Raw genomic sequence first — 57671 nt, 5'->3', positions numbered from 1 at the left:
GCCAGGTGGCGGACACGCCGTGCGGGTGGCACTCGGCGAGGAACTCGGCCGCGCGGACTCCGTCGCGCCACCGGACCAGGTTGAGGTGGGTCGACTCGGGGTGGTCCGCATTCGGGTGCGGGAGGTCGGGCGTGACCTGTGGCGACTCGGCAAAGACCCACGAGAGGCCCCGATCAGCGCCGATCTGGTCGAGAGCCTCGACATAGTCGGACCGACGTCGAGCGGTCAGATAGTTGAGCACCCACGAGTTCATCACGACCGGGTGGCCGTCGAGGTCGTCGACCGCGCTGGCCAGATCATCAACCGCATCGCCTCGCCGCACCTCGACGGGCTGGTGCTGCGCGATGGCGATGGCACCGTCCAGCCGGTCCAGTCGGTCGAGCTGGTCAGGCCACACGCAGGCTCGTAGCCAGCGGGCGGCGAGCGGGTTCGCCACGTCGACGGGGTGCTGGTCCAGGCCGAGCCTGTCGACGATCGGTGGCATCGCCCTCGGGACCGGGACCGTCCCGTCGGTGCGGCACGACACCCGGACAGCGCTCGGGCCGTCGACCGGATGGACGACACGTCCGTCGTAGTCGTAGGAGTACCGGTCGAAGTTGAGCACGAGGCCGGCGCTGGCACCGATATCCAAGAGGGCGAGCGGCCCGACCTCGTCGGCGAGGCGGGCGAGGACTGGCAGGAAGAGGGCGCAGCGCCCGACCTCGTTGGTCTGCGTGGAACGCGTCGCGACGGTGCGTTCCAGGTGGGTCCGGTGCGCCACGACGGTCTCCACGAAGGCCCGACCGGGGTCGTCGTCGCGCGGATCCGGGGCGATCGAGGGGTACCACTGCGCCAGCGGGAGATCGGGGTGCTCCAGCAGGAGGTCGTGCACCGCCGCGAAGAGGAGCACCGGGGTCCGCTGCTCGGGCACAGGACAGGCGAACAACACCGACAGCACGTCGTCACGATCCAGGACGTGGCGCGCGATCCGGGTGTAGAAGGGCGCCTGTCGCTGCATCGTCCGGGCCCACTCCCGGAACGGGCGTCGGATCTGATCGAGCTCCTGGGACACCGGGGCCCTCACCCGGCTCGTGGCCGGGCAGAGCTGTCCCCCAGCGAGGGGAGCAGGGGAGGTGCCGAGCGGTGGTCGTGAGCCGGGTGATGGCGGTGTCGTTCGCGAGCCAGGTTGCACCGGTGACAGAGGCCGCGGCCGTTGCCCGCGGTCGTCGCGCCACCGTCCGAGTGCCGGACGACGTGGTCGACGTCGCGGATCGGCGCCCCGCACCAGCGGTTGCGGCAGGTCCGGTCCCGGCTGATGACGAACCGGCGCAGCTCGCCGGTGAACCGGCGCCGCCGTGCGTCCTGCTCGACCAGCACGTGGGACACCGGGTCGACCCAGAGCCGACGCAGCCACACGACGGCCTCGCGCCGTTCGGCGGTCGGCTCGGGGTCGCGGTCGGGTTCGCAGGACGGATCTGGCCTCGAGGCGTCAGGAGACTCGTGGGCCGGCGAGTCGGTGGCGTGGGGAGGGACAGGACGTGACGGGGGAGAAGCGGCAGGAGGAGCAGGGAATCCCGGGTGTGCCGGGGGACTGATGGGTGGCCCGTGGAGCAGGTCGCAGGAGGCGTCCGTGCACCGCCCGCTTTCCGGGCAGAGCTCTTGAGATGCAGAGCTGCCGCCGGGGCCGCTGCCGCCGTCACGACGACTGCTGCTGCCACAGTCACGGCCGTCACCACCACGATCGCCACGGCTACGACTGCTGCTTCGGCCATCGACACCGTCACCGCGATCACCACTGCCTCGGCCATCGACACCGTCACCGCGATCACCACTGCCTCGGCCATCACCATTGCCGTCGCCGACCGCGTCCTCGGGACGCAGCAGCTGCCGGGCGACCTCCGCCGGGACAGGGCCGTAGCCCTCGAGCTCCGCCGCGTCCGACGCCCCGCCGAACAGCGCCTGGTCGGTGATGACCAGCCCGACCTCGATGTCGATGCCGTCGACGACGGCCCGGCCGGTGAGCCGCTGGTGCAGCTCGTCGGCCATGAGCTGGTTGAGTCCACGCGGATCGCCGCTGGCGCGCGCCGCCGTGGCGTGCGTGCGGAGCGCGGCGTAGCACGCTACGGCCTGGTGCGCCGGCAGGTGGGCGCTGAGACGTGCCATGACGTCCGGCGCCGGGCGGACCGACACGCCACGGTCCTGCGCCGCCCTGCGGGCCCGCGCGACATAGGCCGCCGGGTCGATCTCGTAGACCAGGGAGCGGGCCGCGCCGGTGATCTCCTGGGTCGAGGACCCGGGCAGACGCGGCGCGAGCCGGCGGTCCACCTCGGCCCGGTCCTCCACCGAGAGACAGGTGGTGGCCTCGGTGACGGCACGCGCCTGCAGCGCGCCGATGTGGCCACCGGTGAGCGCGGCGAGGGTCTGCGGCATCTCCTCGACGAGGGCCCGCGCACTGGAGAGCTCGCGCGAGCCCCAGTAGGGGGAGGTCATCCGGGCGTGTGCCAGCTCGTCGGCGACCGCCCTGCCCCGTCGCGAGCGGGGCACGCCGGCAGCCTGCTGCTGCTCCATCTGGGAGTCGCGGAAGTCGACCTGCAGCCGGGCGCTCACCGCCGCCGCGCTCCGGGTCAGCTCCTCCAGCGCTCGCAGCAGCGCGAGCCGGGCGTCGTCGTCGAGGGCACGCAGGTCGTCGGCGCCCAGCGTCATCAGTGCGTCGCGGCAATCGGTCACCTCGGACAACGACCGAGATAGGCCGGGCGCGCAGGCGGCGGGCGAGGAGGCCCCGGAGCTCTGCTCGGAGGCAGTGCTCCAGTCGCAGGGTTGGACGGTACCGGCCCGCGAGTGCACGACCCCGTGGGTGCTCCCCCCGTCCGGCTCCGGCTGCGGTGCCGCCATCTCGCCCACCCCCTCGGTGCGCTCGGTCGACCAGACCCCCTCGATCTGGTTCCTGTCTCCGACACTACCCGAGGCCACCGACAGACTCGAACATCTGTCCACAGCGTGTCGCGGGGGCCCTCCCGCCCGCAGCATCCCCATCGCCGGCCACCCTGCGTCACCCATGCACCTCCTGGCCCCGTGGCCGCGCCACCCCGCCGTAGACTTGACCTCCTCCCCGGCGAGGCCCACCCGTGCGGCCCCGCCACGGCATACCCGCACCGCACGAGAGGCCACCCGCGCATGTCCGAGCCCAACCAGCACACCACCGGCACCACGCGCGTGAAGCGCGGCATGGCCGACATGCTCAAGGGCGGCGTCATCATGGACGTCGTCACCCCCGAGCAGGCGAAGATCGCCGAGGACGCCGGCGCGGTCGCGGTCATGGCGCTGGAGCGGGTGCCGGCCGACATCCGCGCGCAGGGTGGCGTGTCGCGGATGAGCGACCCGGACATGATCGACGGCATCATCGAGGCCGTCTCCATCCCGGTCATGGCCAAGGCCCGCATCGGGCACTTCGTCGAGGCGCAGGTGCTGCAGAGCCTCGGGGTGGACTACGTCGACGAGTCCGAGGTGCTGACCCCGGCCGACTACAGCAACCACATCGACAAGTGGGCCTTCACCGTGCCCTTCGTCTGCGGCGCGACCAACCTGGGCGAGGCGCTGCGCCGGATCACCGAGGGTGCGGCGATGATCCGGTCCAAGGGGGAGGCCGGCACCGGCGACGTCTCCAACGCGACCACGCACATGCGCTCGATCCGGGCCGAGATCGCGCGGCTCACCTCGATGGCGCCGGACGAGTTGTACGTCGCGGCGAAGGAGCTGCAGGCGCCCTACGACCTGGTGCGCGAGGTGGCGGAGCAGGGCAAGCTCCCGGTCGTGCTCTTCACGGCCGGCGGCATCGCGACGCCGGCGGACGCCGCGATGATGATGCAACTCGGCGCCGAGGGCGTCTTCGTCGGCTCGGGGATCTTCAAGTCGGGCAACCCCGGTCAGCGGGCCGCCGCCATCGTCAAGGCGACCACCTTCCACGACGACCCCGACACGCTCGCGGAGGTCTCCCGCGGCCTGGGCGAGGCCATGGTCGGCATCAACGTCGACGACATCCCGCAGCCGCACCGTCTGGCCGAGCGCGGCTGGTGAGCTGAGCCCGGGCGTTCAGGCGTCCCGGTATGCCTGTCGCGCCGCACCGGCCTGCCTCACCGCCCGCAGCACGAGGGCGACCAGCGCCACCAGCAGCGCGCCGCGCAGCAGCATGAGCACACGGCCCCGGTCCACCATGCCGGGATCGCCCACCTCGGCCCCGTCGAGCAGGTCGGCGGCGACGGAGATCTCGCCGACCGCGGCGCCGGTCCACCCGGGCTCGGCGACCAGCAGCTCCTGCGCTGCGCCGGAGTCGACGTCGACCGACCAGAGGTGGAGGCGGAGCGCTGCGGTCTCGGTGTCGTAGGTGGAGACCAGGATCCGGTCGGCCGCGAGCCATCCGAGCGGCTCGGCCGTCCGTCCCGCACCGGCAGGCCTGTCGGTCGTCACGCTCAGGTCCAACGGGTCGGTCGACGTCACCGCCTCACCGTCGAGCGTGCTGACCTGCACGGACCCGGCGCCCCCCGTGACGACACGTCGCCCGTCCGGGCTGACGGCCGTCGGTCCCAGGTCCAGCCCCAGGTCGAGCCCCGTCGCCACGACCTGCATACCGTCCGCGCTGCGCAGCTCGGCGCCGTAGCCGGTGGATACGAGCAGCCCGCCGTCCTGCGGCAGCGGGGCGATGCCCGTGGCGGCGGCGACCTCGGGCAGCCGCACCGGCTCGGTCCCCTTCGGCGCGCCAAGGTCGGCCCGACGCACGTCGTCGACCACCCGCGGAGGCGCGCCGTCCAGGGAGGAGTACCGGTGGGTGTCGTCCTCCACCAGGCCGACGAAGACCGACCGACCATCGCCCGACCACGCCAGGGGAGTGGTGGAGCGCCCGTCGGGCAGCGGCCAGGTGCGGACCGAGCCGTCCTCGAGGGACACCGTGGCGAGGTAGCCGTCGTTGCCGCGCCCACCGACCGCGACGCTGCGCCCGTCCGGTGACAGCAGCATGGGTCCGGGATCGCCCTGGTCGCTTCGCACGCTCGCGTCGTCGGCGGTGTCGAGCCGCCGGTAGGTTCCGCCGTCCGCCCCCACCGCGATCGCCTGCGGGTAGTCCATGAACTCCACCCCGTAGCCGTGGGTGAAGACCATGAGCGCCGGGCCCGCCGGGGAGCGCTCCACGGTGGCGGGCAGGTGCGCGTAGGCAGGGAACGGGTCGGGCAGCGTCGCCGGTGCGGCCGCGCCGGAGGGCGAGGGCGTCGGCCCGGAGAGCAGCAGCGGCAGCACGAGCAGCAGCGCTGCCACGACCGCGGCGACGAGCAGCGCGCCGACCGGCCGGCGGCGCTCGCGCCCCGCAGGACTGGCGGGCGGCACCTCGGGCAGGTCGGCCAGCAGCCCCCGGAGGGCGCGGACGGCGCGGTCCTCGCGCGGGTCAGTCACGGCCATCGACAGCCTCCTTCATCCGGGCCAGCCTCCCACCGCGCGAGGTATGCCCGGTGCCTCCACACACCTCAGTCTCCCGGGTCGGCCGGATCGTTCCCTGATGACTTGTTCCGGGACGACCTCGGTATACCCGCCAGGACCGGGCAGCGACCGCTCTACACTGCGGGCCGTGACCTCCGTGACCGTCGGCGTGCTCGCCGTCCAGGGCGACGTGCGCGAGCACCTCGCCGCGCTCCGGTCCGCCGGTGCCGACACCCGCGCGGTGCGGCGCCCGGCCGAGCTCGAGCAGGTCGACGGCCTGGTCGTCCCCGGCGGGGAGTCCACCACGATCGACCGGCTGTGCCGCATCTTCGGCCTGCACGAGCCGATCCGTGGCCGGATCGCCGGCGGTATGCCCGTCTACGGCTCGTGCGCCGGGATGATCCAGCTCGCCGACGAGATCCTCGACGGCCACCGGGAGCAGCAGACCTTCGGCGGCATCGACATGGCGGTGCGGCGCAACGCCTTCGGCCGGCAGGTCGACAGCTTCGAGGCCGACCTGCACCTCCCCGGGCTGCGCGACCCGCAGCGCCCGGTCCGGGCCGTCTTCATCCGCGCGCCCTGGGTCGAGCGCATCGGCGACGGCGTGGAGGTCCTCGCCGCGACCGACGGTCATCCCGTCGCGGTCCGCCAGGGTGGCCTCCTCGCGACCAGCTTCCACCCCGAGGTGACCGGTGACCACCGGGTGCACGAGCTCTTCGTGCAGATGGTGCACGCTCAGCGCAGGTAGCGAGCCAGCCGATCCATCGTCGGTCTCGTGATGCCGCCGGTCCCGCCGAGGACGTACATCGACCGCGGCCGCAGGTGGCTCAGCGCCTGGTCGGCGCCGGCCGCGACGCGGTCACCCGGGGTCAGCACGAGCGGTGCGTCGTGACGGCCCGCCAGCGCGGCAGCCACGAGCGCGTCCGGGAAGTCGGTGCCGAGCGCCACGAAGGCCGGGTCGGTGCCGCGCGGGAAGGTCGCCGCGATCCGGGCCGCGGTGCGGTAGCGGTCGTCCCCGGCCCAGCGCACGACGCCGCCGGAGGCATACTGCCGGGCCTGCCGCACGACGGTGTCGGTGACAGCGCCGCCGCCGCCGAGCACGACGATCTCGCGCGGCTGCAGGCGCCGCAGCGCGCTGATCGTGGTGCTCGGCAGACCTTCCGGTCGCGTCAGCAGCAGCGGTGCCTGCTGCCCGTTGGCGACCGCGGCCCCGGCGAGCGCGTCGGGGAAGTCCCGACCGCTGGCCAGCAGCACCCGGTCCACCCCGCTCGGGTAGTAGCCCGCGAGCGCGGCGGCGGTGCCGTAGCGGTCGGTCCCCGCCACCCGGTCGACCCGGCCGGTGCGGGCATACCCACGCAGGTCGCGCAGCACGCCGCCCGAGACGGCGTCGGTGCCGCCGAGGACGACGAGCCGGTCGGGGCGGAGCCGCTCGAGGGCACGGGTGGTGGCGCCGGGCAGCCGGTCGTGGCGGGTCAGCAGCAGCGGGGCGTCGTAGACCCCGGCGCGGGCCGACGCCGCCAGCGCGTCCGGGTAGTCCTGCCCGGAGACGACGTAGACGACGCCCACCCCGGGGCTCCACTGCTCGGCGACGCGCGCGGCGGTGCCGTAGCGGTCGGTGCCGCTGAGGCGCACCGGTTTCGTCGGGGTCGGCGCCGCCCCCGCGAAGGTGAAGTAGTCCGATGACAGTCCCTCGGACCACGTCGGCCAGTAGCGGGAGAGCATGAGGCCGGTCCCGGTGGCGTGCGCGTAGGTGTAGGCACCGCCGGAGGTGAAGCCCTCCACCCGGGCGGTGAGGATGCGGCCGCCCCACGCGCCGACCCCGTCCCGGGTGAGCACCTGGACCCGCTCGACGCGATGGATGCCGTAGCGCTGCTGCAGCGCGGTCCGGGGCAGCGACGCGCTCCACCGGTGCCGGGGGTTGGCGGGCGTCGCGTCGTAGGGGTCCTTCTGCGCGCGCAGGTAGTCGTGCCCGTTGCCGGCGGCGATGGTCTGGCCGCCGGTCGAGGCGGAGTACATCGTGGTCGCCAGCCGCCGGCTGCGGGAAGGCGAAGGTCAGCACCTCACCGGCGGTGTCGTCGACGGCGGCGTTGTTGGCGGAGTACTCGTAGGAGAGGAGGGAACCGTCGCCGCGGCGCACGCCACGACCGCGGTAGGCCTGGCACGCGGTGGAGTCGCAGATGTCGTAGTAGGAGGTGCTCGCGCTGCGGCGGGCGTAGGTGCGCGCGGCCACGGACTGCGCCCGCAGCGCCTCGGGGTGGAAGGACGGACCCATCTCGGCGGCCACGACCGAGCGCAGGTAGTGCTGCTCGGGCAGGTGGTTGACGGTGGCCAGGGCCGAGCTGCCGTGGTGGGTCGCGGTGAGGGCGCCGCGGTAGACCCGTAGCTGCCGCCGGGCAGGTAGAGGTCGACCGTCCCCTCTTGCGAGGAGGAGAAGGTGACCGGGCAGCGGCGGGGCATGCCCGAGGGCCACCAGGAGGACCAGGTGGAACCGTCATACCCCTCGAGCACGCAGGACGTCGCCGAGGAGGTCGTCGCGCGCACCCGCCACTGGCTGCGTCCGGAGGGCAGGGCGTAGGTGCGGCTGCCCGGGGCGGCAGAGACCCGCAGGCCGGAGCGGTGCGCCACCCGGGTGACCCCGTCGCCGTCGATGGTGATGCCCACCGAGATGTCCTGGGCGGACCAGGTCTCCAGCCGGGTGCCGGGGTAGTAGAAGTCGACGATCTCCTCGTGCGACAGGCCCTCGAGGCCCGCGCCGTGGGCCCCCCACTGCGACATGCCGATCCGGTGGCCGTAGCCGCCGCCGGTGATGTCGTAGCTGCCGTCGGCGGGCACCGGGTAGACCTCCGAGCCCGGCACCGGCGCCGGGAGCACGTCGTCGGTGGTGACGACCGTGGTCTCGCCCAGGTCCTCGGCGCTCTCCGGCTCGGGCGCGGCCTGCGCCTGCTGGGCCCAGGGGAGCGAGCTGCCGGACGCAGGGTCCGCGAGGTCGGGCTCGGGCGCTGCGGGGCTGGCGGACGCGGGGGCACTCGTGAGGGACACCACGAGTGCGAGCGCGAGCCCTGCGACGGAGTGACGTCGCACGATGACTCCTCGTCGAGTGGGGTGGTCGAGCAGGGACCGGCCCGAGCCACCCTCACTATGCGGCACCCGGGGGTGGTGGGACAAGAGTGAGGCGGGGGGTATGCCCGGGCCCGGGTCAGCCGGGCGGCAGCTGCATCAGCAGCAGGTCGGGGGCGCCCTCCGGCACCCAGTCCGGCCGGATCCCCCCGATGTGCGCGCCCGGATCTGCACCTCACGAGGGTCCCCTGGCATGCGGGTAACCTAGGGCGTCGATCCCTGCCGCCCGCGTCGAGGTCCCGAGGGACCTGTGCGAGCGGCATACCCCGAGACGACGGATGCGAGGACACCGGATGAGTGGTCACTCCAAGTGGGCGACGACCAAGCACAAGAAGGCCGCGATCGACGCCAAGCGCGGCAAGCTCTTCGCCAAGCTCATCAAGAACATCGAGGTCGCCGCGCGCATGGGTGGGGGAGACCCGACCGGCAACCCGACGCTCTACGACGCCATCCAGAAGGCCAAGAAGAGCTCGGTCCCCAACGACAACATCGACCGGGCCGTCAAGCGCGGCTCCGGCGCGGAGGCGGGCGGCGCGAGCTACGAGGCCCTGGTCTACGAGGGGTATGCCCCCGGCGGGGTCGCGCTCTACATCGAGTGCCTCACCGACAACAAGAACCGCGCCGTCATGGAGGTCCGCACCGCGCTCACCCGAAACGGCGGCTCGATGGCCGACAGCGGCTCGGTGGCCTACCTCTTCGAGCGCAAGGGCCAGGTCGTGGTGCCCAAGGAGCAGGAGAGCGGCGAGACCGGCGAGGACGCGCTGCTGGAGATCGTGCTGGAGTCCGGGGCCGAGGAGGTCGAGGACCTCGGCGAGTCCTTCGAGGTCATCTCCGAGGCCGGTGACGTCGTGGCGGTGCGCACCGCGCTGCAGGAGGCGGGCATGGACTACGACTCGGCCGAGGTGACCTTCGTGCCGAGCATGCAGGTGCCGCTGGACGTCGACGGCGCCAAGAAGGTCATCCGGGTCGTGGACGCGCTCGAGGACTGCGACGACGTGCAGAACGTCTACTCCAACGCCGACATCTCCGACGAGGTCCTGGCGCAGCTCGACGAGGCCGAGTAGTCCCGAGCGGCGCGAGCTTGACTGCTCGGAGCAGAAAGGACCCCGAGCGCAGCGAGGTCCACGCTGTCTCCGATGGTGTGTCGCGGCCGGGGACCGGCGACGAGGCTGTGTAGCGTGGAGTCCGAACATCTGTCCACACCTTCGGAACGGGAGCGGAATGCGCGTGCTCGGCGTCGACCCCGGCCTGACCCGGTGCGGTCTGGGGGTGGTCGAGGGGCTCCCCGGGCGCCAGCTGCGGCTCGTCGAGGTCGGTGTGGTGCGGACACCGCCGAGCGACGACCCGGCGGAGCGGCTGCTCACCCTGCAGACCGAGCTGGACGAGTGGTTCGCCCGGACCCGCCCGGAGGCAGTAGCCGTGGAGCGGGTCTTCGCCAGCACGCGCAACAGCAGCATCATGGGCGTGGCGCAGGCCTCGGCGCTGCCGCTGCTGGCCGCCGCCCGGCTGGGGCTCCCGGTCGTGCTGCACACGCCGTCGGAGGTCAAGGCCGCGGTCACCGGCAACGGCCGGGCCGACAAGGGCCAGGTGACGCGCATGGTCACCCGGATCCTCACCCTGGAGCAGGCGCCCCGACCGGCCGACGCCGCCGACGCGCTGGCGCTGGCCATCTGCCACCTGTGGCGCGGGGGATCGCAGGCTCGCCTGGAGGGTGAGGCCGGTGGCTCCGACCGCTTGAAGGACGCCGAGCGCGCAGCAGCGAAGGCGCGGCCCAACCGGCTGGCCCAGCTCCACGACGAGCACCGCACGGCGGCCCGGTCCGCTGCCGCCCGGGCCTCGGCCCGCGCTGGCGGTCGCGTCACCAGCACCGTCACCACCGCCACCAGCAGCAGGAGGAACCCCCGGTGATCGCCTCGGTCCGCGGCACGGTCCGCCACGTCGGCCTCGACCACCTCGTCGTCGAGGTCGGGGGCGTGGGGCTGCTCGTGCACACCACCCCCGAGACCGCCGCCGGGGCGAGCAGCGGCCAGGAGGTCTCGCTCGAGACGACCCTCGTCGTCCGCGAGGAGTCGCTGACGGTCTACGGCTTCGACGGCTCGGACGCCAAGGCGATCTTCGAGCAGGTGCAGACGGTCAGCGGCGTGGGGCCACGGCTCGCGCTGGCGATGCTCTCGGTCCACTCGCCCGACGACGTCCGCGCGGCGATCGCCCAGGGCGACCTCGTCGCGCTGATTAAGGTGCCCGGCATCGGCAAGAAGTCGGCCGAGCGGCTGGTGCTGGAGCTCAAGGACAAGATCCTGGCGGTCGGCGTCGACCCGGCTCTGCCGCAGCGGGCCGCCGGGACTGTCGCCTCCGCGGACGACGCCGTGCAGAGCCAGGTGCGGGAGGCGCTGCAGGGTCTCGGCTGGACGGCCAAGCAGGCCGACGGCGCACTCGCCACCGTGACGAAGGACGAGGCGCCCGCCGACGTCGCCGCGCTGCTGCGCGCGGCCCTCCGGGAGCTGGGCCGGTGACCGAGGCGGCCGGTCGGCGCGACGACGCCTCCGACGACGACCGCCCGTCCGAGGACGGCTCCTACGAGGTCGAGGTGCCGGAGGAGGCGTTCACCGGGGCCGAGCGGGTGGTCGATGCCGCCGGGACCGACGAGGAGCGGCGGATCGAGGCGGCCCTGCGCCCGCGGCGGCTGGCGGAGTTCCCCGGCCAGCGGCGGGTGCGCGACCAGCTCGGGCTCGTGCTCGAGGCGGCCCGGCGTCGCGGCAGCCCGCCGGACCACGTGCTGCTGTCCGGGCCGCCCGGCCTGGGCAAGACGACGCTCGCGATGATCATCGCCGGCGAGCTGGAGCAGCCGATCCGGATCACCAGCGGCCCGGCCATCCAGCACGCCGGGGACCTCGCCGCCGTGCTGTCGTCCCTGGTCGAGGGAGAGGTGCTCTTCCTCGACGAGATCCACCGGATGTCGCGGCCGGCCGAGGAGATGCTCTACCTCGCGATGGAGGACTTCCGGGTCGACGTCATCGTCGGCAAGGGTCCGGGCGCGACCGCCATCCCGCTGGAGCTGCCGCCGTTCACCGTGGTCGGCGCGACCACCCGGGCCGGGCTGCTCCCGGCGCCGCTGCGGGACCGCTTCGGCTTCACCGGGCACCTGGACTACTACGCCACCGAGGACCTCGTGGCGATCCTGCACCGCAACGCCGCGCTGCTGGAGATCGAGGCGGACGACCCCGGCATCACCCAGATCGCCTCCCGCTCCCGCGGCACCCCCCGCATCGCCAACCGGTTGCTCCGGCGGGTGCGGGACTGGGCGCAGGTGCACGGCCAGGACGTCGTCGACGAGCCGGCCGCCCGCGCGGCGCTGGCGCTCTTCGACGTCGACGAGCTTGGCCTGGACCGGCTGGACCGGGCCGTCCTCGATGCGCTCTGCACCCGGTTCGGCGGGGGCCCGGTGGGGCTGTCGACGCTCGCGGTCGCGGTGGGCGAGGAGCCGGACACCGTGGAGACGGTGGCCGAGCCCTACCTCGTGCGCGAGGGCTTCATGGTGCGCACCCCTCGCGGCCGCGCCGCGAGCCCGGCCGCCTGGTCCCACCTGGGCCTCACCCCGCCCGCCGGCGCCGGTGGCGGCGTCCCCGGCAGCACCGGCGGCCGCTTCGGCGCCGACGACGACCCGCCGGAGACGCTCCCGCTCGGCGACTGACCGTGGAAGTCCTGCCGGGGCAAGATCTCCCCGGTCGGCGGGTATGCCAGCAGCGGTGCTGACCGTGGAAGTCCTGCCGGGGCAAGATCTCCCCGGTCGGCGGGCATACCGGCAGTGGTGCTGACCGTGGAAGTCCTGCTGGGGCGTGCATTCGCCGGTCGGTGGGTATGCCGGCAGCGCTACTGACCGTGGAAGTCCTGCCATGGCGCGACTTTCCGGGTCGGTGAGCCTACGGGGGATGGGCCAGGGCGGCGGATCGGGTGGCGGGGACACGGCATACCGGCCTCTTTGGTGGCCCCAGCGGACTCACCTAGACTGCCCCGGGTGCCTGCCGCGCGCCTGGGCGCGGGCGGCGGGACGACGGCGTCGCACCCGGCGCCCCACGAGACACGCTTTCGAAGGGTCACTCCATGACACTGGCGACCGGCTCCGCTGCGGGCGCGGGGGGCTCCGGCCTCACGCTGCTCATCCTGGCACTGCCGATCATCTTCCTGCTGTTCCTCATGTTCAACCAGCGGCGGCGTGCCCGCTCGGTGAACGAGGCGCAGAGCCAGCTGCAGCCGGGCCAGGAGGTGATGACCACCTCGGGGATGTTCGGCGTGATCCGCGCCGTCGAGGCCGAGGTCATCCACCTCGAGGCTGGGGGAGTGGTGCTGCGGTTCCAGCGGCGGGCCATCCTGCCGATGTCGATGGTCGGCTCCCTGGGCGGCCGGCCCGGCCCGGCCGCCACCGACCAGGGCGACGGCGGCCCCGCCGACGGCGACACCCCGACCGACACCGACGGTCCGACCCGATGACGACCTCGACCCCGGCGCCCCGCCGGGACGAGGACCTGCCCGGAGCGGGTGAGGCGAGCGGTCGCGACAGCGCCGCTCCGGCGGCGGTCGCCGGTCCGGGGGCCAGCGCAGCGCCCGCATCCGGGGCCCGCTGCGCACCCTGCTCAGCCTCCTCGTGATCACCGTGCTGCTCTTCGGCGGCATCGGCGCGGCGCGGCTGTGGGCGGAGCCACCGGCCTCGTTGACACCGCAGCTCGGCCTGGACCTCGCCGGTGGCCGCCAGATCGTCATGGAGCCACTCACCGAGGACGGCACCAACGTCTCCGCCGAGCAGCTCGACCAGGCCATCGACATCATCCGTCGTCGCGTCGACGGCGGTGGCGTCACCGAGGCCGAGGTCACCCGCCAGGGCCAGAACGTCTCCGTGGCCATCCCCGGCAACCCGACCCCGGAGCAGGTGGAGGCGCTCAGCCGCTCCTCGCAGCTCCGGTTCCGTCCGGTGCTCGTGGCCCAGTTCACGGCGCCGGAGATGGAGATGCCGGAGCAGCGCACCCTCCCGCTGCCGCCCAGCCTCATCGAGGAGCAGCTCGAGGAGTTCGAGCAGCAGCAGGACGCGCAGGAGGACTCCGAGACGCAGGACAGCGTCGAAGAGGGCACGAGCGACGAGGCGGAGCAGACCGAGGAGAACCGCGGCGGCACCCGGCTGCCCAGCTCCGGCAGCGACGACGCGCCCGCCACCGAGGCGCCCGGCGTCCCCGCGGAGGACGGCTCCGACAGCACCGCACCGCCGGTCCAGGAGGGCGAGCTGCCGACGGCGAGCGACCCCTCGAGCCTGGCCCAGATCACGCCCGAGCTCCAGGAGGAGTTCAGCGCCCTGGACTGTGCCGCCGAGGGCGTCGCCACGCAGGTCGCCGCGGCCCCGACCGACCAGCCGACCGTGGCCTGCACCGTCGAGGGCGATGAGAAGTTCATCCTCGGGCCCGTCGAGCTCACCGGCAGCAGCGTCACCGACGCCAACGCCGGGCCGGAGACGGTCCAGGGCGGCGCGGTGACCGGCCGCTGGCAGGTCAACCTCACCTTCGACGGCGAGGGCGGGCAGACGTTCGCCGAGATCACCTCCCGGCTCTACGGCTACCCGCAGGGCGAGGCGCAGAACCGCTTCGCGACCGTCCTGGACGGGCAGGTCATCACCGCCCCCACCGTCAACGGCGTCATCTCCGGCGGCACCGCCACGATCTCCGGCGACTTCACCCCGGAGGAGTCGCAGTCGCTGGCCAACCAGCTGAAGTTCGGTGCGCTGCCGCTGAGCTTCGAGGTGCAGACCTCGGAGCAGATCAGCCCCACCCTCGGCGGGGAGCAGCTGCGCTACGGCGTCATCGCCGGGATCATCGGGCTGCTGCTCGTCTTCGCCTACATGCTGGTGCAGTACCACGCGCTCGGCCTGGTCGCCATCGGCTCGCTGGTCGTGGCGGCGCTGCTCGCCTACGGCTCGGTGACGCTGCTCGGGTGGGCCAACAACTTCCGGCTGACCATGGCCGGGGTGACCGGTCTCATCGTCGCGATCGGCATCACCGCGGACAGCTTCATCGTCTACTTCGAGCGCATCCGGGACGAGGTGCGCGCCGGACGGCCGCTGCGGTATGCCGTCGACACCGGCTGGGAGCGGGCCCGCCGCACGCTCATCATCTCCGACGTGGTGAACCTCATCGCGGCGACCGTGCTGTACCTCCTCTCGGAGTCGGGCGTCAAGGCCTTCGCCTTCGCGCTCGGGCTGACCACGATCATCGACCTCGTGGTGGTCTTCATGTTCACCCATCCGCTGGTGAGCATCCTGGCCAACACCCGCTTCTTCGGCGAGGGCAAGAAGTGGTCCGGTATGCAGCCGGAGCGGCTGGGCGCCAAGCGCTCGGCCTACCTGGGCCGGGGACGCGTGCGGGAGCCCGACGTCATCGCCCCCGGGCGCAGACGGCATACCCGTGAAGAACTGGAAGGCGGTGTGGTCTGATGTCGCGTTTCTCCCGCCTCGGCAACGACCTCTACTCCGGCGCACGGTCCTACGACATCGTCGGCCGCCGCATGTTCTGGTACCTCCTGTCCGCGGTCCTCATCGCCGTCTCCCTGACGGGCCTGCTGGGCCGTGGCCTCAACTTCGGCATCGAGTTCAGCGGCGGCTCCGAGCTGCGGGTGAGCCAGGTCAGCGCCCAGCAGATGGAGGACTACGAGCAGCGCGCCGGCGACATCATCGAGGAGGTCGCCCCGGGCGGCACCACGACGATCACGCAGATCGGGGACTCCACGGTCCGGGTCCAGACCGGCGAGCTGGAGAGCTCGGAGGCCGAGACCGCCCGCGGCGACCTCGCCGACGAGTTCGGGGTGGACGTCGCCGACGTCACCAGCTCCTTCGTCGGGCCCTCCTGGGGCGAGACCGTCACCAACCGGGCGCTCATCGCGCTGGCGGTCTTCCTCGCGCTGGTGACGCTGGTCCTGACGCTCTACTTCCACACCTGGAAGATGGCGGTCGCCGCGCTGGTCGCCCTCATCCACGACGTGCTCTTCACCGTGGGCATCTACGCCCTCATCGGGATCGAGGTCTCGCCGGCGTCGGTCATCGGCTTCCTCACGATCCTCGGGTACTCGATCTACGACACCATCGTCGTCTTCGACAAGGTGCGGGAGAACACCGAGCACGCCTTCGAGACCAAGCGGCAGACCTTCGGCGAGGCGGCGAACCAGGCGGTCAACCAGACCCTGGTGCGCTCGATCAACACCTCGGTCGTGGCGCTGCTGCCGGTCGCGGTCATCCTCGTCGTGGGCGTGACCCTGATCGGTCCGGGCACCCTGGTCGACCTCGCCTGGGCGCTGTTCATCGGCATCGCGGTCGGCACCTTCTCCTCGATCTTCATCGCCACGCCGCTGCTCGTGCACCTGCGCGAGGGCGAGCTGACGATCCGTCGCCACGACGCCCAGGTCACCAAGCGCCGTGCCCGGCACGACGCCCGCGCGGCCCAGCGCGGCCGGGACCTGGACGAGGACGACGTCGAGGAGGGGTCGGACGAGGCCGACGGCGCGCTCGTGGGTGCCGACGCCACGACGGCCACGACGTCGGCGTCGAGGTCGGAGGGGACGAGCACCGGCCCGGCCCAGGGCCGGCAGCTGCACCCGTATGCCCAGCGCGGCCCGCGTAACCAGCCCAAGCGCAAGCGGCGCACCCGCTGACCCCCGAGGAGCTCCCCGCCATGGCCGATCCCGATCCCCGGCTCGCCGCCGACGTGCTCGCCGGGATGCGCGACATCCCGGACTTCCCGGAGGAGGGCGTGGTCTTCAAGGACTTCACGCCAGTGCTGCTCGACCGCGGGCTGCGTGACCGGATCGTCGCGGACACCGTCGAGCGCCGCCGCGGCCAGGTGGACGTGGTGGCCGGCATCGAGGCCCGTGGGTTCATCCTCGGGGCGATGATCGCGCACGAGCTCGGTGTCGGCTTCGTGCCGGTGCGCAAGGGCGGCAAGCTGCCGGCCGCGGTGCACAGCCAGTCCTACACGCTGGAGTACGGCACGGCCACCCTCGAGATCCACCAGGACGCCGTCTCGCACCACGAGCGGGTGCTCGTCGTCGACGACGTGCTCGCGACCGGCGGGACGTTGGCCGCGACCTGCGAGCTCATCGAGCGCTGCGGCGCGAGCGTCGCGGCCATCGAGCTCGTCCTCGAGATCGAGGAGCTGGCGGGCCGGGACAAGCTCACCGGCTACGACCTGCACTGCCTCACCAGCGTCTGAGCAGCCTGGGGACCCGGCCTCGATCCGCGGGTCTCTCGCTGGTCACCGGCGTGCGGCGGGCCGGTCCGCACCACCTATGATCTGTGCATGAACGAGCCGGCCGCGAGCACGCCACCCGCCCGGGTGGGTGGTGGCCTGCGGCCGCGCTGGGCCCGGCTCGGTGGCACGCGGGCCTCGACCAACCCGGCGCTGGAGCCGCTGCTGCGCTCGGTGCGGGCGACCCACCCCAAGGCCGACCTGGCGCTCATCGAGCGCTCCTACGCCGTCGCCGACGAGATGCACAAGGGCCAGCAGCGCAAGAGCGGCGACGCCTACATCACCCACCCGCTCGCCGTGGCCACGATCCTCGCCGAGCTGGGCATGACGCCCTCGACCATCGCGGCGGCGCTGCTCCACGACACGGTGGAGGACACGCCATACTCCTTGGCGCAGCTGCGCAAGGACTTCGGCGACGAGATCGCGATGATGGTCGACGGCGTCACCAAGCTGGACAAGGTGACCTACGGCGACGCCGCCCAGGCCGAGACGGTGCGCAAGATGGTCGTGGCGATGGCGCGCGACATCCGGGTGCTGGTCATCAAGCTCGCCGACCGGCTGCACAACGCCCGCACCTGGCGCTACGTCTCGGCCGAGAGCGCCGCCCGCAAGGCGGGGGAGACGCTGGAGATCTACGCTCCGCTCGCGCACCGGCTGGGGATGAACACCATCAAGTGGGAGCTGGAGGACCTCTCCTTCGCCCAGCTCTACCCCAAGGTCTACGACGAGATCGTGCGGATGGTCGCCGACCGTGCACCGGCGCGCGAGGAGATGCTCTCCCGCATCCGCGGTGAGATCGGTGACGAGCTGCACACGGCCAAGATCCGGGCCACGGTGACCGGGCGGCCCAAGCACTACTACTCGGTCTACCAGAAGATGATCGTGCGGGGGCACGACTTCGACAAGATCTACGACCTGGTCGGCGTGCGCGTGCTCGTCGAGTCCATCCAGGACTGCTACGCGGTGCTCGGCGCCCTGCACAACCGGTGGAACCCGGTGCCGGGGCGGTTCAAGGACTACATCGCGATGCCGAAGTTCAACATGTACCAGTCGCTGCACACGACCGTGATCGGGCCGAGCGGCAAGCCGGTGGAGATCCAGATCCGCACCTACCAGATGCACCGCCGGGCGGAGTACGGCGTCGCCGCGCACTGGAAGTACAAGGAGCAGAGCCCGGACGGCACCAAGGCCGTCGCCGGTCCCGACGGGGCGCCTGGCGCACTGGAGGGTATGCAGTGGCTCCGGCAGCTCATCGACTGGCAGCAGGAGACCTCCGACCCCGGCGAGTTCCTCGACTCGCTGCGCTTCGAGATGGGCGCCGCCGAGGTCTACGTCTTCACCCCGGACGGCGACGTCATGGCGCTGCCCGCCGGTGCGACCCCGGTCGACTTCGCCTACGCCGTGCACACCGAGGTCGGGCACCGCTGCGTGGGTGGTCGGGTCAACGGCAAGCTCGCCCCGCTGGACTCCGAGCTGGGCAACGGCGACGTCTGCGAGATCATCACGAGCAAGGCCCAGGACGCCGGTCCCAGCCGCGACTGGCTGACCTTCGTCAAGAGCCCCCGGGCGCGCAACAAGATCCGGCAGTGGTTCACCCGCGAGCGCCGCGAGGAGATGGTCGACTCCGGCAAGGACGAGATCGCCAAGGTGCTGCGCAAGCAGAACGCCCCGCTGCAGCGGCTCATGCGGCACGACACGCTGACGGCCGTGGCGCAGGGCCTCAACTACAAGGACATCGACGGGCTCTTCGCCGCTGTCGGCGAGGGGCACGTCTCGGCGCAGCACGTCGTCAAGCAGTTGCTGGCGACGCTCGGCGGTGAGGACGGCACCGAGGAGGACCTGGCCGAGGCGGTGCGGCCGCGCCGCGGCCGGATCGCGCAGGCCGACCCCGGGGTCACGGTCGTGGGCGCGGACGACGTCTGGGTCAAGATCGCCCGGTGCTGCACGCCGGTGCCCGGCGACCCGATCCTCGGCTTCGTCACCCACGGCAAGGGGGTCTCGGTGCACCGCACCGACTGCACCAACGCCGCGGAGCTGCAGAGCAAGTCGCCCGAGCGCATCATCCGGGTGGCCTGGGCACCGACGGCGAGCAGCCTGTTCCTCGTCAACATGCAGGTGGAGGCCCTGGACCGGTCGGCCCTGCTGTCCGACATCACCCGGGTGCTCTCCGAGCAGCACGTCAACATCCTGTCCGCGTCGGTGCAGACCAACCGGGACCGGGTGGCGCTGAGCAAGTTCACCTTCGAGATGGCCGACCCCTCGCACCTGGAGTCGGTGCTGCGGGCCGTCCGGCGCATCCCGGCCGTCCTCGACGCCTACCGGGTCACGGGCACGACGAGCACCGACCCGCACCGCCGGGAGGCTTCCGAGCCCTCCCCGTCGGCGTCCTGACCGGGCGCCTCAGGCGGGGGAGAGGAAGGCGGCGAGGGCGGCGGCATACCCCGCCTGGTCGAGGGTCCCGCAGATCTCCCGGGTGGAGTGCATCGAGAGCACCGGCGCGCCGAAGTCGACCGTCGTCGCACCGGTGAGGGCCGAGGTCATCGGACCCACCGTGGAGCCGCAGGGCAGGTCCGAGCGGGTGACGAACGTCTGCATCGGCACCCCCGCCTGCTCGCAGGCCAGGGTGAAGGCGGCCGCGCGACGGAGTCGGTGGCGTAGCGCAGGTTGGTGTTGACCTTGAGCACCGGGCCACCGTTCATGAGGATCGGGTGACTCGGCTCGTGGCGCTCGGCATAGTTGGGGTGCGTGGCGTGCGCCATGTCGCCGGAGGCGATGACCGAGCCGGCCAGCGCGCGCCAGTAGTCCTCACGGGTGCCCCCGGCGGCCAGCACGATCCGCTCCAGCCAGGACGGCAGGAAGGTCGATTGCGCCCCGCGCTCGGAGGTGCTGCCCACCTCCTCGTGGTCGAAGAGCACGACGACCGGCACCGAGGCGGCCTCGCCGGGAGCGGCGACCGCCTGCAGCAGCGCCCGCACCGCGGCATACGACGTGGCGAGGTTGTCCAGGCGTGCCGACGCGACGAGCTCGCCCTCGCCGCCGATGCGGCGGGCGGGGGTGAGGTCGTGGGTCATGGCGTCGAAGCCCAGCAGGTCCTCGGGCGCGACGTCGACCTGACCCGCGAGCCAGTCCCGGAAGGTCGACGCCTCCGTGCCGGTGCTCCAGTGCGGGGCGAGGTGGTCCTGGTCGTTGAGCTTCAGGCCCTCGCTGCGCACGGTGCGGTCGAGATGGATGGCGAGCTGGGAGACCCGCAGCAGCGGGTCCTCGCAGCGCCACAGCAGCTGGCTGATCCCGTGCGGCGCCGTGGCGTCACGGACCGCGACGCGGCCGGAGAGCCCGAGGTCCCGGTCCAGCCAGGAGTTGGTCAGCGCGCCGCCGTAGACCTCGACGCCGAGCATCTGCCACCCGGCACGGGTCCAGTCCGGCTGCGGCTTGATCCGCAGGTTCGGGGAGTCGGTGTGCGCCCCGACCACCCGGTATGCCGTGTGCGCCGGCCGGTCCGCGGGCAGGTGGGCGGTGGACCAGGCGATGAGCGAGCCCCCGCGCCGGACGACATAGCTGCCCGGTGCGGACGGGGTCGGCTCGGTCTCGTCGACCTCGGTGAAGCCGGCGTCGGTGAGGAGCTGCTGCGCGGCGTGCACCGCGTGGAACGGCGAGGGCGAGGCGTCGAGGTAGGCGCACAGGCCCTCGGCGACCTCGCTCACCTGGGTCGCGAGGCGGGTGAGGCTGCTCACCGGCCGAGACCTCCGCGCGCCGAGCTCAGCCACAGCTTCTTCGTGGCCAGCTCGGCCTCGAGGTCCTGGGCCTTCTTGTCCTCACCCGCGGCCTGGGCGGCGGCGAGGTCGGCCTCCAAGCCCTGGACCGCACGCTCGAGCTGGTCGACCATCGACTGCGCCCGAGCGTTCAGCTCGGGGTCGGTGCGCTGCCACTGCGAGTCCTCGACGTCGCGCACCTTCTGCTCCACCGCGCGCAGCCGGTTCTCGACCCGCTTGATGTCCGCCCGCGGCACCTTGCCCGCGGCGTCCCAGCGGTCCTGGATCTTGCGCAGCTCGGCCTTGGTCTGGTCCAGGTGCGCCTCGTCGACGGTGAGCGCCTCGGCCTCCTCGAGCAGGCCCTCCTTGACCTTGAGGTTCTCGGTGAACTCCGCCTCCTCGGCCGCCACGACCTCGTCCTTGGCGTCGAAGAAGGAGTCCTGGGCGGCCTTGAACCTCGCCCACAGGGCGTCGTCGTCGGCACGGGAGGCCCGGCCTGCCCGCTTCCAGTCCTGCATGAGCCGCTTGAAGGCACCGGCGGTGGCGCCCCAGTCCTTGCTGGTCGACAGCGCCTCGGCCTCGCGGACCAGGCGCTCCTTGGTGGCCTTGGCGCTGGCGTGCTCCTCGTCGAGGTGGGCGAACCAGGTCTTGCGCATCTTGTCGAAGTCGGAGCGCGCATGGCTGAAGCGCTGCCACAACGCGTTCTCGACCTCCTTGTCGAGACGCGGACCGGAGCGCTGGTGCGCCTTCCACTCCTCGAGCAGCTCGCGGACGCGCCCGCTGCTCTGCTTCCACTGCACCTTCGCGGGCTCGGTGGCCGCGAGCTGCTCGGCCTCCACGACGAGCTTCTCGCGCTCCTGCGCGGCCTGCGCCTTGGCCTGCAGCCGCTCCTCCTGCTCGGTGCGGGAGCGGACCTTGACCTCCTCCTCGAGGTGCTTGACGACCGCGGACAGCGCCGCCAGGTCGCCGACCACGTGCGCCTCGCCGATCTGCTCCTTGAGGTGGGCCAAGGACTGCCGGGCGTCGTGGGCGGAGACGTCGGTGCCCGCGAGCCGGGCCTTGAGCAGGTCCGCCGAGGCGAGCATCTCGTCGTACTTCCGGGCGAAGTAGGCCAGCGCCTCCTCCGGGCTCGCGCCGGGGTAGGAGCCGACCTCACGCTCGGTGCCGTCGGCGGCGACGACGTAGACGGTGCCGTCCTCGGCGACGCGCCCGTGCTTCATGGACTCGCTCGGGTCCGGGTGCGGCTCGGGCGCCGCCAGGGCGACCCCACCGGCGGGACGGGCCGCCGCGGGCCGGCGCGCCGCGAACATCGCGGGGGAGGGCGCGGCCGGCTTCGGGGGCGCCGGGGGTGCGGGCTGCGGGGCTGCCTCGGGCTCTGCGGGTGTGTCCGGCTGCTGATGCTCGGCCTCAGGGGAGGTGTCCGGCTCCGGCTGCGGTTCGACGTCCTCGGTGGCGGCGACCGTCGGCTCGGCGGCCGACTCCTCCGGCTCGGTGGTGGTGGGCGTCTGCTCGGACACGGTGGTGGCTCCTCTGACGGGGACCGCGAGCACGACCGTCGGGGCCGGCTCGACATGGCGTGGACGCCCCGACCCTACCGGTCGAGCCCGTGGTGGCCCTGCCGAGGTGCTCGGCAGCGGTGCGTAGGGTCAGCCCCATGTTCGTCCGCAGCATCGTCGCCGACGCCTTCGCCACCAACTGCTACGTCATCGCTCCCGCCGAGGGGGAGGAGTGCCTGATCGTGGACCCGGGCATCGGGGTGGAGGACCGGGTGCAGGACGTGCTCGCCCAGCACCGGCTGCGGCCGGCCGCCGTGCTGCTCACCCACGGCCACCTCGACCACGTGTATGCCGTCGCCCCGGTCTGTCAGGGCACCACTGCGGTGAGCCCCTACATCCACGCCGACGACCGGTACCGCCTCACCGACCCGCTCGCCACCATGAGTCCCGAGCTCGTCGCCGCCCTCGAGCAGCAGTTCGGCCGGCGCGCGACGTGGACCGAACCGGAGCGGATCGTGGAGTTCGGCGCTGCCGGCGAGGACCACACGACCCTCGAGCTGGCCGGCCTGCGGATCGAGGTGGCCCACGCCCCCGGGCATACCGAGGGCTCGGTGCTCTTCACCGCGCACGACGTGCCGGACGGCATACCCTCCGACGATCTGGACCGGACCGTGCTCTCCGGCGACGTGCTCTTCGCCGGGTCCATCGGCCGGACCGACCTGCCGGGCGGCGACGCGGCGGCGATGCGGCGCAGCCTGCGCGACGTCGTGCTCCCGCTCGCCGACTCCTCGCTCGTGCTGCCGGGCCACGGGCCCGCGACCACGATGGCGCGCGAGCGCGGGACGAACCCCTACCTGACCTCGCTCTGACCGTGCAGCTCGCGGTGCAGCCGGTGCATCCGGGCGTCCAGCTCGGCGGCGCTGTCCGCGGCGGTCTTGAGCTCGTCGAGCAGTGAGTCGGGCACGTTGCCGTCGTACTTGTAGTGGATCTTGTGCTCGGTGCTCGCCCAGAAGTCCATCGCGATGGTGCGCAGCTGGACCTCCACCGGCACCTCGACGCGTCCGGTGGAGAGGAAGACCGGGATCTCGATGATGGCGTGCAGGCTCTTGTAGCCGTTGGGCTTGGGGTCGGCGATGTAGTCCGAGACGCGGCGGATGGTGATGTCGTCCTGCTGCGTGAGCAGGTCGAAGATGCGGTAGCGTCGGTGACGAAGCTGCAGGTGACGCGGATGCCGGCGATGTCGGTGATCTCCCGGCGGATCGTCGGCAGGTCCGTCGCCAGGCCGCGGCGCAGGACCTTCTCCCGCAGGCTGTCCGGTGACTTGACCCGGCTCGAGACGTGCTCGATCGGGTTGTAGTCGTGCATGTGCGAGAACTCGTCGCGCAAAATCTCGATCTTCGTCTCGACCTCGCGCAGCCCGAACTCGTACTCCAGCAGGAAGCGCTGCAGCTGCGCCCCGACCTCCCGCAGCTGCGCCGGGGTGATGCTCTCCCGCGAGGCCAGCTCGAGGGACGGGGGCAAGGCTGCTCCGGTGCTCATGGGGACCACTATGCCCCCTGGACGTGTGCACGGCCTGGGAGAGCGGCGGCATACCGGTCGATAGACTCGCGCGGTGATCTCCCCGCGCACGCCGTCCGGTGTCCTCGAGCTGCTGCCGCCCGAGCAGATCGCCTTCCAGCGGATGCTGGACTCGATCCGCTCCGGCTACGAGCGCTTCGGGTTCCTGCCCGTCGAGACCCCCGTCTTCGAGCGCTCCGACGTGCTCCTCACCAAGACCGGCGGCGAGACCGAGCGGCAGGTCTACTTCGCCCAGTCGACCGGGGCGCTGGAGAAGGCCCGGGCGCAAAGCCCCGCGGAGGGGACGCTGCCCGAGCTGGCGCTGCGCTTCGACCTCACGGTGCCGCTGGCGCGCTACGTCGCCGAGCACGAGCACCAGCTGACCTTCCCGTTCCGGCGCTACCAGATGCAGCGGGTCTACCGCGGCGAGCGGCCGCAGCGGGGGCGGTTCCGCGAGTTCTACCAGTGCGACGTGGACGTCATCGGCTCCGGCGAGCTGTCGGTCCGGCACGACGCCGAAGCCCCGGCGATCATCAACGCGATCTTCACCGACCTGGCGATCGGCGACTTCACCATCCAGATCAACAACCGGCGGCTGCTGCGCGGCTTCTACGAGGACCTCGGCATCGCCGACCCGCAGGCGCAGGCGGCGGTGCTGCGCGAGGTCGACAAGCTGGACAAGCGCGGGCCGGACTACCTGCGCACGACGCTGACCGGGGACGGCTTCGGGCTGGCCGAGGAGGTCGTCGAGCAGATCCTCACCTTCGTGCAGACGCGGTCCACCGGGCACGACGACGCGCTGGCGCGACTCGACGACGTGGTGGCCGGCTCCGCCGGGAGCGAGGCGCTCGCCCAGGGTGTCGCCGAGCTGCGCGAGGTGCTGGGGCTGGTGCGCGCGCTGGGCGTGCCGGAGGCCAACTACTGCCTCAACTTCTCCATCGCCCGGGGGCTGGACTACTACACCGGCACGGTCTACGAGACGACGCTGGACGAGCACCCCGAGCTGGGCTCGATCTGCTCGGGCGGCCGCTACGACGACCTCGCAGGGCAGTACACGAAGTCACGGCTGCCCGGGGTCGGGATCTCGATCGGGCTGTCGCGCCTGTTCTGGCAGCTGCGGGAGGCCGGGCTGATCGAGGTCTCGGCGGGGGAGTCGACGGTGCAGGTGCTGGTGCCGCAGGTCGACGCCGAGCTGCTGGACGACCAGCTCGCGCTGGCCTCGCAGCTGCGGCACGGCGGCATCAACACCGAGGCGGTGCTCGACGGCGGCAAGCTGGGCAAGCAGCTGCGGTATGCCGACCGCGCCGGGATCCGCTTCGTCGCGATCCTGGGGCAGCAGGAGGTGGCCGACGGGACGGTGACGCTCAAGGACCTGCGCCGCCAGGACCAGTTCACCGTGCCCCGCGACGAGGTCGTCAGCGCGCTGCGCGTGGAGCTCGCCCAGCCGCTCGTCTGACTCCCGACCGGGCGTCGTGAGTGGTTGCCTCAGTCGCCGACGCTGACCGACAGCAGGCTGATCGGCTGCGCCGGGGCGGTGCCGCCGCTGTCGTTGCCCTCGGCCGCGACCGTCTCGACGATGTCGAGCCCTGCGGTCACGCGGCCGAAGATGCTGTAGCCGCCGCCCTCGACGGGCAGCTGGGTGTCGTCGTAGACGATGAAGAACTGGCCGCCGTTGCTGTCCGGGTCCTGGGTGCGGGCCATGGCCAGCGTGCCGGGCGGGTAGAGACCCTCCGGTGGCGCGTTCTCGATGCCGAAGGCATACCCCGGACTGCCCTGCCCGGTGCCGGTCGGGTCGCCGCACTGGAGGACGAAGATGCCGCTGGTGACCAGCCGGTGGCACGCGCTGTCCTCCCAGTAGCCCTCCTGCGCCAGGAACGCGAAGGACGCCACGGTCTGCGGCGCGTCCCCGGCATACAGCTCCAGCTCGATGTCGCCACAGGTGGTCTCGATCGTCGCCGCCAGGGTCTCCCGCTGGCCGGACAGGGGCTCGGGCAGGTCGTCCTGGGTGTATGACCTCGGCTCGGCCGGTGGCGTCGGCGGCTGGGTGCAGGCCACGTCCGGCGTCTCGTCGCCCTGTGGTTCGTCCGCGGACGATCCGGGGTAGGTCGCCTCACCGCCGCAGCCGGCGAGCACGAGAGCGGTGACGGCGGGGAGGAGGGTGCGGCGCATACCAGCATCTTCGCATCGGCCGGGGGACAACCATTCGCGGCGCTCGGTGGGGGTGGGGGCAACCACAAGCGGCGCTCGGTGGCGGTGGTGACGTGGTCGGGCGGCCGTGTTAGCGTACTAGCACGCTACGACATGAGCAGACGAGACAGACGCTCCCCATGGCCAGCCGACACCGACCACGACCACGCGAGAAGGACACGACGAGATGAAGCAGCGGGAGGACGCCGAGGGCGGCGCGCGGGCGCGCGACGGCCTGGCGCGCGTGCTGGCCGCGCTCGACGGGCCGGACGCCGTCCACGCCTTCCTCGACGACCTGTGCACGCCGGCCGAGATCGAGGCCATGGCCGACCGCTGGTCCGTCGTCCCGTTGCTCGCGCAGGGCCTGTCCTACCGCCAGATCCACGACGAGACCGGCGTGAGCGTGACGACCGTCGGGCGGATCGCGCGGTGCCTGGACGCCGGGGCCGGCGGCTACCGCGCCGCCCTGGAGCATCACCACGAGCATCCGGCGGCGCTGCCGACGGTCTGAGCGCCCGACGGCGTGCGCCGTGCCTCCCCGCCAGCTCCCCCACCCGACCGCTCCGCCCCACCGGCCGAGCCCACCCGCTGCACCGAAAGGTCCCGATGACCCCGCCTGCCCAGCCGCGCGACCGCCTGCGCGTGGCGATCCAGAAGTCCGGCCGCCTCGGCGAGCCGGCCCGCGAGCTGCTGGCCTCCTGCGGCCTCACCTGGCGCGAGAGCCGCGACAAGCTCTTCTGCTACGGCGAGAGCCTGCCGGTCGACCTGCTGCTCGTCCGGGACGACGACATCCCCGGCCTCATCGCCGACGGCGTCTGCGACCTCGGGATCGTCGGGCGCAACGTGCTCGTCGAGCACGGCCTGGCCCGTGAGGCCCAGGGGCGCGGCGTCGAGCTGACCGAGTGGCGCCAGCTCGGCTGGGGCACCTGCCGGCTGGACGTCGCGATCGCCGAGGACGAGGAGTGGACCGGGCCCGAGCAGCTCGCCGGGCTCCGCATCGCCACGTCCTACCCGCACACCCTGGGCCGGTGGCTCGCCGAGCACGGCGTCGACGCCGAGCCGGTCGTGCTCAACGGCTCGGTCGAGATCGCCCCGCGCCTGGGCCAGGCCGACGTGGTCTGCGACCTCGTCTCCACCGGCGGCACGCTGCGCGCCAACCAGCTCACCCCCGTCACGACGATCCTGCACAGCGAGGCCGTCATCGCCGGCCCTGGGCACCAGCTCGACGACGGGCGGCAGGAGATCGCCGACCTCCTGCTGCGGCGGCTCGACGGGGCGGTCCAGCTCAAGGAGTCGCGACTGCTCCTGCTGCGCGTCGAGCGCGAGCTGCTCGACCGGGTCCTGCCGCTGCTGCCCGGTGGGCACGAGCCGACGGTCACGGCGGTCGAGGGCCGCGACGAGGTCGCGCTGCAGATGCTCGTGCACGGCTCGGTCTCGTGGGCCAAGCTCGAGGACCTCAAGCGCGAGGCGCCCACAACCTCATGGTGCTGCCGGTCGAGGGGATGCTCGCATGAACGTCCTCACCTGGGACGACCTCGACGACACCCAGCGCGCCGAGGCGCTGCGCCGGGGCACCGCGGCCGCGGGCCCCGAGGTCACCGCTGGCGTCACCGACATCCTCGCGCAGGTGCGCGAGCGTGGCGACGACGCGCTGCGAGAGCTCACCGCCCGCCTGGACGGCGCGACCGTGGCCGACCTGCGGGTCACGCCGCAGGAGCGGGACACCGCCGCCGCGGCGCTGGACCCGGACCTGCGGGAGGCGATCACCGAGGCCGCCGGACGCATCCGCACCTTCACGCCGCCGACAGGCAGCAGGGGTATGCCGTCGAGACGGCTCCCGGGGTCGTGTGCGAGCGGGTGGTGCGCCCGATCCGCCGGGTCGGGCTCTACGTCCCCGCCGGGTCCGCGCCGCTGCCCTCGACCGCGCTGATGCTCGGTGTGCCCGCGCAGCTGGCCGGCTGCCCGGAGGTGGTGCTCTGCACGCCGCCGCGCCCGGACGGCACCGCCGACCCGGCCGTGCTCGCGGCCGCCGCCGAGTGCGGCATCGAGCAGATCTACCTCGTCGGCGGGGCCCAGGCGATCGCGGCGATGGCCTACGGCACCGAGACCGTCCCGGCGTGCGACAAGCTCTTCGGTCCCGGCAACGCCTGGGTCACCGAGGCCAAGCGGCAGGTCAGCACGGCCGAGGGCGGGCCGGGCATCGACCTGCCGGCCGGCCCCTCGGAGGTCCTGGTCATCGCGGACGCCGGGGCGGACGCCGAGTTCGTGGCCGCCGACCTGCTGTCCCAGGCCGAGCACGGCCCGGACAGCCAGGTCGTCCTACTCACCGACTCAAGGGCGTTGGCCGTGGCGGTCGCGACCCAGGTGGAGGAGCAGCTGGAGAGCCTGCCGCGCGCCGACATCGCCCGCAAGGCGCTCGCGTCCTCGCGCCTCGTCGTCACCCCCGACCTGGCCACAGCTGTCGAGGTGTCCAACGACTACGCCCCCGAGCACCTCATCCTCGCCCTGCGCGACGCGTCGGACTGGGTGCCGCGCATCGACCGGGCCGGGTCGGTCTTCCTCGGCGACCACACCCCGGAGACGCTCGGCGACTACTGCTCCGGCACCAACCACGTGCTCCCCACCGCGGGTGCCGCGCGCTTCACCGGCGGTGTCAACGTCGGCGCCTTCCAGATCGCCATGACCGTGCAGCGCGCCACGCCGCAGGGCCTGGCCGCCGTCGGCCCGTGCGCCGTGACGCTCTCCGAGGCCGAGTCGCTGCACGCCCACCAGCGCGCGGTCACGCGCCGTCTCGCCCGCACCCAGGGGGAGCTGTGACCACCCGCGGCGACACCACCTTCCCGGCGCACCTGGTGCGCCCGGACCTGCGCGACTTCGCGGGGTACTCCTCGGCCCGCACCAGCGCGCCCACAGGCATACCGGACCGCATCTGGCTCAACGCCAACGAGTCCGGGGTCGCCAGCCCCGCGGACAGCGGCGGCGGGTCCCGGCGCTACCCGGACCCGCAGCCGGCCGCGCTGGTCGAGGCCTTCGCCGACCTGTGGGCGACCACCCCGGACCGGGTCGTGGTCGGCCGCGGCAGCGACGAGGCGATCGAGCTGCTCGTGCGCAGCCTGTGCCGCCCCGGCGGTGACGGCGTCGTCGTGACCTCGCCGACGTTCGGGATGTATGCCGTCTCCGCGCGGCTGCACGGCGTGCCGGTGACCGACGTGCCCCAGACCGACGACGGCCTGCGCTGGCGGGTCGACACCGCCGCCGTCGCGCGGGCGGCCCGGGAGCACGGCGCCCGCCTGGTCTTCGTGGCCTCGCCGGGCAACCCCACCGGCTCGGTCGTCCCGCTGCGAGAGATCGCCGCGCTCGCCGAGGAGCTGGCCGACCAGGCGGTCGTCGTCGTGGACGAGGCCTACGGCGAGTTCGCGCAGCAGCGCTCGGCGATCACCCTGCTCGAGGAGCACCCCACCCTCGTCGTGCTGCGCACCCTCTCCAAGGCGCACGCCCTCGCCGGGGCCCGGATCGGCATCGCGCTGGCCCACCCGGACCTGGTGGCCGTCCTGCGGCGGGTGCAGGCGCCCTACCCGCTGCCCGCGCCGGTCACCGAGCTCGCGCTGCGGGCCCTGTCCGAGGACGTCCTGCACGCCACCGCGCAGCACGTGGGCGAGGTCCTGCGGCTGCGTGACCAGGTCGGCCGCTGGCTGCGCGACCTCGACGACGTGCGCACGGTCTACGCCAGCGAGGCCAACTTCTTCCTGGTGCGGTGCGACGACCCTGACGCCCTGCTGCATACCCTGGGCGCCGCCGGCATCGTGGTCCGCGACATGCGCCACCTGCCGGGCCTGCACGACGCCCTGCGCATCACCATCGGCACCGGCCCCGAGATGGCCGCCCTGCGCGAGGCGCTGACCGCGTCATCGAGCCCCACCACCAGCACGGACTTCAGCACCGACACCAGCACCGAGGAGAGCCCCGCATGAGCCCCCGCCCGATCTGCTTCGTCGACCGCGACGGCACGATCATCGCCGAGCCGGAGGATCACCAGATCGACGCGCTGGACAAGCTGGCGCTCGTCGACGGCGTGATCCCGGCGCTGCTGCGCATCCAGGGGGCGGGCTTCGACCTCGTCATGGTGAGCAACCAGGACGGCCTGGGCACGGAGTCCTTCCCGACCGAGGACTTCGAGGGCCCGCAGCAGTTCCTGCTGCAGCTGCTCGCCAGCCAGGGCATCACCTTCCGGGACATCTTCGTCGACCCGCACCACGGCGGTCCGGAGGCGCCGTGGACCCGCAAGCCCGGCATCGGGATGGTCGCGCACCTGCTCAAGGACCGGGGGGTCGACTGGGACCGCAGCGTCATGGTCGGCGACCGGTCCACCGACCGGGAGTTCGCCGACAACCTGGGGGTCCCGGCATACCTCCTCCCGGGACGGTCGACGGGACCGACGACGACCAGCGGCGGACCACCTGGTCGCAGATCGCGCACGAGCTGGCCGACGCGCCCCGGACCGCCCGGGTCGAGCGCGCCACCTCCGAGACGGCGATCACGGTGGAGGTCGACCTCGACGCGACCGGCGGCAGCGAGATCTCGACCGGGATCGGGTTCTACGACCACATGCTCGACCAGCTCGCCAAGCACGGCGGCTTCCGGCTGCATGTCGCGTGCGAGGGCGACCTGCACATCGACGACCACCACACCGTCGAGGACGTCGCGCTGGCCGTGGGCGAGGCGATCCGCACCGCGCTCGGCGACAAGCGCGGCATCGGCCGCTACGGCTTCACCCTGCCCATGGACGAGGCACAGGCGACCGCGGCGATCGACCTGTCCGGGCGGCCCTACTTCGCCTACGAGGGCAGTTTCGACCGGGAGGCCGTCGGCGAGTTCTCCACGGAGATGGTCGAGCACTTCTGGCGCTCCTTCGCCGACGCCATGCGCTGCACCCTGCACCTGTCGGTGACCGGCGGCAACACCCACCACAAGATCGAGGTCGGCTTCAAGGCGGTCGCCCGGGCGCTGCGCATGGGCATCGCCCGCCAGGGCGACTCCGCCGAGCTCCCGACCACCAAGGGCGTGCTGTGAGGGTCGCCCTCGTCGACGGCGGTGGCACCAACATCGGCTCGGTCAGCTACGCCCTGGAGCGGCTCGGCGCGACCGGCCGGCTCACCGCCGACCCGGGCGACATCCTCGCCGCGGACCGGGTCGTCCTGCCCGGAGTCGGCGCAGCCGGGGCCGGCATGCGCCGGCTGCGCGAGCTCGGTCTCGTCGAGGTGCTCGCCCAGGTGCAGGCGCCGCTGCTCGGGGTATGCCTGGGGATGCAGCTGCTCTTCGAGCGCTCCGAGGAGGACGGCGGCGTGGCGACGCTCGGCCTCGTGCCGGGCGAGGTGGTCGGCATACCTCCGGCAGCCGGGGTCCGGGTGCCGCACATGGGGTGGAACGCGCTGACCGACCTCGCCGAGGACCCGCTCCTGGTCGGGATCGAGGAGGGCGACCGCGCCTACTTCGTGCACTCCTACGCCGCGGCGCCCACCGAGCACACCCTCGCCAGCACCGTCCACGGCGCCGTGGACCGCGGTCGTGCGCTCCGGGCTGCGATGGGGCGCGCAGTTCCACCCCGAGAGGTCCTCGGCGGTCGGCTCCCGCCTTCTGCGAAACTTCCTGGTGGAGGTCGATCGATGACGCCTGACCTCCGCACCGACACCGGAGAGATACCAGTGAGCACCACCGGACCGTTCACCGTCTACCCAGCGATCGACGTCCGCGGCGGCGCGGTCGTGCGCCTGCACAAGGGTGACTACGAGCAGGAGACGCGCTACACCGACAACCCCGTGGCCGTCGCGGCGAACTACGCGCGCTCCGGTGCGGCGTGGCTGCACCTCGTCGACCTCGACGCGGCCCGGGCCGGGGGATACACCCTGCTGGAGACCTTGGAGACGATCTGCGACACCACCGGGCTGCGGGTGCAGACCGGCGGCGGGGTGCGCAGCGCGGACGACGTGCAGCGGCTCCTCGACGCCGGCGCCGAGCGGGTGGTCGTGGGCTCGCTGTCGGTGCGTGAGCCCGCGACGGTCGTGGGCTGGCTCGACCGCTTCGGCGCGACCGGATCACCGTGGCGCTGGACACCCGGATCGGCGAGGACGGGCGGTGGGTGCTGCCGACCGCGGGGTGGACCTCGGTGGGGGAGCAGGACCTCACGACGACGCTGCACCAGTACCACGGCTCGGGGCTGCAGCACGTGCTGTGCACCGACATCGGCCGCGACGGCACGCTCTCCGGGCCCAACTTCCACCTCTACACGATGCTCACCCGCTCCAACCCCGCGCTGGACATCCAGGCCTCGGGCGGCGCCCGGTCGGTCGACGACGTGCGGGCCGCGAAGAAGCAGGGGTGCGCCGGGATCATCCTGGGCAAGGCGCTGCTCGAGGGGCGGCTCACGGTGGACGACGCGGTGAGGGAGGAGCAGCCGTGACCCTGGCACGCCGGATCATCCCCTGCCTCGACGTGCGCGAGGGGCGGGTGGTCAAGGGCACCCGCTTCCGCGACCACCGCGACATGGGCGACATCGTCGAGCTCGCGCAGCGGTATGCCCGGGAGGGCGCTGACGAGCTCGTCTTCTACGACATCACCGCCAGCCCCGAGGGCCGGGGGGTCGACGTGGGCTGGGTGGAGCGGGTGGCCCGCGCGATCGACATCCCGTTCTGCGTCGCCGGCGGCATCCGCTCGGTCGAGACGGCGCGGGCGGTGCTGCACGCAGGTGCAGACAAGGTGTCGGTCAACACGCCGGCCACCCAGCGCCCCGAGCTGGTCGGCGAGCTCGCCGAGGCCTTCGGGGTGCAGTGCGTCGTCGTCGGCGTGGACAGCCTGCGCGACGAGGACGGGCACTGGCGGATCCGGCAGTTCACCGGGAGCCCGGAGGCGACCCGGGCGCTGGAGACCACGACGCTGGACTGGGTCCGCGAGGTCGTCGGTCTCGGCGCCGGGGAGGTCGTGCTCAACTGCATGGGCTCGGACGGGGTGCGCGACGGCTACGACGTCGAGCAACTTGCAGCTGTCCGGTCGCAGTGCCCGGTCCCGCTCGTCGCGAGCGGCGGCGCCGGGGCGCCGGCACACTTCGTCGACGTCTTCCGGGAGGCGGACGTCGACGGTGCCCTCGCGGCGACGGTCTTCCACGACGGGTCCATCGGCATACCCTCGCTCAAGGCGACGCTGGCCGACCACGGGATCGAGGTGCGCGCATGAGCGACCGGACACTCCGTCTGTCCGGCGTCGAGGCGGACTTCGACGTCGCCGACGTCGACTTCAGCAAGACCGACGGGATCATCCCCGGCGTGGTGCAGCACGCGCGGACCGGGCAGGTGCTCATGGTCGGCTTCCTCGACGAGCAGGCGCTGACGACGACGCTGGAGACGGGGTTGGCGACGTTCTTCAGCCGCAGCCGGGGTGCGCAGTGGACCAAGGGTGAGACGAGCGGCAACGTGCTGCGCGTCGAGGCGGTGGAGCTGGACTGCGACCGTGACACCCTGCTGCTCCACGCCCTCCCGAGCGGACCCACCTGCCATACCGGCGAGGAGACCTGCTTCGACCCTGGCGCGCGCCCCGGCTCCTTCGTCCACGAGCTCGACGAGCTGGTGCGGGATCGCCGTGAGCAGCTGCCGGAGGGGTCCTACACGACCTCGCTCTTCGAGGGTGGGGTGCGCCGGATCGCGCAGAAGGTCGGCGAGGAGGGCGTCGAGACGGCCCTCGCCGCGGTGGCGCAGGACGACGACGCGCTGCTGGGGGAGTCCGCCGATCTCGTCTACCACCTGCTCGTCCTGCTGCGCTCCCGCGACCTGGGGCTGGCGGACGTAGAACGCGTGCTGCGGCAGCGGCACGGCTGAGCGTGACCTGCTGCCGCGTCAACCGGAGCGCACGGAGGAGCAACGAAGGTTGACATGTGGCGCCCGTCAACGTAGGTTGACGTCATGTCGCAGGACGGGTCCGAGGCGGGTGCGCTGATCCAGCAGGCCGTGAGGTCCGCGGACCCGGCCACCGGCCTGCGGGCCGTTGCGCGGCTCCGCCAGATCACCGACGCGATCGAGCTCGAGCAGGTCGAGGCGGCCCTGCGGTCCGGGATGTCGTGGGCGGACATCGCTGTCTGCCTCGGCGTCTCGCGGCAGGCCGCGCACAAGCGGCTGCGGGACCGGGTCCGCCCGAGCTCGTCCGGGGCAGGAGGGGGAAGTCATGAGCTGGGCCACCACGATGACGTTGTCGCAGACCGCGTGGCAGGAGTGCGCGCTGCTGGGGCACCGCGAGATCGACGTCGAGCACGTGCTGCTGGCGACGATGCAGGACGAGGAGGTGGCCGCGCTGCTGCTGCGGCACGGCGTAACGAGGGAGGGCACGCGGGACGCGATCGACGGGGCGGTGGCCGACGAGGTGTCGGCCCTCGGCGTCGAGGTGGGTTCGCTCGGTGGCCCGCGGCGCCGCGCCGTGGATGATCTGCACCACGCTGCGGTCGGCGATCTGGCTGTGAGCGAGCGGGCGCAGTTGCTGATCGCCGGCTCCTCGTCACCGATCCAGGCGCTCCTTGCGGCGGCCGAGGACGAGGGAGGGACGGTGCGGCGGCTGCTGTCCGCCCAGGGCGCCGATCCGGCGTCGGTCGTCGAGGAGGCGAGACGTCTCTCGGACCGGGGCCCTCACGATGCGTCGGTCGACGTCGGCACCGTGCCCGGCCTTGAACGGCTCGGTCGGGACCCGGGCCGGGCGGTGCGACGCAGCCAGGTCCTGGCGGTGCCGGCGGGCCAGGTCTGGCCGTTGTGCTCGACGGCCGCGGGCATCCGCCGGTGGCTGGACTCCGACCCGGAGGCCGAGGCAGAGATCATCTCGGAGCGCGAGCTGGTCGAGCGTCCGGCCCCCAGAGCGGTCGGCCGACGTATACCGGGCCTCTCGGTCGTCTCACTCACTCGGCACCGTGTCTTCCTGCAGGACGACGGCGTCGGCGGCGGGGTCGTGCTGTGGAGCGGCGAGGTCGAGGTGCGCAGGTTCGGACGCCGGGCCTCGTGGCCCGGTCGGTGGAACCACCTCACGGTCCGGGCCGAAGGCCCGACGGCGACCCGGGTGGAGGTGGTCTCCGGAGGTGCCCTGCAGGGACGACCGCGATGGCTGCGGGACCTCGTCAACCGCTTCGCGCTCAACGTCAGCACGCGCAACGCGGTCTACCGGTTGGGGCTGCTGGTGGAGGGTCCCGACGCAGACGGCTGAGCGCTACCGGCTGGTGCGCAGGCCGACGTCGGCCAGCTCCAGGTCCGCGAGCACCCGGATCGCCTCGGGGTCGCGGGCACGCCAGGCGGTGACCGGGTCGTCGAGCACCTCCTGGAGCCGCCGCGGGCGCTGGTGCACCAGGGCGCGCAACGCGAGGAGCTCCTGCGCCTGCGGTTCGCCGAGCTCGCGGCCCAGTGAGCGCGCCCGCCGGGCCCAGGCCAGTCGCAGGGCTGCCCAGATCAGCACCGTCAGGAGGATCGGTGTCCCCGCACTGAGCAGGGTGACCAGCCAGGCGAGGGTCGTGACGCCGCCCTCCAGCCGGTCGCCCGCCGTGACCAGGTCGGTCCCGACCCCGGCGGCGCCGGAGAAGGGCGCCTGGAGGCTGTCGCCGACGAGCGGGATCTCGACGACCCGTCCGGCGACGTCGGTCATCCGTGACTGCATGCCCGTCCCCGCCGAGCGCAGCGGGTCGGCCGGTGCGGCCAGGGTCATGACCAGCGCGAAGACCCACCGACCGACGAGGACCCAGAGCACCACCCAGGCCAGGACGAGCAGGTCCGCGGTGACCTGGCGGGACCGGCGGGCGGGAGCATCGGCATACCAGCGCATGGGGCTCATCCTCACCCACCACCCGGTCGGGTGCTGAGAGGATCGCGGTATGACCCCGCCCGACCCGCGCGAGAGCACCGCCCCGTCCGGTGGCGTCTCCGTGGTGACCGGCACGGCCGGCGCCCCGACAACGCCGCTGGCGCGAGCGGTGGGGGACTGGCTCGACCACCTCCGGGTCGAGCGGGGCCGCTCCGAGCACACGCTCGCGGCCTACCGGCGCGACCTGCGCCGCTACCTCGCCTTCCTCGACGCGCAGGGCATCGCCGCACCCGACGAGGTCCGCCAGGCGCACGTCACCGACTTCCTGGCTCACCTGCGCAGCGGCGACGCCGACCACCCACCGCTCGCCGCGACCTCGGCCGCCCGGGCCGTGGTCGCGGTCCGCGGGCTGCACACCTTCCTGGCGGTGGAGGGGGAGTCCGTGGACGACCCGTCCCGCGACGTCGCCCCGCCCACGCCGCCGCGGCGCCTGCCGAAGGCGCTGAGCATCACCGATGTCGAGCGGCTGCTGCAGGCGGCCTCGGTCGGGGACACCCCTGCCGCCCTGCGGGACCGGGCGCTGATGGAGCTGCTCTACGGCTGTGGCGCGCGGGTCAGCGAGGCGATCGCGCTCGATGTCGACGACCTCGACCTGGCCCGGCCGGAGGCGGCCGCCGATGGCGAGCTCCCCGGCGTGGTCCGGCTCTTCGGCAAGGGCCGCAAGGAGCGGATCGTGCCGATGGGACGGTATGCCCGGGACGCCCTCGACGCCTGGCTCGTGCGCGGCCGACCCGAGCTGGCGCGGAAGGGGAGCGGGACGCCGGCCGTCTTCGTCAACGCGCGAGGTGGGCGCCTGTCCCGTCAGTCCGCCTGGAACGCCATCAAGGCCGCCGCCGACCGGGCCGACCTCCGGGCCGAGATCTCCCCGCACACGCTGCGCCACTCCTTCGCCACCCACCTGCTCGACGGCGGCGCCGACGTGCGGGTGGTGCAGGAGCTGCTCGGCCACGCCTCGGTGGCGACCACACAGATCTACACCCACGTCTCCACCCAGCACCTGCGCGAGGTGTATGCCCAGTCCCACCCGCGCGCGCGGCGCTGAGCGGCAAGGACTTCGACCTCAGGTCGAGGTCCAGGCGGATGACCGCACCTGGACCTGTGGATTAGGGTCGGACCGATCGGCGGGACGCCGCCACACCCGAACGGATCTGGAGACACCACGTGAGTCACGACCGGCTGCCCGGCACCGAGACCTCGGGCGTGGGCCAGGAGGGCCCCACCGGCCGTCCACTGCCCGACTTCCCCGTGCCCGAGCCGCTGGCGAGCCACGGCCCGGCCCGCATCATCGCGATGTGCAACCAGAAGGGCGGTGTCGGCAAGACCACGACGACGATCAACCTCGGCGCCGCGCTCGCGGAGTACGGCCGCAAGGTCCTCATGGTCGACTTCGACCCGCAGGGCGCGCTGTCGGTCGGCCTGGGGGTGCGCACGCACGACCTCGACGTCACGATCTACAACCTGCTCGTGGAGCGCGGCCACGACGTGCGCGACGTCATCCAGCCCACCTCGGTGCCCGGCATCGACATCCTCCCGGCCAACATCGACCTGTCCGCCGCCGAGGTCCAGCTCGTGGGGGAGGTGGCCCGCGAGCAGGTGCTCGCCCGCACCCTGCGGCCCGTGATGGACGACTACGACGTCGTCTTCATCGACTGCCAGCCCTCCCTCGGCCTGCTCACGGTCAACGCGCTCACCGCCTCGCACGGCGTGATCATCCCGCTGGAGACCGAGTTCTTCGCGATGCGCGGCGTCGCGCTGCTCATCGAGACGATCGAGAAGATCACCGACCGGCTCAACCCGAGGCTGGAGATCGACGGCATCCTCGCAACGATGTACGACGGGCGCACGCTGCACTCCCGCGAGGTGGTCCGCAGCGTCGTCGACCACTTCGGCGACACCGTCTTCCACACCGTCATCAGCCGCACCGTGAAGTTCCCCGACGCGACCCTGGCCGCCGAGCCCATCACCACCTACGCCAGCACGCACTCCGGTGCGGAGGCATACCGTCAGCTCGCGCGTGAGCTCGTCGCGCGCGGCGGCGCTCCCTGAGCGGGATGGGTATGCCGACCGCCCCGGCCGCGGACCCGTCGGCGCAGGCCTCTGGCCAGCCGGGCGAGGCGACCCCGGGCGGCGTCCTCACCGCGACCCGCGGCGGCTTCGAGGTCCACCTCGACGTCTTCTCCGGTCCGTTCGAGCTGCTGCTCGGGCTCATCGCCAAGCACAAGCTCGACGTCACCGAGATCGCGCTGGCCCGCGTGACCGACGAGTTCGTGGCCTACCTGCGCGCGGCGCAGGAGGGCGAGGGGGAGTGGGACCTGTCGCAGGCCAGCGAGTTCGTGCTCATCGCGGCGACCCTGCTCGACCTCAAGGCCGCCCGCCTGCTGCCCAGCGGCCGGGAGGACGACGAGGAGGACCTGGCGCTCATCGAGGCGCGCGACCTGCTCTTCGCCCGGCTGCTGCAGTACCGCGCGTTCAAGCAGGTCGCCGACGAGCTTCGGCTGCAGATGGAGGGCAAGGGGCGCATCTTCGCCCGCGATGTCGGCGTCGAGGAGCGCTTCGCCTCGCTGCTGCCCGAGCTCGTGCTGACCGTCACGCCCGAGCAGCTGGCGATGATCGCCGGCCGGGCGATGATCCCCCGGCCCCCGCCCGCCGTCGGCGTGGACCATCTCCACGCCGCACAGGTCTCGGTGCGCGAGCAGGCCTCGATCATCGTCGGCCGGCTGCGGGAGCGGGGCAGCGCCAGCTTCCGCGACCTCGTGGCCGACGCCGACTCCACGTTGGTCATCGTCGCGCGCTTCCTGTCGCTGCTCGAGCTCTTCCGCGACACCGTGGTCGCGCTGGAGCAGGACGAGGCGCTCGGGGAGCTCACGGTGCGCTGGACCGGGCCGGACTCGGGCGAGGTCGGTGGGCAGGTCGGGGCGGAGTTCGACGAGGAGGAGGCCGATGAGCCAGCAGGATGAGCAGCCCGACGAGTCCGTGGCGGGTGGCGACCAGGCGGAGCAGGAGCAGGTCGCCTTCGACATCACCGACTTCCCGGGGGGCGCCCGCTCCGCGATCGAGGCGGTCCTCATGGTCATCGACGAGCCGGTGACCGAGGAGGCCCTCGCCAGCGCGCTGGAGCTGCCGCTGGAGGACGTGGGCGCCGTCCTGGACGAGCTCGCCCAGGAGTATGCCCAGGGCAACCGCGGCTTCATGCTGCGCCGCCTGGGAGGGGGGTGGCGTGTCTACAGCCGACCGGAATACGCGCCGGTGGTGGAGAAGTTCCTCCTGGGTGGCCAGCAGGCACGGCTCACCCAGGCCGCGCTGGAGACGCTCGCCGTCATCGCCTACCGACAGCCGATCAGCCGGGCCCGTATCGGCGCGATCCGCGGGGTGAACGTCGACGGCGTCGTCCGGACGCTGTTGGCGCGCGGCATGGTCACCGAGACCGGGCAGGACCCGACCGGTGGCGCGGTGCTCTACGGCACCACCGACCTGTTCCTGCAGCGCATGGGGCTGGACAGCCTCGACGACCTGCCCGCGCTCGCCCCCTATCTCCCCTCGGCCGAGGTGCTCGAGGAGCTCGCATCGGAAGGACTCGCATGACCAGCGGCAAGAAGAACCCCGGACCCCGTGGCGGGCAGGGCGGACGACCCGGGCAGGGCGGCAGGTCCGGCGGCCGGGGCGGGTCCGCCTCGCGCGTGCCCTCGCAGGGCGGAGGCGCCGGGCCGCGGCGCGCGGGTGGCACCCGACCGCCGCGGCGGCGCCGTCCCAGCACACCTCCGGACCCGGCGACCCGCGACGTCCACACCCCGGACGGCGTGCGGCTGCAGAAGTTGCTCGCCGGCGCGGGCTTCGGGAGCAGGCGAGCCTGCGAGAAGCTCATCGAGGAGGGTCGCGTCGAGGTCGACGGCCAAGTCGTCGTGGAGCTCGGGGTACGCGTCGACGCGGCCACCCAGACGGTGCACGTCGACGGTGACCGGGTCGTCGTCGACACCGAGAAGCTCTACCTCGCCTTCAACAAGCCGGCCGGTGTCGTCTCCACGATGGAGGACGAGGAGGGGCGGCCGTGCCTGACCGACTACGTCGGGCACCTGTCGCGCCGGCTGTTCCACGTCGGGCGGCTGGACGTCGACACCGAGGGACTGCTGCTGCTCACCAACGACGGCGACCTCGCGCACAAGCTGCAGCATCCGGCCTACGGCGTGCCCAAGACGTATGTCGCACAGGTGCACGGCGTCGTGGCTCCCGGCATCGGCAAGCAGCTGCGCGACGGCGTCGAGCTCGAGGACGGTCTGGCGAAGGCCGACAGCTTCCGGCTCGTCGACGACATCCCTGGCCACTCGATCATCGAGATCGTGCTGCACGAGGGTCGCAAGCACATCGTGCGCCGGATGATGGAGGAGGTCGGCTACCCGGTCGAGGCGCTCTCGCGCGTCCAGGTCGGCCCGATCAAGGTCGCCGAGCTGCGCCCGGGGAAGTATCGCGCGCTCTCGGCCGAAGAGGTCGCCCAGCTCTACCGCGCGGCGGGGGAGTAGGGCCTGCTCACGGCGGCCCGCCGAGGTCGGGCCGCGGGCATCGCGGCCAGGGGCGACTCCCGCACCACTCGACGGTGATCGCCGGACGATCGTGCCGAGTATCCCGCCTCCAGGCGGGTCAGTGTCGAGACGGAGACCAGTCCGCGCTCAACGCGCACGGCCCACTCCGCGGCATCGCGACTGAGAGCCAGTCGTGCCAGCGCTGACTTGTCGATGAGCCACGTCCTCACGACCAGGCGTCGCCGATCTGATTCCGCACGGCGAGGTGCGGATGGTCCCGTGGGAGTCGGGTATATACCCGATATCCACGGGACCGTCATGACATGCCGTCCTAGGGTGGCCGGATGAGACCGAGGTTCCCCGCGCCGCTGCGGCCGGGTGCCGTCGTCGGAGTCACGAGCCCCTCCGCCGGCGTGCCCGCCGAGCTCCGGGCACGCCTGGACGTGGCCGTCGAGTCGGTGCGATCCCGTGGTTACGACGTGGTCGTGGGCCAGTGCATGGACGGCGCGCGTCACGTCAGCGCGCCGGCCGCGGACCGGGCGGCAGAGCTGCAGCGGATGCTGCTCGACCCGGGCATCGCCGCCGTGGTCCCGCCGTGGGGCGGTGAGACGGCCATCGACCTGCTGCCCCTGCTCGACTGGGGTGCGCTGACGGCGGCGGAGCCGACGTGGATGGTGGGCTTCTCCGACATCGCCACCCTCATCACCCCGCTCACGCTCCGGGCCGGGTGGGCGACGATCCACGGGCAGAACCTCATGGACACGCCCTACGCCGTGCCCGACGGACTCGTGAGCTGGCTGGACCTTGTCGCTCTCCCGCGCGGGGCGACCGTGCGACAGACGTCACCGGGGCGCTACCGCGAGGACTTCGTGGACTGGGCCGAGCACCCGGAGGACGACACCTACGTGCTCGACCACGCCGGGGGTTGGACGCGGCTGGACGGCGGGGGTGACGTCGACGTCACCGGGCGGCTCGTCGGGGGCTGCGTCGAGACGTTGGCGAGCCTGGCGGGGACGGCATACCTCGACACCGGCGCCTGGCGGACCTCGGAGACGGGCTGGTCGTCTACGTGGAGGCGGCGGAGCACGACGCCTTCACGATCTGCCGCCACCTGCACGGTATGCGCCTGGCCGGTTTCTTCGATGGCGCCGCAGCGGTGCTGGTGGGCCGGACGTCGGCACCGGACGGTGCCACCCTGACCCAGCACGAGGCGGTCATGGACGCGCTGGACGTCCTGGGCGTGCCGGTGGTCGCCGACGTCGAGTGCGGCCACGTCGCGCCGCACCTGCCGCTGGTCAACGGGGCGCTCGCCCGGGTCGAGCACTCCGCGACGACGTCCGCCATCACGCAGACGCTTTCCTGACGAGTCGGTCAGCCAGCGGCGTGTCAGACCGAATGCAGGACCACTGAGAGCCGGTATGTCACTCGTGAGCCCCCTCGAGGAGGCTGCCGAGTGACATACCGGCTCCCAGTGCCCCGATCGACCGGCGCGGGGTATACCGGTGCGACCGTTACGCTGGGTCGGTGCCTTCTCGTCCCCTCACCATCGCCATCGACGGGCCCTCCGGGTCCGGCAAGTCCTCCGTGTCCAAGGCCGTGGCGCGGGAGCTGGGACTGGGCTACCTGGACACCGGTGCGATGTACCGCGCGGTCGCCTGGCAGTGCCTCGACGGCGATGTCGACCTGACCGACCAGCAGGCCGTGGCCCAGGCTGCGCGCGACGTCCGGCTGGACATCTCGACCGACCCCGACGACCAGGTCCTGCGGGTCGGTGGGACCGACATCACTGACGCCATCCGCGAGACCCGCGTGACCTCGCAGGTCTCGGCCGTGGCCACGAACCTCGACGTGCGCGCCGAGCTGCGCCGGCGGCAGCGGGAGATCATCGCCGCGGCCCGTGAGCAGCAGGGCGGCATCGTCGCGGAGGGCCGCGACATCACCACCGTTGTCGCCCCCGACGCCGAGCGCCGCATCCTCGTCACCGCCTCGGAGGAGGCGCGCCTGACCCGCCGCTCCACCGAGCTGCACGGCGGCGCCGACGCCGAGCAGGTCGCGGCCACCCGCGACCAGATCGTGCGGCGCGACCAGCAGGACTCGACGGTCAGCGCCTTCATGGAAGCCGCAGACGGGGTCGTGACGTTGGACACCTCAGACCTGTCGTTCGACCAGGTCGTGGCGGCTGTGCTCGCGCTGGTCCGCGGCGAGGTCGAGCCGGAGCGCTCGCCCGAGCACGCGGGGTGAGGCCACCTGACCTGCCGGGCACCGACCGCCTGCGACATACCACAGACACCGACCTGAGGAGCACCTGATGAGCTCGTCCGCCTCCGACAAGATCTCCGCCTACGCCCACCCCGAGCGCCTCGTCACGACCGAGTGGCTCGCCGAGCACCTCGACGACCCGCAGGTCGTCGTGCTCGAGTCCGACGAGGACGTCCTGCTCTACGACACGGGGCACATCCCCGGCGCCCGCAAGCTCGACTGGCACACCGACCTCAACGACCCGGTGACCCGCGACTACGTCGACGGTGAGCGCTTCGCCCAGGTCATGGGTGAGCGCGGCGTCGGTCGGGACACGACCGTGGTCATCTACGGCGACCGGTCCAACTGGTGGGCCGCCTACGCCCTGTGGGTCATGACGCTCTTCGGCCACGAGGACGTGCGGCTGCTGGACGGCGGCCGGGCGAAGTGGGTCGAGGAGGGCCGGGAGATGACGACTGACGCGCCCGAGGTGACGCAGGCGGCATACCCCGTGGTGGAGCGTGACGACTCCCGCGTCCGCGCCTTCAAGGCCGACGTGCTCGACCACCTCGGTCAGCCGATGGTCGACGTGCGCAGCCCCGGGGAGTTCTCCGGCGAGCTGCTGCACATGCCCGACTACCCGCAGGAGGGCGCCATGCGCGGCGGCCACATCCCGGGCGCGACGTCGGTGCCGTGGGCGCGGGCGGCCAACGAGGACGGCACGTTCAAGTCCCGCGAGGAGCTCGAGGCGATCTACCAGCAAGAGCAGGGGCTGGCGACCTCCGACGACGTCGTCGCCTACTGCCGCATCGGCGAGCGCTCCAGCCACACCTGGTTCGTGCTCACCCACCTGCTGGGCTTCGAGAAGGTCCGCAACTACGACGGCAGCTGGACCGAGTGGGGCAACTCGGTCGGTGTGCCGGTGGAGCGCTGAGGTATGCCGGAGACCGAGAGCGGCGCTCTCCCGGAGGCGATGGCCGAGCTCGCCGAGGACTTCCACGCGGTGAGCCAGCCCGAGCGGCTGCAGCTGCTGCTGGAGCTCTCGCGTGAGCTCCCGGGGCTGCCCGAGCGCTACCAGGGCCACCTCGACCAGATGGAGCGGGTCGACGAGTGCCAGTCGCCGTTGTTCCTCGCCGTCGAGGTCGAGGACGACGCCGAGCGCACGGTACGGCTCTTCTTCGACGCGCCCGCGGAGGCCCCGACGACGCGCGGCTTCGCCGGCATCCTGCACGAGGGCCTGGACGGGCTCGGCGCGCAACAGGTGCTCGACGTCCCCGACGACGCGCCCTACCGCTTCGGCCTGGCCGAGGCGGTCTCGCCGCTGCGCATGCGTGGGATGGTCGGCATGCTCGGCCGGATCAAGCGTCAGGTGCGGCTGCGCTCGCAGGCCCTCACGGCCGCGGGGGAGGGAGCATGAGCCAGCAGGACGGCACGCCCGCTCCGCAGGAGGACAGCGACCACGACGAGGTCGAGGTCGAGTGGACCGCGGGAGACCCCGACGGGCTGCCCGACCTGGAGGCCAGCGAGCAGGACGAGGCGCTGGAGCAGGCCCTGCGCGCGGGTCTGGTCGACTTCGAGCTCTCGGACGAGGACCAGGCCCTCGTCGAGCGGGGCAAGCTGCCGCAGGAGGACCGGGAGGACGTGGGCGGTCGCCCCGTCGTCGCGGTCGTCGGGCGTCCCAACGTCGGCAAGTCCAGCCTGGTCAACCGCATCCTCGGCCGCCGCGAGGCGGTCGTCGAGGACGTCCCGGGCGTCACGCGCGACCGCGTGTCCTACGACGCGGAGTGGTCCGGGCGCCGCTTCACCCTCGTCGACACCGGCGGCTGGGAGGTCGACGCGACAGGCATACACCTGCGGGTGGCCGAGCAGGCCGAGGTCGCCGTCGAGCTCGCCGACGCCGTGATGTTCGTCGTCGACGCCACCGTCGGGGCGACCGACACCGACGCGCAGGTCGTGCGGCTGCTGCGCCGCTCCGGCAGGCCCGTCGTGCTCGTCGCCAACAAGGTCGACGACCAGCGATTCGAGGCCGACGCCGCGATGCTGTGGAGCCTGGGGCTGGGCCAGCCGTGGCCGGTGTCGGCACTGCACGGCCGCGGTTCCGGCGACGCGCTCGACGCGCTGCTCGACGTCCTTCCGGAGAGGTCGGCCGTGGCCGGCGTGGCGCCGGAGGGCGGGCCGCGCCGGGTCGCCCTGCTCGGGCGCCCCAACGTCGGCAAGTCCTCCCTGCTCAACAAGCTCGCCGGCTCCGACCGCGTCGTCGTGGACGACGTCGCCGGGACCACCCGCGACCCCGTGGACGAGCTCATCGAGCTCGGCGACGACGGGCGGGTATGGCGCTTCGTCGACACCGCGGGCATCCGCCGGCGGGTGCACCAGACCAAGGGCGCGGACTTCTACGCCTCGTTGCGCACCCAGGCCGCCCTGGAGAAGGCCGAGGTCGCGGTCGTCCTGGTCGACGTGTCCGAGCCGATCGCCGAGCAGGACATCCGGGTCATCCAGCAGGTCGTCGACTCCGGTCGCGCGCTCGTCGTGGCCTACAACAAGTGGGACACCCTCGACGAGGAGCGCCGCTACTACCTGGAGCGCGAGATCGAGCGCGAGCTGGTGCAGATCACCTGGGCGCCGCGGGTCAACATCTCCGCCGCGACCGGGCGCAACGTCGCCAAGCTGGTGCCCGCGCTGGACACCGCGCTCGGCTCGTGGGACCGGCGCATCCCGACGGCCAAGCTCAACGCCTTCCTCGGCGAGGTCGTGGCCGGCCAGCCGCACCCGGTGCGCGGAGGGAAGCAGCCGCGGATCCTCTTCGCCACCCAGGCCGACACCCGCCCGCCGCGCTTCGTGATCTTCGCCTCGGGCTTCATCGAGGCGGGCTACCGACGCTTCCTCGAGCGGCGGCTGCGCGAGCAGTTCGGCTTCGTCGGCAGCCCGATCGAGATCTCCGTCCGGGTGCGCGAGAAGCGGCGCCGCTGACCGCCCCCTGGATTGGGTCGGCGAGCCCACGATGGGCTAACCTGATCCTCGCCCAGACGGGCCTCGGGCTGTGGCGCAGTTTGGTAGCGCACTTGACTGGGGGTCAAGGGGTCGCAGGTTCAAATCCTGTCAGCCCGACCGAAGAAGCCTGGTGAGAGCCCTCTCACCAGGGCTTCGCCGTTCCCGCAGGACGACGCGGGTCGGCGCGGGTCGGTGCAATCTCCCCTTCGCCGCTGTAGGTTGCCGGGCAACCGTCCACGACGAGGGGGATCCGCCATGTCCACGCAGCAACGCCCACCCCGCGCGAAGCTCGGCGCGGAGGCCCGTCGGGCGGGCAAGTCGCTCGGCCGGCTCGACTACCAGCGACCGGAGTACCCGCACGGGATCCACCCGGCGCTCGTCCCGGGCATCTCGATCGACGAGCAACGCCGGAGGTACGGGCTCAGCAAGACGGTCTTCGTGCTGGCCGGCCTGCTCACCGTCATCTTCGTCATCTGGGGCGTCGCCGACCCGGCCGGCGTCGCGACCGTGGCTCAGGCGGCCTTCGACTGGTCCACCAGCAACGTGTCGTGGCTGTTCAACAGCGTGGCCATCATCATCCTCGTGGTGCTGCTGGGCATCGCGCTGTCGTCCTACGGGCGGATCCCGCTCGGCAAGGACGGCGAGGAGCCGGAGTTCAGCACCTTCGCCTGGGTGTCGATGCTCTTCGCGGCGGGCATCGGCATCGGCGTGCTCTTCTTCGGCCCCTCCGAGCCGCTCACCTACTTCGTCAACCCCCCGCCGCTGACGAACGAGCCGGAGTCGGTGGAGGCGCTGCACCGGTCCATGGCCCAGACCTACTTCCACTGGGGGTTCCACGCCTGGGCCATGTATGCCCTTGTCGGCGGCGCGGTGGCCTACTCCGCCTACCGCCGGGGCCGCAGCCTGCTCATGTCCTCGATCTTCCGGTCGTTGTTCGGCGAGCGGCACGCCGACGGCTTCGCGGGCAAGCTCGTCGACTCGTTCGCGATCATCGCGACCCTCTTCGGGACGGCGGCGGCGCTGGGCATCGCCGCGATGCAGATCGGCACCGGCGTGAGCATCGTGGCCGGGACGGACGAGCTGACCAACACGATGCTCATCGTCATCCTGCTGGTCCTCACCTGCGGCTTCATCATCTCCGCGGTCTCTGGCGTGGCACGGGGCATCCGCTACCTGTCCAGCATCAACATCGTGCTGACCATCGGCATCGTCGGCATCGTGCTCTTCCTCGGGCCGACGCTGTTCCTGCTCAACCTGCTGCCGTCGGCGATGATGGAGTACCTCGGCTCGATGTCCAACATGATGGGCCGCTCCCTGTCGTGGGGCCAGGAGACGCAGGCCTACCAGTCCGCCTGGACCGTCTACTACTGGGCCTGGTGGATCTCCTGGTCGCCCTTCGTCGGCGTCTTCATCGCCCGCATCTCCCGCGGTCGCACGGTGCGGCAGTTCCTCCTCGGCACCATCCTCATCCCCTCCTCGCTGCTCTTCGTCGCCTACGGCGTGATGGGCGGCACCTCGATCTGGATGTACCGCGAGGGGCTGCCCGGCTTCTCCGACGACATGGCCGCACCTCAGGTCTTCTTCACGATGATCGACAACCTCGACTACGTGGCCTGGGTCCCCTATGTCGCGATCGGGGTGTTGTCGATCTTCTTCGTCACCTCGGCCGACTCCGCGTCGGTCGTCATGGGCATGCTGTCGAGCCAGGGCGACCAGTCGCCGCGGCGGGGCGTGGTGATCTTCTGGGGCCTGGTCATGTCGGGGATCGCGGTCGTCATGCTCTCGCTGGGCGACGCGACGGCGCTGCAGGGCCTGCAACAGCTCGTGATCGTCACCGCGGTCCCCTTCGCCGTCGTGATGCTGCTCATCATCGTCGCGTGGTTCCGCGACCTGCGGACCGACCCGGCCACGCTCCGGCACCTGTATGCCGAGAGCGCCGTGCGGCACGCCGTCATCGACGGTGTGCAGAAGCACGGTGACGACTTCGCGCTCCAGGTGGGACCGGCGGCGGACGGGGACGGGGCCGGGGCGCACATCGACTCCGAGGACGAGAGCTACACCGGTTGGTACCAGCGACGCAACGAGGAGGGCGAGCCGGTCGGGTACGACTACGAGACCGGGGAGTGGGAGGACGGCTGGACGCCCCAGGGTGACGGGGACGACAGCGCCCAGCGCCAGAACGAGGAAGCAGAGACACCTCGTGCCGCGGACTGAGCTCGGCGACCAGCCCAACATCATCCTGCCCCAGGCGGACCAGCTGGCGCCGCACCACGTCGGTGCCCACGGGGACGACGCCGCGCTGACGCCGCACCTCGACGCGCTGGCGCGCGAGGGTGCGGTCTTCGACCGGGCATACTGCACGACGCCTTCGTGCGCGCTCTCGCGGGCCTCGATGCTCACCGGACGGCTGCCCTCGGAGCTGGGGTGCTACGACAACGGGGACGACTTCGCGGCGACCGAGCCGACCTTCGCCCACCTCCTGCGCTCGGCGGGCGGCACCTCAACGACAGGGCCCGTGCGGACCAGGCGGGGGGAGTGCACGCCCTGCCTGCTCGCCGCCTGCTTCATCCACCCGCACGACCCCTACGAGCCGCCGCCGGAGCACTGGGAGCGCTTCGACGACCGGGAGATCCCGCCACCGGCGCACCCGGACCACCGGACCCGGCACGCGACCCGCACAGCCACCGGTCGCGGCAGATGTGCGGCTTCGACGCCCGCCCACCCGGCCCGGAGGAGACCCGTCGGGCACGCCGCGCCTACTACGCGGCCGTCAGCTACGTCGACGACCTGGTCGGCCGCATCCGGGACCGGGTGCAGGCGCTGGGGATGGCGGAGGACACGGTGATCATCCTGCCCAGGCTGCGCGAGCTCGCCGGCACCTCGGGGGAGGGGACCGCCGACGACGACGCGGGGGTGTCGCTGCTGGAGAGCATCCGGCGGGAGCGGGGCGGGGCCGGACCGGAGGATCGGGACGTCGTCGTGGAGTACCTCGCCGAGGGGACGCAGCGACTCCAAGTCACGCTGGTGCGGGGAGCGCTGAAGTATGTCGTGTGCCCGGGCTACCCGGACCAGCTCTTCGACCTCGAGGCGGACCCCGACGAGTTGAGCGACCGCGCGGGCGACCCGGCCGACGCGGAGGTCGCCGCCGCGATGCGCGCGGAGCTCGACCGGCGCTACGGCCTCGAGGCCTGGAGGACGCGGTGCGCGCCAGCCAGGCACGGCGACAGGTCGTCGCCGCCGCCCTCCGCACCGGAAGGCACCGCGCCTGGGACCTCGTGCCCGACCCCGAGCCGCGGTATGTCCGGGGCGACTTCCGGGACGCGCTCGACTACGGCACGGTCGCGGCCGACTGATCACGTCGGCGGTCCGCGAGGGCGCTAGCCAGCGGGTGGATGTCTCGGTAGGGTCGGATTGTCAACATATGGACAAACTCTCGGCGTAGGGACATTCACCGTGGACGCACTTGCCCGTCGACTGGGGTTGCGTACCAACCCGCAGATCTTCTTCACCTCGGCCGGACTGATGGTCGTCATCCTGGCCCTCCTGCTCATCTTCCCCGGAACGATCGGTGACGGGTTCACGGCCGCCCGGACCTGGGTGACCACCAACCTGGGCTGGTTCTTCATCTTCGGGGTCACCGCCTGGCTGGTCTTCCTCGTCTGGATCGCGATCAGCAAGTACGGCGACCTGCGCCTGGGCAAGGCGGACGAGAAGCCCGCCTACGGCCGCGTGTCCTGGTTCACCATGCTCTTCGCCGGTGGCATCGGCACGGTCCTGATGTTCTGGGGCGTCGCCGAGCCCATCTCGCACTTCTCGACCCCACCCTTCCCCGGGGTGGAGCCCTACAGTGCGGCGGCGGCCGAGGACGCGATGAACGTCGCGCTCTACCACCTCGGGCTGCACACCTGGACGATCTTCACCCTGCCCGGGCTGGCCTTCGGGTTCTTCATCTACCGCTACGACCTGCCGATGCGGGTCAGCTCGGTGTTCTACCCCTTCCTCAAGGAGCGGATCCACGGGCCGATCGGCAAGACCATCGACGTCTTCGCCGTGCTGGGCACGCTCTTCGGCCTGGCGGTGAGCCTGGGGCTGGGCACCTCGCAGATCAGCGCCGGCCTCTCCGCCCTCACCGGTCTGTCGGACTCGGTACTCGTCCGGGTGCTCGTCATCACGGTGCTGACCGCGGTCGCGACGGTCTCCGTCGCGGTCGGGCTGGACAAGGGCATCAAGCGGCTGTCGAACATCAACATCGGTATGGCCGTCGGCATGATGCTCTTCGTCCTCTTCACCGGCGGCGCCACGGTCTTCCTGCTCCGCGAGCTGGTCGAGAGCGCCGGCAACTACCTCGCCGCGCTGCCCGGTCTGTCGCTGTGGAACGACGCCCTGGCCAACGCGACCCAGGACGAGGGCTGGGGCTGGCAGGCCGGCTGGACCGTCTTCTACTGGGCCTGGACCGTCACCTGGGCGCCGTTCATGGGGGTCTTCCTGGCCCGCATCTCCCGAGGGCGCACGGTCCGCGAGTTCATCGGCGGGGTGCTGGTCGCGCCGTCGCTGTTCACCCTGGTCTGGTTCGTCATCTTCGGCTGGTCCGCGATGGAGATCGACGGCATCGGGGGTGAGGGCGGCCCCATCTCGGCGGCCGTCGCCGAGAGCGTCCCGCTGGCGATGTTCACCTTCTTCGAGAGCTTCCCCTGGACCCCGCTGCTGCAGGGCCTCACGGTCGTCATCGTCGCCCTGTTCTTCGCGACGTCGGCGGACTCGGCGGCGCTCGTGGTCGACATGCTCTGCTCCGGGGAGGACGAGGAGGGCCCGGTCGGCCAGCGCGTCTTCTGGGCGGTCTGCCTGGGGGCGCTGGCGGCGCTGCTCATCATGCTCGGCGGGGACGAGGCGATTCCGGCCCTGCAGGAGGTCATCACCGTCGTCGGCCTGCCGATCTTCATCCTCGTCTTCGCCATGATCCCGGCCCTGCTGGTCGGGCTGAGATCCGAGCGACGGCGGGTCCTGCGCGGCGACCACGACGTGACGCCGATGGAGGAGATCGAGCGCGACCCGGAGGAGACGCCGAGCGCCTGAGGGACCGGGCTGCGAGGATCCGGGTATGCCGGAGAAGATCGTCCTCGACTGCGACCCCGGGCACGACGACGCGATCGCGATTCTGCTGGCCGCGGCCAGCCCGGCGATCGAGCTCCTGGCCGTCACGACGGTCTCGGGCAACCACGACGTCGAGCACACGGCTCGCAACGCGCTGTCCACCTGCGCGGCTTACGGGATCGAGGTGCCGGTGGCCCGCGGCTCGGCCCGACCGATGGTGCGCGACCAGGTGCTGGCGGTGGAGATCCACGGCGAGACCGGGCTCGACGGCCCGGAGCTGCCCGCCGCGACCTTCGAGCTCGACGAACGGCACGCCGTCGACCTCATCGTCGACACCGTCATGGAGCACGAGCCGGGCACCCTCACCCTGGTGCCGGTCGGCCCGCTCACCAACATCGCCCTGGCGGCGCGTCGCGAGCCTCGCATCGTCGAGCGGGTCAAGGGAGTGATGTGCATGGGCGGCGAACTCACCGCGGCAACATCACCCGGCGGCGGAGTTCAACATCTACGCCGACCGGCACGCGGCGGACGTCGTCCTCCGGGAGGACTGGCCGGTGACGGTGTCCGGTCTCGACCCTCGCCACGCAGATCGACCAAGCCCGCTTCTGCGACCTGGTCGTGGACTCGGTGGAGCGGCTGACCGCCGACCTGGGATGAGCGGGACGACGACATCCACGCTGATCCTCCTGGTCGGGCTTCCAGCCGTCCGGCTTCCCGACCTGGGGCGACTGGCGTCAGCGCCGCTGGCCCCCTTCGGTCTGAGAGCCGGCGTGGTCAGAGCACGTCGGCGACCGCCTTCTCCCAGAGGTCGCCGGCCTCGTCGACCTGATCCTCGGTGACGACCAGCGCGGGGATGAAGCGCACCACCTGCGACCAGGCGCCGCAGGTGAGCAGCAGCAGCCCGTGGCGCGCGGCGGCCTGCTGGGCCCGAGCGGCCGTCTCGCCGTCCGGCGTGCCGTCAGCCGTGCGGAACTCCGCGCCGAGCATCAGGCCGAGCCCGCGCACGTCGGTGATGGCGGTATGCCCGTCCGCGACCGCCTGCAGCCGCCCCCGCAGCTGCTCCCCGCGAGCCGCCGCATTGCCGACGAGGTCCTCGCGGCGCATGACGTCCAGCGTGGCGAGAGCGGCGGCGCAGGCCACGGCGTTGGCGCCGTAGGTGCCGCCCTGCGAGCCGGGCCAAGCCCTGCTCATGAGCTCCTCGGAGGCGGCGATCCCGGAGAGCGGGAAGCCGGAGGCGATGCCCTTCGCGGTGATGAGCACATCGGGAGCGACGCCAAAGTGCTCGTGCCCCCAGAAGCGCCCGGTGCGACCCCACCCGGTCTGCACCTCGTCGAGCACGAGCAGGATGCCGTGCCGGTCGGCCCGCTCCCGCAGACCGGCCAGGAACTCCGCCGAGGCCGGCACGTAGCCACCCTCGCCGAGCACCGGCTCGACGAGGAAGGCCGCGGTGTCCTGCGGGGAGCTGACGGTCTGGAGCTGGTAGTCGAGCTCTCGCAGCGCGAAGGCGGTCGCCTCCTCCTGGCTCCAGCCGTAGTGGGTGGGGTTGGGGAAGGGCGAGACCGCGACCCCGGGCATCAGCGGCGCGAACCCGGAGCGGAACTTCGTGCCCGAGGTCGTCATGGACGCCGCGGCGACGGTGCGCCCGTGGAAGCCCCCGTGGAAGGTGATGACGTTGGGCCGACCCGTCGCCTGGCGCGCCAGGCGCAGGGCGGCCTCGACCGCCTCGGACCCGGAGTTGACGAAGAACATCGAGTCCAGGCCGGCGGGCAGGACCTCGGACATCCGCTCGACGAGGTCGAGCAACGGGCGGTGCATGACGGTGGTGTACTGCGCGTGGATGACCTTGGCGACCTGCTCCTGCGCTGCGGCGACGACGTCCGGATGGGCGTGGCCGGTGCTCGTCACCCCGATGCCCGCGGTGAAGTCGAGGTAGCGTTCGCCCTGCTCATCCCAGAGGATCGCTCCCTCACCACGGTCGGCGATGACGGGGGTGGCCTGCTTGAGCAGGGGGCTGAGGTGCGCCACGGTCGTCTCCTGCGATTGATAGATTGTTGACAATCCGAACGTACCGCATGAGGAGGCAGCTGTGAGCGAGGGACGAGAAGACGTCGAGGGGCTGGACCGGGACGGTGTCCTGCGACGGGTGCCGACCGACCTGTTCATCGGCGGGGAGTGGGTCCCGGCGGACGCGGGGGAGCGCTTCGACGTGCTCGACCCGGCGAGCGGGCGTGCCATCGCCAGCGTCGCCGACGCCGGTCCGGACGACGGTATGGGGGCGCTCGAGGCCGCGGCCTCGACCCAGGCCGAGCTGGCGGCGACCTCGCCCCGGCAGCGCGCGGACTGGCTCACCGCTGCCTACGAGGCGGTGATGGACCGGGCCGACGACCTGGCCCTCGTGATGACCCTGGAGATGGGCAAGCCGCTGGCCGAGGCCAAGGGCGAGATCACCTACGCCGCGGAGTTCCTGCGGCACTTCGCCGCGGAGGCGCTGCGCATCGAGGGTGGCTATCAGACGGCGCCGGCCGGCAACGCCCGCTTCCTCACGATGCGCCAGCCGGTGGGGCCTTCGCTGCTCATCACGCCGTGGAACTTCCCGATGGCCATGGGCACCCGCAAGATCGCGCCGGCGATCGCCGCCGGCTGCACCAGCGTCATCAAGCCCGCCGCCCAGACGCCGCTGTCGATGCTCGCGCTCGTGCAGATCCTGCACGAGGTGGGGGTGCCGGCCGGGGCGGTCAACGCCGTCACGACGACGCAGGCCGGTGAGGTGATGGAGCCGATGATCCGCTCGGGCCTGGCCCGCAAGCTGTCCTTCACCGGGTCCACCGCCGTCGGCAAGGTGCTCCTCGAGCAGTGCGCGGAGCGGGTGCTGCGGACCTCGATGGAGCTCGGTGGCAACGCCCCCTTCATCGTCTTCGCGGACGCCGACCTCGAGGACGCGGTCGCCGGCGCGATGGCCGCCAAGATGCGCAACATGGGCGAGGCCTGCACCGCCGCCAACCGGATCTACGTGCAGGAGCCGGTCGTGGCGGAGTTCGGGCGGCGGCTCGCCGAGGAGATGGCGGCTTTGACCGTCGGACCGGGGACGCAGCAGGGGGTCACGGTCGGCCCGCTCATCGACGACGCGGCGCAGACCAAGGTCGCCGAGCTCGTGCAGGACGCGATCGAGCGCGGCGCGCAGGTGCTCACCGGGGGAGAGGTGCCCGAGGGCGAGGGCTACTTCTACCCGCCGACCGTGCTCACCGGCGTCTCGCCGGACGCGCGGATGGCCGATGAGGAGATCTTCGGGCCGGTGGCTCCGCTGACCCCGTTCACCACCGAGTCGGAGGTGCTGGGTCTGGCCAACGACACCCCCTTCGGCCTGGTGTCCTACGTCTACACCCGCGACCTCGACCGTGCCCTGCGCATGGCCGAAGGACTCGAGTCCGGCATGGTCGGTCTCAACCAGGGTGTCGTCTCCAACCCGTCGGCGCCCTTCGGCGGGATCAAGGAGTCCGGCCTGGGCCGCGAGGGCGGTGCGGTCGGCATCGAGGAGTTCCTCGAGGTGAAGTATGTCGGGATCGCCGGTCCTCGCCCCGCCGCTCAGGACGGCTGAGGCCCGCCCGCCGCGTCGGTGACGGCCCCGGTCGTGGATCCGGTCAGCCGCCGCAGCGCGTCCCGCATGTGGTGCACGATCAGCGCATCGGTCCGACGGGGGTCCCCGTCCGCGAAGGACCGGGCGATCTCGCGGTGCTCGCCGACCCGGGCCTCGTCGACCGCATAGGTCGGCTCGAGCAGGTGGATGCACATGCGGGTCTCGGTCATCAGCGTCGCGTGGATGCGGGAGAGGTGCGGGCTCTCGGCGTGCTCGACGAGGACCTGGTGGAAGTGGATGTCGGCGTGGCTGACGTCCCGGACGTCCTGCCGGGCGGCGGCTCGTGCCATCTCCTCGACGACCTCGAGCAGCGCCGCCGAGGTCGCGGCGGGGGTCGTCTCGTGGATCCGTCCTCCGGCGGCCCGCTCGATGGCCGAGCGAGCGAGGTAGAGGTCACGCACCCGCTCGTCGGTCATCTCCACGACGAAGAGACCCCGGTTGGGGTGGGCGACGAGTAGACCCTCCTGGGTCAGCCGCTGGAGCCCCTCGCGCAGGGGGCCACGGCTGACCCCGAGGCGGGCGGCATACTCCACCTCGCCGAGCTGGCTGCCCGGTGCGATCTCGCCCAGCGCGATCGCCTCCCGGATGCGGGAGGCGACCATGCTCGGGGTCGACTCGCGCGGCACGGGGTGCAGCGCGGCGGAGCCGGACCGCGAGAGGGCGGTCATCGGGCGGCTCCCAGCAGTGCGGCGTCGCCGCCGGCGGGCACCGGGTCGGCGATGAGGACGCCGGTGCCGAGCGCGCTCTCGAGGTCCTCGACCCAGCGCAGCGTGTGCAGCGCGGTGTCCGGCACGAGGACCGCGTCGGCGCCGGTCCGGTCGCTGCCGGAGGTGCAGGCCCACACGAGCGCCGCGCAGCCCGGGGGCAGCTGGTCGGCGCCGGCCGCGAGCCGGTCCGCTCCGCCCAGGTCGAGGAGCGCGTCCACCCGGTGGGCGTCCCCCCCGACGCTGGTGTGCACGAGCGCGAGGGCCACGTCGTGGCCGTGACCGCGCAGGTGCTCCTGCGCCCAGCCGTCGTCGTCCTCGGCGCGGTGGCCGGGAAAGATCCCGATGCTGGTCATCGCCCACACCCCTGTGCTCGCCGGCCGCCGGGCCGGACCTGGTTGGTGGTCTCGATTGTAGACAATTCGCCCCCGCTGGAGCTTTGCTCGCGCCGCTAGGCCGTCGCGCCCGGTCTGAGGAGCTCCAGGACGGTGCGGGCATACCCCCGGGCGGCGGTGACGAGCTCGTCGACCGCGACCGACTCGTCCGGGCGGTGCGCCTGCTCGGCTACGGACCCGGGCCCCTGCACCACGACGGGTATGCCCCACGCGTCCGCCACGAAGCCACCGTCGCAGGCGGCGGTCCAGCCGGCGAGGGGCGCCGGACCGCGCCCCGCGGCGGACATCGCCCCGTCCACCGCCGTCACGAAGGGGTCGTGCGGCGAGGTCTCGAAGCCGGGCATGTCCATGGGCGAGGAAAGGGTCCACGTCAGGCCACGCTCGTCCAGGTCGAGCCGGTCGAGCCGATGCCGCAGCGCGTCGAGCACGCCGTCGACCGGCTCGCCAGGGAGGAGCCGGCGGTCCACCTCGAGGCGGCACAGGTCGGGGACCGCCGAGCCCGAGGTGCCGCCGGAGATGACGCCCACGTTGAGCGTCGCGGGACCGACGAGCGGGTGCGCGTCGACGCGCAGCTCCTCGTGCCAGCGCTCCAGGTCGGCCACCACCCGGGCGGCGCCGCCGATCGCGTTGCGGCCGTCCTCGGGTCGACCGGCGTGCGCCGCGACCCCGCGCACCTCGACGTGCAGGTAGGACGCGCCCCGCGCCGCGACGACCGTCGTCAGGTCCGTCGGCTCCGCCGCGACGCACCCGAGCAGGTCCGGTCGAGGGCCGGCGACGAGGGCCCGGATGCCGAGACCGTTCTGCTCCTCGTCGCACAGCGCGTCCAGGTGCACCGGTCCGGAGGGGACGAGCCGGGACTCCCGGACCGCGGCGAGCGCCAGCAGCACGGCGGCGAGGCCGCCCTTCATGTCCGCGCTCCCGCGACCGCCCAGCCGTCCCTCGACGACCGACCCGGCATACGGGTCGCCGGTCCAGTCCTTCGGATCGCCGGGCGGGACCACGTCGGTATGCCCGAGGAACAGCAGCCCCGGGCCGTCACCCCCGGGCAGCGTGACGCGCACGTTGGGTCGCCCGGGCGCCACGTCGTGCTCGGCCACCTGCAGCCCCAGCTCGGCGGCCAGCGAGGTGAGGACCGCGGCCGTGGCGGCCTCCTCGCCCGGCGGGTTGGCCCCCGGGGCCCGGACCAGGGCGGTGGCCATCGGCAGCAGCCGCTGCGCGGTGATCGCGTCGAGGACGGCGCCCTCGTCCGGGGTCACCGGTGCGCCAGCGAGTCGACCGCGCGCGCCAGCCGCGCCACGCCCTCGCGGATCCGATCCGGCGGGGTCGAGGCGAAGCACAGGCGCAGGTCGTGCGGGAAGCGCCGGGCGGGGGAGAAGGCGTTGCCCGGGATGTAGGCGACACCCTCCGCCAGCGCGACCTCGAACAGTGCCTCGGTGTCGACGTCGTCGCCGAAGCTCACCCAGAGGAAGAAGCCGCCCTCGGGGTCGGTCCACGTGGCCCGGCCGGCGAAGTGCTCGGTGAGCGCGGCCTGCATGGCCTCCTTGCGGCGGCGGTACTCCTGACGCTGGGTGATGAGATGATCCTCCAGGTGCCCGGCCCGGAGGAAGTCCGCGACCAGGCGCTGGGCGGGCAGGTTGGTGCAGGTGTCCATGGCCTGCTTGGCGTGGATGAGCAGCTGGCCGAGGCTGGGGTCGGCGTCCACCCAGCCGACCCGCAGCCCCGGGGCGATGATCTTGGAGAAGGTGCGCACCGAGAAGACCAACGGATCGCCGTCGGCCAGCTCGTGCAGGCTGGGCAGCGCCTCGCCGGCGAAGCGCAGCATGCCGTAGGGGTCGTCGTCCAGCACCACGCTGCCCCAGTCCTGGGCCAGGCCGATCAGCTCCTGGCGACGGGTGAGCGACATCGAGGTGCCTGACGGGTTCTGGAAGGTCGGCACGGTGTAGATGAGCTTGGGGGTGCGACCGGCCCGCTCGACCGCCTCCCGCAGCGCGTCGATGGACATCCCCTCCTCGTCCACGGCGATCTCGGCCAGCTCGGCCTGGTAGGCGAGCGCCGTGGCGCTGCCGTTGGTGTAGGTCGGGGACTCCACCGTGACGAGGTCACCGGGGTCGATGAAGAGCTTCGCCGCCAGGTCGAGTCCCTGCATACCTCCCGCGGTGATGGTCAGCCGCTCCGCGGTGGTGGCGTCGGTCGTGCCCTCCAGCATCTCCAGGAGGGCGGTGCGCAGCGGCGGGTCACCCTCGGTGGCGGCGTAGTCGAAGGCGTCGGCGCCGTGCAGCGCGCTCCGGGCTGCCTCGTCCAGCTGGTCGGTGGGGATGGCCTCGGCTGCGGGGCTGCCCATGGCGAAGCGGACGATGTCGTGCGTCTGCTGCGCGAGCAGCGAGGTGCTGGAGTCGATGACCGA

The 57671-nt window shown here is 72.5% G+C and carries 50 protein-coding genes, 1 tRNA gene and 6 pseudogenes (2 of these 57 running past the window's edge); 41 read left to right on the top strand and 16 right to left on the bottom strand.

Annotated features, from left to right (window positions below; all coding sequences use genetic code 11):
• Both BJF80_RS13385 and BJF80_RS13380 read right to left on the bottom strand, forming a co-directional pair.
• Positions 1-1051: the 5' portion of a DUF2332 domain-containing protein gene (locus BJF80_RS13385; protein ID WP_075814316.1), read on the bottom strand. It extends 14 nt beyond the left edge of the window; the window shows 1051 of its 1065 coding nt (coding positions 1-1051); it begins with the start codon at positions 1049-1051; the stop codon falls past the left edge of the window.
• A gap of 8 nt (positions 1052-1059) precedes the next feature.
• Positions 1060-2871: an HNH endonuclease gene (locus tag BJF80_RS13380; protein WP_143554117.1), complete on the bottom strand. Its 1812-nt coding sequence runs from the start codon at positions 2869-2871 to the stop codon at positions 1060-1062.
• 282 nt (positions 2872-3153) lie between these two features.
• Between BJF80_RS13380 and pdxS the strand changes: the two genes are divergently transcribed.
• Positions 3154-4053 (top strand): pyridoxal 5'-phosphate synthase lyase subunit PdxS, encoded by a 900-nt coding sequence (gene pdxS, locus BJF80_RS13375; protein ID WP_075814312.1) that lies wholly within the window; start codon positions 3154-3156, stop codon positions 4051-4053.
• 15 nt (positions 4054-4068) lie between these two features.
• Here pdxS and BJF80_RS13370 read toward each other — a convergent pair whose 3' ends face one another.
• The gene (locus BJF80_RS13370; protein WP_075814310.1) at positions 4069-5424 is read right to left on the bottom strand and encodes a WD40 repeat domain-containing protein; all 1356 of its coding nucleotides are present in this window, start codon (positions 5422-5424) and stop codon (positions 4069-4071) included.
• 166 nt (positions 5425-5590) lie between these two features.
• Here BJF80_RS13370 and pdxT point away from each other — a divergent pair, with 166 nt between their 5' ends.
• Positions 5591-6190, top strand: coding sequence for a pyridoxal 5'-phosphate synthase glutaminase subunit PdxT (gene pdxT / locus BJF80_RS13365; RefSeq protein WP_237767618.1), 600 nt, complete (start codon positions 5591-5593; stop codon positions 6188-6190).
• Here the strand turns inward: pdxT and BJF80_RS13360 are convergent.
• A complete protein-coding gene (locus BJF80_RS13360) occupies positions 6178-7458 on the bottom strand; it encodes a cell wall-binding repeat-containing protein (protein ID WP_075814306.1) in 1281 nt (426 codons plus the stop codon). The two genes, pdxT and BJF80_RS13360, sit on opposite strands and share 13 nt — an antisense overlap.
• A gap of 91 nt (positions 7459-7549) precedes the next feature.
• Positions 7550-7726 (bottom strand): annotated as a pseudogene (locus tag BJF80_RS21650) (SpoIID/LytB domain-containing protein); the annotation flags it as partial.
• Positions 7727-8852: 1126 nt separating this feature from the next.
• Between BJF80_RS21650 and BJF80_RS13345 the strand changes: the two are divergent.
• The 9 genes from BJF80_RS13345 to BJF80_RS13305 all read left to right on the top strand — a co-directional run bounded on the left by BJF80_RS13345 (position 8853) and on the right by BJF80_RS13305 (position 19226).
• On the top strand, positions 8853-9623 hold the full coding sequence (locus BJF80_RS13345) for a YebC/PmpR family DNA-binding transcriptional regulator (RefSeq protein WP_075814302.1): 771 nt from the start codon (positions 8853-8855) through the stop codon (positions 9621-9623).
• 157 nt (positions 9624-9780) lie between these two features.
• Positions 9781-10467 (top strand): crossover junction endodeoxyribonuclease RuvC, encoded by a 687-nt coding sequence (gene ruvC, locus BJF80_RS13340; protein ID WP_075814300.1) that lies wholly within the window; start codon positions 9781-9783, stop codon positions 10465-10467.
• Positions 10464-11072, top strand: coding sequence for a Holliday junction branch migration protein RuvA (gene ruvA, locus BJF80_RS13335; protein WP_075814298.1), 609 nt, complete (start codon positions 10464-10466; stop codon positions 11070-11072). Before ruvC ends, ruvA begins: the two co-directional genes overlap by 4 nt.
• Positions 11073-11146: 74 nt before the next feature.
• Complete coding sequence (gene ruvB / locus BJF80_RS13330) at positions 11147-12250, top strand: Holliday junction branch migration DNA helicase RuvB (RefSeq protein WP_075814388.1); 1104 nt, start codon at positions 11147-11149, stop codon at positions 12248-12250.
• Positions 12251-12660: 410 nt separating this feature from the next.
• Positions 12661-13047, top strand: a complete 387-nt coding sequence (locus BJF80_RS13325; protein ID WP_075814296.1) for a preprotein translocase subunit YajC — start codon at positions 12661-12663, stop codon at positions 13045-13047.
• Between the two features lie 154 nt (positions 13048-13201).
• Positions 13202-15031 (top strand): protein translocase subunit SecD, encoded by a 1830-nt coding sequence (secD, locus tag BJF80_RS13320; RefSeq protein ID WP_237767616.1) that lies wholly within the window; start codon positions 13202-13204, stop codon positions 15029-15031.
• Positions 15031-16242, top strand: coding sequence for a protein translocase subunit SecF (secF, locus tag BJF80_RS13315; RefSeq protein WP_075814294.1), 1212 nt, complete (start codon positions 15031-15033; stop codon positions 16240-16242). The genes secD and secF overlap by 1 nt, the downstream gene beginning before the upstream one ends.
• 20 nt (positions 16243-16262) lie before the next feature.
• Positions 16263-16799, top strand: a complete 537-nt coding sequence (locus tag BJF80_RS13310; protein ID WP_075814292.1) for an adenine phosphoribosyltransferase — start codon at positions 16263-16265, stop codon at positions 16797-16799.
• An 87-nt stretch (positions 16800-16886) separates the two neighbouring features.
• A complete protein-coding gene (locus tag BJF80_RS13305) occupies positions 16887-19226 on the top strand; it encodes a RelA/SpoT family protein (RefSeq protein ID WP_075814290.1) in 2340 nt (779 codons plus the stop codon).
• A gap of 9 nt (positions 19227-19235) precedes the next feature.
• Here the strand turns inward: BJF80_RS13305 and BJF80_RS21260 are convergent, their stop codons facing one another.
• Genes BJF80_RS21260 through BJF80_RS13295 form a run of 3 tightly spaced genes read right to left on the bottom strand, consistent with a single transcriptional unit; the run spans position 19236 to position 22101 of the window.
• Positions 19236-19430, bottom strand: coding sequence for a hypothetical protein (locus BJF80_RS21260; RefSeq protein WP_321166409.1), 195 nt, complete (start codon positions 19428-19430; stop codon positions 19236-19238).
• Positions 19373-20566 (bottom strand): M18 family aminopeptidase, encoded by a 1194-nt coding sequence (locus tag BJF80_RS13300; protein ID WP_321166408.1) that lies wholly within the window; start codon positions 20564-20566, stop codon positions 19373-19375. Before BJF80_RS13300 ends, BJF80_RS21260 begins: the two co-directional genes overlap by 58 nt.
• The gene (locus tag BJF80_RS13295; protein ID WP_237767615.1) at positions 20563-22101 is read right to left on the bottom strand and encodes a DUF349 domain-containing protein; all 1539 of its coding nucleotides are present in this window, start codon (positions 22099-22101) and stop codon (positions 20563-20565) included. The genes BJF80_RS13300 and BJF80_RS13295 overlap by 4 nt, the downstream gene beginning before the upstream one ends.
• A 137-nt stretch (positions 22102-22238) precedes the next feature.
• Between BJF80_RS13295 and BJF80_RS13290 the strand changes: the two genes are divergently transcribed.
• The gene (locus BJF80_RS13290) at positions 22239-22949 is read left to right on the top strand and encodes an MBL fold metallo-hydrolase (RefSeq protein WP_075814288.1); all 711 of its coding nucleotides are present in this window, start codon (positions 22239-22241) and stop codon (positions 22947-22949) included.
• Here the strand turns inward: BJF80_RS13290 and BJF80_RS13285 are convergent.
• Positions 22931-23619: pseudogene (locus BJF80_RS13285) on the bottom strand (GTP pyrophosphokinase). The gene BJF80_RS13290 and the pseudogene BJF80_RS13285 overlap by 19 nt on opposite strands.
• A 73-nt stretch (positions 23620-23692) precedes the next feature.
• Here BJF80_RS13285 and hisS point away from each other — a divergent pair.
• On the top strand, positions 23693-25093 hold the full coding sequence (gene hisS / locus BJF80_RS13280; protein ID WP_075814286.1) for a histidine--tRNA ligase: 1401 nt from the start codon (positions 23693-23695) through the stop codon (positions 25091-25093).
• A 29-nt stretch (positions 25094-25122) separates the two neighbouring features.
• Here the strand turns inward: hisS and BJF80_RS13275 are convergent, their stop codons facing one another.
• Positions 25123-25806: a peptidylprolyl isomerase gene (locus BJF80_RS13275; protein ID WP_075814284.1), complete on the bottom strand. Its 684-nt coding sequence runs from the start codon at positions 25804-25806 to the stop codon at positions 25123-25125.
• A gap of 205 nt (positions 25807-26011) precedes the next feature.
• On the opposite strand from BJF80_RS13275, the gene BJF80_RS13270 reads away from it, so the two are divergent.
• The 10 genes and pseudogenes from BJF80_RS13270 to BJF80_RS13220 all read left to right on the top strand — a co-directional run bounded on the left by BJF80_RS13270 (position 26012) and on the right by BJF80_RS13220 (position 35052).
• Positions 26012-26335, top strand: a complete 324-nt coding sequence (locus BJF80_RS13270; RefSeq protein ID WP_075814282.1) for a YerC/YecD family TrpR-related protein — start codon at positions 26012-26014, stop codon at positions 26333-26335.
• 95 nt (positions 26336-26430) lie between these two features.
• Positions 26431-27228, top strand: a pseudogene (gene hisG / locus BJF80_RS18510) (ATP phosphoribosyltransferase); the annotation flags it as partial.
• A 106-nt stretch (positions 27229-27334) separates the two neighbouring features.
• Positions 27335-28641, top strand: a pseudogene (gene hisD / locus BJF80_RS18505) (histidinol dehydrogenase).
• Positions 28638-29795 carry a histidinol-phosphate transaminase gene (hisC, locus tag BJF80_RS13255; RefSeq protein WP_075814384.1) on the top strand — a complete coding sequence of 386 codons (1158 nt, stop codon included), beginning with the start codon at positions 28638-28640 and terminating at the stop codon, positions 29793-29795. Before hisD ends, hisC begins: the two are co-directional and overlap by 4 nt.
• Positions 29792-30181 (top strand): annotated as a pseudogene (gene hisB, locus BJF80_RS21645) (histidinol-phosphatase); the annotation flags it as partial. The gene hisC and the pseudogene hisB (BJF80_RS21645), both read left to right, overlap by 4 nt.
• Positions 30182-30363: 182 nt before the next feature.
• Positions 30364-30894 carry an imidazoleglycerol-phosphate dehydratase HisB gene (gene hisB, locus BJF80_RS20435; RefSeq protein ID WP_237767614.1) on the top strand — a complete coding sequence of 177 codons (531 nt, stop codon included), beginning with the start codon at positions 30364-30366 and terminating at the stop codon, positions 30892-30894.
• A pseudogene (gene hisA / locus BJF80_RS20430) lies at positions 30891-32281 on the top strand (1-(5-phosphoribosyl)-5-[(5-phosphoribosylamino)methylideneamino]imidazole-4-carboxamide isomerase). The gene hisB (BJF80_RS20435) and the pseudogene hisA overlap by 4 nt, the downstream one beginning before the upstream one ends.
• Positions 32278-33051, top strand: a complete 774-nt coding sequence (gene hisF / locus BJF80_RS13235; protein WP_075814280.1) for an imidazole glycerol phosphate synthase subunit HisF — start codon at positions 32278-32280, stop codon at positions 33049-33051. Before hisA ends, hisF begins: the two are co-directional and overlap by 4 nt.
• A complete protein-coding gene (hisIE, locus tag BJF80_RS13230) occupies positions 33048-33689 on the top strand; it encodes a bifunctional phosphoribosyl-AMP cyclohydrolase/phosphoribosyl-ATP diphosphatase HisIE (protein ID WP_075814278.1) in 642 nt (213 codons plus the stop codon). Before hisF ends, hisIE begins: the two co-directional genes overlap by 4 nt.
• A gap of 343 nt (positions 33690-34032) precedes the next feature.
• Positions 34033-35052 carry a Clp protease N-terminal domain-containing protein gene (locus BJF80_RS13220; protein ID WP_075814274.1) on the top strand — a complete coding sequence of 340 codons (1020 nt, stop codon included), beginning with the start codon at positions 34033-34035 and terminating at the stop codon, positions 35050-35052.
• Between the two features lie 3 nt (positions 35053-35055).
• Here the strand turns inward: BJF80_RS13220 and BJF80_RS13215 are convergent, their stop codons facing one another.
• Positions 35056-35670, bottom strand: a complete 615-nt coding sequence (locus BJF80_RS13215; protein WP_143554116.1) for a hypothetical protein — start codon at positions 35668-35670, stop codon at positions 35056-35058.
• A gap of 40 nt (positions 35671-35710) precedes the next feature.
• On the opposite strand from BJF80_RS13215, the gene xerD reads away from it, so the two are divergent.
• The 17 genes from xerD (at position 35711) to BJF80_RS13140 (ending at position 51174) form a co-directional block, all read left to right on the top strand.
• Complete coding sequence (xerD, locus tag BJF80_RS13210; RefSeq protein ID WP_075814270.1) at positions 35711-36742, top strand: site-specific tyrosine recombinase XerD; 1032 nt, start codon at positions 35711-35713, stop codon at positions 36740-36742.
• 119 nt (positions 36743-36861) lie between these two features.
• Positions 36862-37746 carry a ParA family protein gene (locus tag BJF80_RS13205; RefSeq protein ID WP_075814268.1) on the top strand — a complete coding sequence of 295 codons (885 nt, stop codon included), beginning with the start codon at positions 36862-36864 and terminating at the stop codon, positions 37744-37746.
• Positions 37747-37757: 11 nt separating this feature from the next.
• Entirely contained in the window at positions 37758-38657 is a 900-nt protein-coding gene (locus BJF80_RS13200; RefSeq protein WP_075814264.1) for a segregation and condensation protein A, read from the top strand.
• Entirely contained in the window at positions 38641-39282 is a 642-nt protein-coding gene (gene scpB / locus BJF80_RS13195; RefSeq protein WP_075814262.1) for an SMC-Scp complex subunit ScpB, read from the top strand. Before BJF80_RS13200 ends, scpB begins: the two co-directional genes overlap by 17 nt.
• The gene (locus BJF80_RS13190) at positions 39279-40214 is read left to right on the top strand and encodes a pseudouridine synthase (RefSeq protein ID WP_237767612.1); all 936 of its coding nucleotides are present in this window, start codon (positions 39279-39281) and stop codon (positions 40212-40214) included. The genes scpB and BJF80_RS13190 overlap by 4 nt, the downstream gene beginning before the upstream one ends.
• A 344-nt stretch (positions 40215-40558) precedes the next feature.
• Complete coding sequence (locus tag BJF80_RS13185) at positions 40559-41413, top strand: LD-carboxypeptidase (RefSeq protein ID WP_321166407.1); 855 nt, start codon at positions 40559-40561, stop codon at positions 41411-41413.
• A complete protein-coding gene (locus tag BJF80_RS21255; RefSeq protein WP_321166411.1) occupies positions 41314-41577 on the top strand; it encodes a hypothetical protein in 264 nt (87 codons plus the stop codon). The genes BJF80_RS13185 and BJF80_RS21255 overlap by 100 nt, the downstream gene beginning before the upstream one ends.
• Positions 41578-41738: 161 nt before the next feature.
• Positions 41739-42455 (top strand): (d)CMP kinase, encoded by a 717-nt coding sequence (cmk, locus tag BJF80_RS13180; protein ID WP_075814260.1) that lies wholly within the window; start codon positions 41739-41741, stop codon positions 42453-42455.
• 67 nt (positions 42456-42522) lie between these two features.
• On the top strand, positions 42523-43386 hold the full coding sequence (locus BJF80_RS13175) for a sulfurtransferase (RefSeq protein WP_022923901.1): 864 nt from the start codon (positions 42523-42525) through the stop codon (positions 43384-43386).
• Positions 43387-43389: 3 nt separating this feature from the next.
• Positions 43390-43869, top strand: coding sequence for a SufE family protein (locus BJF80_RS13170; RefSeq protein ID WP_075814258.1), 480 nt, complete (start codon positions 43390-43392; stop codon positions 43867-43869).
• Entirely contained in the window at positions 43866-45422 is a 1557-nt protein-coding gene (der, locus tag BJF80_RS13165; protein WP_237767611.1) for a ribosome biogenesis GTPase Der, read from the top strand. The genes BJF80_RS13170 and der overlap by 4 nt, the downstream gene beginning before the upstream one ends.
• A 64-nt stretch (positions 45423-45486) precedes the next feature.
• Positions 45487-45560: transfer RNA gene (locus BJF80_RS13160), tRNA-Pro, on the top strand.
• A gap of 138 nt (positions 45561-45698) precedes the next feature.
• A complete protein-coding gene (locus BJF80_RS13155; RefSeq protein WP_083673672.1) occupies positions 45699-47657 on the top strand; it encodes a BCCT family transporter in 1959 nt (652 codons plus the stop codon).
• Positions 47644-48288, top strand: coding sequence for a sulfatase-like hydrolase/transferase (locus tag BJF80_RS21640; protein ID WP_414899294.1), 645 nt, complete (start codon positions 47644-47646; stop codon positions 48286-48288). The genes BJF80_RS13155 and BJF80_RS21640 overlap by 14 nt, the downstream gene beginning before the upstream one ends.
• A 205-nt stretch (positions 48289-48493) precedes the next feature.
• Positions 48494-48796, top strand: coding sequence for a hypothetical protein (locus BJF80_RS21250; protein WP_321166410.1), 303 nt, complete (start codon positions 48494-48496; stop codon positions 48794-48796).
• Between the two features lie 100 nt (positions 48797-48896).
• Positions 48897-50516, top strand: a complete 1620-nt coding sequence (locus BJF80_RS13145) for a BCCT family transporter (protein WP_075814254.1) — start codon at positions 48897-48899, stop codon at positions 50514-50516.
• Between the two features lie 25 nt (positions 50517-50541).
• Positions 50542-51174 (top strand): nucleoside hydrolase, encoded by a 633-nt coding sequence (locus tag BJF80_RS13140; RefSeq protein WP_075814252.1) that lies wholly within the window; start codon positions 50542-50544, stop codon positions 51172-51174.
• A 134-nt stretch (positions 51175-51308) separates the two neighbouring features.
• Here the strand turns inward: BJF80_RS13140 and BJF80_RS13130 are convergent, their stop codons facing one another.
• Positions 51309-52559, bottom strand: a complete 1251-nt coding sequence (locus BJF80_RS13130) for an aspartate aminotransferase family protein (protein ID WP_075814248.1) — start codon at positions 52557-52559, stop codon at positions 51309-51311.
• A 61-nt stretch (positions 52560-52620) separates the two neighbouring features.
• On the opposite strand from BJF80_RS13130, the gene BJF80_RS13125 reads away from it, so the two are divergent.
• Positions 52621-54129, top strand: coding sequence for an NAD-dependent succinate-semialdehyde dehydrogenase (locus tag BJF80_RS13125; RefSeq protein ID WP_202817219.1), 1509 nt, complete (start codon positions 52621-52623; stop codon positions 54127-54129).
• On the opposite strand, the gene BJF80_RS13120 is transcribed toward BJF80_RS13125, so the two are convergent.
• The 4 genes from BJF80_RS13120 to BJF80_RS13105 form a co-directional block, all read right to left on the bottom strand.
• Entirely contained in the window at positions 54117-54836 is a 720-nt protein-coding gene (locus BJF80_RS13120; RefSeq protein ID WP_075814246.1) for a GntR family transcriptional regulator, read from the bottom strand. The genes BJF80_RS13125 and BJF80_RS13120 overlap by 13 nt on opposite strands.
• Positions 54833-55228, bottom strand: coding sequence for a hypothetical protein (locus BJF80_RS13115; protein WP_187344372.1), 396 nt, complete (start codon positions 55226-55228; stop codon positions 54833-54835). The genes BJF80_RS13120 and BJF80_RS13115 overlap by 4 nt, the downstream gene beginning before the upstream one ends.
• 95 nt (positions 55229-55323) lie before the next feature.
• Positions 55324-56523 carry a M20 family metallopeptidase gene (locus BJF80_RS13110; RefSeq protein WP_075814242.1) on the bottom strand — a complete coding sequence of 400 codons (1200 nt, stop codon included), beginning with the start codon at positions 56521-56523 and terminating at the stop codon, positions 55324-55326.
• Positions 56520-57671 carry the 3' portion of an aminotransferase-like domain-containing protein gene (locus BJF80_RS13105; protein WP_075814240.1) on the bottom strand. The gene runs 66 nt beyond the window's last position, so only the last 1152 of its 1218 coding nucleotides appear in the window; its start codon lies off the right edge, out of view — the gene reads right to left on this strand; the stop codon is at positions 56520-56522. Before BJF80_RS13105 ends, BJF80_RS13110 begins: the two co-directional genes overlap by 4 nt.

It is taken from the genome of Serinicoccus sp. CUA-874 (genome assembly GCF_001942225.1).
In the GTDB taxonomy this organism is placed as follows: Bacteria; Actinomycetota; Actinomycetes; order Actinomycetales; family Dermatophilaceae; genus Ornithinicoccus; species Ornithinicoccus marinus.
This window is presented reverse-complemented; position numbering and strand designations above follow the sequence as displayed.

Bases quoted from the DNA above. Each gene is read 5' to 3' on its own strand.
- BJF80_RS13380 (WP_143554117.1), bottom strand. From the start codon at position 2,871: ATGGCGGCACCGCAGCCGGAGCCGGACGGGGGGAGCACCCACGGGGTC.
- pdxS (WP_075814312.1), top strand. From the start codon at position 3,154: ATGTCCGAGCCCAACCAGCACACCACCGGCACCACGCGCGTGAAGCGC.
- BJF80_RS13370 (WP_075814310.1), bottom strand. From the start codon at position 5,424: ATGGCCGTGACTGACCCGCGCGAGGACCGCGCCGTCCGCGCCCTCCGG.
- BJF80_RS13360 (WP_075814306.1), bottom strand. From the start codon at position 7,458: ATGTACTCCGCCTCGACCGGCGGCCAGACCATCGCCGCCGGCAACGGG.
- BJF80_RS13345 (WP_075814302.1), top strand. From the start codon at position 8,853: ATGAGTGGTCACTCCAAGTGGGCGACGACCAAGCACAAGAAGGCCGCG.
- ruvC (WP_075814300.1), top strand. From the start codon at position 9,781: ATGCGCGTGCTCGGCGTCGACCCCGGCCTGACCCGGTGCGGTCTGGGG.
- BJF80_RS13325 (WP_075814296.1), top strand. From the start codon at position 12,661: ATGACACTGGCGACCGGCTCCGCTGCGGGCGCGGGGGGCTCCGGCCTC.
- secF (WP_075814294.1), top strand. From the start codon at position 15,031: ATGTCGCGTTTCTCCCGCCTCGGCAACGACCTCTACTCCGGCGCACGG.
- BJF80_RS13310 (WP_075814292.1), top strand. From the start codon at position 16,263: ATGGCCGATCCCGATCCCCGGCTCGCCGCCGACGTGCTCGCCGGGATG.
- BJF80_RS13305 (WP_075814290.1), top strand. From the start codon at position 16,887: ATGAACGAGCCGGCCGCGAGCACGCCACCCGCCCGGGTGGGTGGTGGC.
- BJF80_RS21260 (WP_321166409.1), bottom strand. From the start codon at position 19,430: ATGCAGACGTTCGTCACCCGCTCGGACCTGCCCTGCGGCTCCACGGTG.
- BJF80_RS13290 (WP_075814288.1), top strand. From the start codon at position 22,239: ATGTTCGTCCGCAGCATCGTCGCCGACGCCTTCGCCACCAACTGCTAC.
- BJF80_RS13275 (WP_075814284.1), bottom strand. From the start codon at position 25,806: ATGCGCCGCACCCTCCTCCCCGCCGTCACCGCTCTCGTGCTCGCCGGC.
- BJF80_RS13270 (WP_075814282.1), top strand. From the start codon at position 26,012: ATGAAGCAGCGGGAGGACGCCGAGGGCGGCGCGCGGGCGCGCGACGGC.
- hisIE (WP_075814278.1), top strand. From the start codon at position 33,048: ATGAGCGACCGGACACTCCGTCTGTCCGGCGTCGAGGCGGACTTCGAC.
- BJF80_RS13220 (WP_075814274.1), top strand. From the start codon at position 34,033: ATGAGCTGGGCCACCACGATGACGTTGTCGCAGACCGCGTGGCAGGAG.
- BJF80_RS13215 (WP_143554116.1), bottom strand. From the start codon at position 35,670: ATGAGCCCCATGCGCTGGTATGCCGATGCTCCCGCCCGCCGGTCCCGC.
- xerD (WP_075814270.1), top strand. From the start codon at position 35,711: ATGACCCCGCCCGACCCGCGCGAGAGCACCGCCCCGTCCGGTGGCGTC.
- BJF80_RS13200 (WP_075814264.1), top strand. From the start codon at position 37,758: ATGCCGACCGCCCCGGCCGCGGACCCGTCGGCGCAGGCCTCTGGCCAG.
- scpB (WP_075814262.1), top strand. From the start codon at position 38,641: ATGAGCCAGCAGGATGAGCAGCCCGACGAGTCCGTGGCGGGTGGCGAC.
- BJF80_RS13190 (WP_237767612.1), top strand. From the start codon at position 39,279: ATGACCAGCGGCAAGAAGAACCCCGGACCCCGTGGCGGGCAGGGCGGA.
- BJF80_RS13185 (WP_321166407.1), top strand. From the start codon at position 40,559: ATGAGACCGAGGTTCCCCGCGCCGCTGCGGCCGGGTGCCGTCGTCGGA.
- BJF80_RS13175 (WP_022923901.1), top strand. From the start codon at position 42,523: ATGAGCTCGTCCGCCTCCGACAAGATCTCCGCCTACGCCCACCCCGAG.
- BJF80_RS13170 (WP_075814258.1), top strand. From the start codon at position 43,390: ATGCCGGAGACCGAGAGCGGCGCTCTCCCGGAGGCGATGGCCGAGCTC.
- der (WP_237767611.1), top strand. From the start codon at position 43,866: ATGAGCCAGCAGGACGGCACGCCCGCTCCGCAGGAGGACAGCGACCAC.
- BJF80_RS13155 (WP_083673672.1), top strand. From the start codon at position 45,699: ATGTCCACGCAGCAACGCCCACCCCGCGCGAAGCTCGGCGCGGAGGCC.
- BJF80_RS13140 (WP_075814252.1), top strand. From the start codon at position 50,542: ATGCCGGAGAAGATCGTCCTCGACTGCGACCCCGGGCACGACGACGCG.
- BJF80_RS13120 (WP_075814246.1), bottom strand. From the start codon at position 54,836: ATGACCGCCCTCTCGCGGTCCGGCTCCGCCGCGCTGCACCCCGTGCCG.
- BJF80_RS13115 (WP_187344372.1), bottom strand. From the start codon at position 55,228: ATGACCAGCATCGGGATCTTTCCCGGCCACCGCGCCGAGGACGACGAC.